Raw genomic sequence first — 55976 nt, 5'->3', positions numbered from 1 at the left:
GGCCCGCGAAACCCGGCTCAGAGAAGCCTCGGTTCGCTGAACAGCGCGTATGCACCCTTCATGTAGGAGCGAGCTTGCTCGCGAAGACCGTCAACGATAACGCGCGCATTCTGGATGCACGCGGCGGTCTCCGGCTTTTCGCGAGCAAGCTCGCTCCTACAGTTTCTTCTCTGTGTGGGGATTAACCATGTATCCACGTCTTTTCCTGGCCGCCACCCTGGCGGCCGGCACCCAGGCTTATGCGCAAGAAAACGCCCAGGCCAGCGCTCCAGGCTTTATCGAAGGCAGCAGCCTGGACCTGAACCTGCGTCACTACTATTCCAACCAGCACACCCAACGCAGCACCTACCTGAGCATCAAGAAACCCGGCGGCATCCAACCCACCCGCGTGCGCGAAACCTGGGTGCAGACCGCCATGCTCAAGTACAGCTCTGGCTACACCCAGGGTGTGATTGGCGTGGGGGTGGATGTAGGGGTGTTCAGTGCGGTCAACCTGCAACGCGGGCATGGCAAGGTGGCCAATGGCGGCGACCGCGTGCTGGTGGACAGCGACGGCGATGCAATCCCGACCTGGAGCCGGCTGGGGGTGGGTGATGTGCGGTTTCGCCTGTCCAACACCGAGCTCAAGGCCGGACGCCTGATGACCGAAAACCCGATCCTGCGCTACAAGGACAACCGCGCCCTGCCCTCCAGCTTCCAGGGCGTGGGCCTGTACAGCAACGAACTGGACTGGCTGTCGGTCCAGGGCGGCAGCTTCGATCGGGCCATCCCGCGCACCGGTACCGGCGCCGAGCGCCTGACCACCACCTTCGGCAACCGCGCCTACAGCGGCGCACGCATCAGTTACCTGGGGGCCACGCTCAAGCCGGGCTATGGCCTGGAAGCCAGCCTCTACGGCTCACGCTTCGAGGACATGTGGGACCAGTATTACCTGGGGTTGACCCATCTCGTCGGCGACAAAAATGCAGTCGCCCTCAAGACCGCCCTGCACTACTACCGCACCCAGGATTCCGGCCAGCAACGCCTGGGCTATATCGACAACGACGCCGCCAGCCTGGCCGTGACCGCCAACCACCAGGCCCACAGCCTGACCCTGGCCTGGCAACAGGTGTTCGGCAACGAGTACTTCGACTATGTGTGGGAGTCCACCGGCAACTACATGGCCAACTCGCTGTACTCGGACTACAACGGCCCCAACGAAAAATCCTGGCAACTGCGCTACGACCTCGACCTCGACCTCGCGGCCTACGGCGTGCCCGGCCTGACTGCGAGCCTGTGGCACGCCAAGGGCTGGGGCATCGACGGCACGCACTACGAGGGAGATCGCAACGGCCACAACACCGGCTACAACGTGCGCGGCCTGGACAACGCCAAGCACAATGAAAACGGCTTGATGCTGGCCTATGTGGTGCAATCCGGGAAGCTGAAAAACTCGGTCCTGCGCACCATCGTCTACAACCACCGCGCCAGCGGCGGGCAGATCGATGGCAGCTACGACGAATTCAGGATCGTCGGTAACTTCCCCATCAACCTGTTCTGATCCCGCCCGTCGGCACAAGGCAATGCCGACGGGCAATATTCAGAATTCTTACACCTTGTATGCGACTGCTCCGGCATTGGCTCGCCGCCGCCCTTGGTAAAAAGCCTGTCCCTACGGACGGTTACCCAGGAACGCGGATGAAACCTTTGAAAGCAGCAGCGCTTTGCGTCATCAGTGGATGGATGATGCTCTTGAGTTCACCCGGCCATGCAGCACCGCCGGGTATCGAATGGCTGGTCGATTGCCCACGCCTGCCCGGGCAGGCCCTTGATCATGAGGTGGTTGCCCGCACCCAATGCGGCATCGTCACCGTGCCACAGGACCATCAGGCAGCGGACGCACGTACATTGCGCCTGACCATCACCCGCGTCGGGGCGCTGCAGCCACTGGAGCGCCGGGGGGTGATCTTCGCCCGCCCGGCCGCTGCCCAGGCGAATTTGCGCGGGGTGTTCGCAGTGCATCTGGCGACAGTCTGGAAGTACGAAAACACCGAGGCATACCGCACGCTGACCCGGTTCTACGATGTCATCGAGTTGAGCCCGCGCAACAGCCGTAATGCGCTGGCCAGCGACCAAGCGGCCTGGGACATGGAGTTCGTGCGCCAGCAATTGGGTGAGCAACGCATCAACTTCGTGGGCATCGCCCAGGGCAACCTGCTCGGTGCGGGATACGCCCAATTGTTTGCCGATCGAGTCGAGCGCATGGTGCTGATCGAGCCCGCCGGGAGCGCCGCCCAGGCCTTCGCGACACAGCCCGCCACCCTGCGGCTCAAGGGGCCGTATCTACAGAGCCCAACCACCGATGCCAGCCAGTGCGTAAGCCGCTGGGTCGGCACCTACCTGGCCCACGGCAGGCAGCCACCCGCATCCAGCAGTTGCCTGGTCGACTGAAGCCTCAGTCCACCAGCGCGCAACGCTGCATCGCGCTGGCCAGCATCTCCTGGCACTTGAGCACCGCCACCGAGCGCGGTCGATTGCGGTACCCGCACAGGTCGATGCGAATCCGCCCCAGGTGTTCATCGGCAATCGGCACCGCTACCAGGCCATCGCCCAGGTCGCGGGCGTCGGCATCCACCTGGGGCAGGATCAACACCGCCGCCCGTTGTCGGGCCAGGCTTTTTTGTACCTCCAGAGAGCTGGTGGTGAACACCGGCTGGATCGTCACCCCTCGCTTTTTCGCCGCAGCTTCCAGGGCCTGGCGCACGCCGTAGGCCGAGTCGGGGATGGCCAGGGGCTGGCCTTCAAGCTCGCGCAGTTCAATGCTGTCGCGCTGGGCAAAGGGGTGTTCGGCACTGACCAGCACCCGGTGCCACAGCTCGCATTGCGCGGTGACTTCAACATCGGCCCGCTCCTGCAGATAGAACGCCAGGCCCAGGTCGGCCTCGCCGCTGCACAGTGCATCGAGGGTGGCCGAAGCGCTGGCGATCACAATATTGAACGTGACCTTGGGATGGGCGCGGTAGAACGCCGCGAGCACCGGCGCCAACACCGTGGAAACGATACTTTCTGACACATGGATACTGATGTTACCCGCCACCTGGCTTTGCCGGCTGGCGATCACATCGCGCACCTGATCGAGGCCGCGCAGGGTGCTGGTGACCTGCTGGGCCAGGCATTCGCCCTCTACCGTCAGGCGGATGCCACGCGGGCCGCGCTCAATCAGGGCGGCGCCAAAGAAGTGTTCCAGGTGCTCGATCTGCCGGCTGACGGCAGTGGGCGTGACGTACAAACGCTCGGCCGCCTTACGCAACGAGGCGCAACGCGCCACCTCGTGAAAATACCGCAAGGCTCGTAATTGCATGGTCGGTGGCTCCTGCACAAAGACTGGAGCGCTAAGGCACGCAATTACTGCGCCAGGCTCAAAATTTGTGAGCACGACACATCCCCTGTGGGAGCGGGCTTGCTCGCGAATGCGCTGGGTCAGTGATGGATATATCGGCTGATACACCGCATTCGCGAGCAAGCCCGCTTGTATGTTTAGACTTGAAGGGGTGGACGGCGACTAAAAGCCCGATTCCGACTCTAGCCAGTACGGACCGTGGGAGACTTCTCGTCCCGCCCTTTCTACCCTAAGCGCCGATAAGGAATTCATCGGGAAAACCGACAATAGAGGCAAGCCAGCGCTGGGATAGACCCCGACAAGCCCTTAAACCCTAGCTCCGAGGATTAGTTATGACAATCCTTACTTCACCAACGGTTGTGGGTATCGATGTGGCCAAGGCCGAAATCGTTGCCTACCGCGAAGACCTCAACGCCACTCAAGCCATTACCAACGACCGCGATGCTCTTGGCCGCTGGCTCAACACATTACCTGCCAACAGCTCAATTGCCCTGGAAGCCACCAGCACTTACCACTTGGACACAGCTGAACTCGCCCATGAAATAGGACATCGGGTTTACGTTGTAGACGCTTATCGGTTGAGCCATTACCGCGAAAGCATTGGTCAGCGGGCGAAAACCGACCCTTGTGATGCACGTTTATTAGCGCGCTACCTGAGCAGCGAGCAGAAACGGCTACGGCTCTGGAGTCCACCTCCGCAGGCTTACAAGTTATTGAAAAGCTTGCTACACCGACGTGCAGAACTTATCAACTTGCGTGTAAGCCTCACACTGAGCTGGTCAGGCGAACCGCTTTTGAAAGACGAGTTGGCCCAGCAGTTAAAGTCCTTCAAACAAGCTGAGCAGGTCATTCAGAAGTTGCTGCACAAGGTCAGCAAAGAGGCGGGCATCACCGAAAATATCAAGCGCTGCAAAGCCATTGAGGGAGTGGGTGATCTTACGGCTACTGGTCTAGCGACAGCCTTCATGCGCGGTCAGTTCGCCAATGGCGATGCATTCATCGCTTTCTTGGGGATGGATCTGAGACCAAAAGACTCCGGGAAAAAGGCCGGCCCTCGGCACTTGAGTAAAAAGGGCGATTCAGAGTTGCGGCGCCTTGCTCACAACGCAGCGATGGCTGCTAGCCGATCTGCGACCTGGAAACCGTACTACGAGTCTTACCTGGCCCGAGGACTGGCAAAGACCCAAGCCCTGGTAATCCTCGCCCGCAAGCTCTGCCGGGTGGCATTCGCGCTGATGAAAAACCAGAGCGAATACCAACCGAACTTAAGGTTGCAGGGTTTACCTGCAACATAGAATCTCCCACATACGCCCATGGCCATGGTTTACGACCTGTTTTACCTGAAAACGACCCCTGCCGTTGACGCCCCTGCTCAACCCCTATTAAGTGCTATTTATCCGCATTAATACGATAAATAGAAAACCATGCTCAGCCGACCCCTGCGACGCAAACGCCAGAAGCTTTCCGATGTGATTGTCGAGTCGGTCAAGCGCTCGATCGTCACCGATGCGCTGAAGCCCGGCGACCGCTTGCCCACCGAGCGCGAGCTGATGGAGAGCTTCCAGTGCTCCAAGGGCTCGGCCCGCGAAGCGCTCAAGGCCCTGGAAGTCGAAGGCCTGGTCAGCACCCGCACCGGCCCCACTGGCGGGGCCTACCTGAACCAGGCCGGCACCGAACCGGCCAGCCGCGCCTTGCGCAACTACCTGCACTTCCAGCACCTGGATGGCGAGCAGGTGTATCAACTGCGCAAGGTGATCGAGGTGGAATTGGCGGTGTCGGTGCTGGGGCGCTTGAGCGAAGACGACTATCGCGCCCTGCAAGACAACGTGGATTTTTGCAGCGCCCCGGAAGACAGCGAGGCCGGCCAGCGTGAGCAGCGCCTGGCGGAGCTGGAATTCCACAACCTGCTGGCCAGGGCTTGCCCCAACCCGCTGCTGAGTTTCATGGCGCAGTTCCTCAACGACCTGCTGCGCGACCTGGTGGTGCTGAAAAAAGCCTACAAGCCCAAGCGCAAGCAGTTCGACGCGGCCAACCTGGACTATCACAAGCAACTGCTGAGCGCCTTTCGCGCCGGCGACGAAGCGGCCGTGCGCAGCCTGATGCATGAGCACATGTGCGACGCCGAACACCACATGACCGCGCTGGAAGGCCAGGTCAGCCCACACTTTCTACTGGAGTTCGATCACTCTTAAATACACCACAGCTCCCACATTCGGACCGCGTTTCACTTCAATAAAAAAGGCCTGCCCACAGGCCGTGCTCCACCGTATCGCCATTGCCACTCCTGCCAATAACTAAACCAGGGAGTCACCCCATGCAGCGTCGTACGTTGTTGAAAGCCAGCCTCACCGCCGCCGCCGCGCTCAGCCTTCCGCTGGGCGTGCGCAGTGCATTCGCCGCCGAACCGTTTACCTTTTACGGCCTCAAGTCCATGTCTGGTGCGTTTGCCAGTTATGGCAAATTTGCCGACATGGGTTCACGCCTGGCCGTGGCGCAGTACCCAGACTTGTTGGGGCGCCCGTTGAACTACAAGGTGATCGACACCGAAGGCAACGCCGGCAAGGCGGTGCGCAAGGTCCAGGAGGCGATTGGCCAGGATGGCGCGCGGTTCTTCCAGGGCTGCACCCTGTCGTCCTCGGCGCTGGCGGTGGCCAAGGAAGTGTCCAAGGTCGGCGGTGTATTCATGACCCCGGTGGGCGCCGATGAAGTCACCGGCAAGGACTGCAACAGCGCGACTTTCCGCTGGTCGGTGCCCACTTATGGCGCGATCCGCGAAACCGTGGTGCCGCTGATCAAGCTGCTGCCGGACGCCAAGCGCTGGTACACCATCACCCCGCAATACGTGTTCGGTGAAGCCCTGCTTGAAGGCGCCAAGGCGGTGCTGGCCGAGAGCGGCCTGGAACATGTGGGCAACAGTTATCACTCGTTGCAGGAGCAAGAGTTCTCCGGCTACCTGACCAACGCCATCGCCGCCAAGCCTGACGTGCTGGTATTGCTCAACTTCGGCAGCCAGTCGTCCAACACCCTGCGCCAGGCGGTGAACTTCGGTATCAAGGAGCGCATGAAAGTGCTGCTGGTGTGGTCCGCCGGCCTCGATCAGTTCCAGGAACTGGGCAGCGATGTGCTCGAAGGTGTGTACCTCGGCGCGCAGTATTGGCACCAGGTCGACACCCCGCTCAACCGCGAGCTGGTCAAGCTGACCCAGGCCAAGTACGGGATCAACCCCACCTACCCGCTGGCCGCCGATTACATCAGCACCAAGGTCATGCTCGACACCATCAAGGCCACCGGCAGCTTCGACGGCCCCACGGTGGCCAAGGCCATGCAGGGCCTGAGCTACGACGGCCCGACCGGCAAGGAAACGATCCGCGCCGGCGACCACCAGGTGATCAAGGATTACTACCTGCTGGTGGGCAAGGCCGCAGGCGACATGGCCGACAAGGACGACCTGGCCAAGGTGCTCAGCGCCGGCCAGTCGTTCCCACCGGTAGAAGCCACGGGCTGCACGCTCGGCTGATCCGCCCACTTTCACCGGTAATACACGACAGGGCCGTTGACCACGGCCGCCTGTTGGAGGGTTCCTGCATGCTCAATCTTTATCTGTTCCAGATTCTCAACGGCCTGGGCCTGGGGATGATCTACTTCCTGATCGCGGTCGGGTTGACCATCATTTTCGGCCTGCTGAACTTCGTCAACTTCGCCCACGGCGCGTTTTTTTTGCTGGGGGCGTACATCTGCTACACCGCCGTCAGCCTCACCGGCAGCTTCTGGCTGGCCCTGCTGATCGCGCCCCTGGTGGTGGCCGCACTGGCGTGGCTGATCGAGCGATTATTGATCCAGCGGATCTACCACCTGCCGCATATGTTCCAGATCCTCGTGACCCTGGGTATCGCGCTGATCATCCAGGAAGCCAGCGTGATGATCTGGGGCCCGGTGGGCAAAAGCGTCGCCGTCCCGGAATTGCTGCGCGGGGTGTTGGTGGTCGGCGACTTTGTGTACCCCTACTACCGCCTGTTTTTGATTGTGTTCTCGGGGCTGGTGGGCCTGGGCCTGTGGCTGCTGCTGGAGCGCACACGCTTTGGCGCCCTGGTACGGGCCGGCAGTGAGAGCACCGAGACCGTATCGCTGCTGGGCACCAATATTTTCCGCCTGTTCTCCATGACCTTCGCCCTCGGCGTGGCCCTGGCCGGCATCGCCGGCGTGTTGTTTGCGCCCTTGCGCGGCGCCCAGCCTTTTGTCGGTCCGGAAATCCTCGGCATCGCCTTCGTCGTCGTGGTGATCGGCGGCATGGGCTCGTTCGGCGGCGCCCTGGTGGGCGGCCTGCTGGTGGGCGTGGTGCAGAGCCTGATGACCACACTCTGGCCCCAAGGCGCGAGCCTGATGATCTACGGCGCCATGGCCGTGGTGATTCTGGTGCGCCCTTACGGCCTGTTCGGGAGAGTCTGACATGAGCGAGAAAAATCCCCTGCCGTTTGCCAAGACCCAATCCAAGGCCATGTTGCTGTGGGTGTTGGCGGTGCTGATCGGCCTGCCATTGATATTGCCCTCGGCGACCCTGGCCACCGAGATCCTGATCTTTGCCCTCGCCGCTCTGGCCTGCAACCTGTTGCTGGGCTACACCGGGCTGCTGTCGTTCGGTCAGGGCATCTTCTTCGGCGCCGGTGCCTATTGCGCGGCGCTGTTGATGATCCACCTGCAACTGGGCCTGTTCAGCGCGCTGCTCGGCGCGGCGCTGGCCGGTGGGTTCCTGGCGTTCCTGGTGGGCGCCCTGGCGATCCGCCGCACCGGTATCTACTTCGTGATGCTGACCCTGGCCTTCAGCCAGATGGCCTACTTCCTCGCCTACACCCTGAGCGACTGGACCGGTGGCGACAACGGCCTGCTCAGCGTGCCGCGCCCGGAAATCCGTATCGGTGACACGGTACTGCTGTCCCTGGCCGACGCCCGGGTGTTCTACGGTTTTGTCGCGGTGCTGTTCCTGCTGATCTTTATCGGCGCACGCCGGGTGATCGCCTCGCCGTTCGGCAGCACGCTGATGGCGATCCGCGAAAACGAAACCCGCGCCTCGGCCATCGGCTACGACACACGCCACTTCAAGATCCTGGTGTTTGTGCTGTCGGGCGCGGTCACCGGGATTGCCGGGGCGCTGTACGCGATGCTCCTGCACTTTGTGCCGCTGTCCAATATCGACCTGGTGATGTCGGAGAACATCCTGATCATGACCATCGTCGGCGGTACCGGCTCGCTGTTCGGCTCGTTGCTGGGGGCCGGTTCCATCGTACTGCTGGGGGATTTCCTGTCCGACCTGTGGCCGCGCTGGCTGATGCTGCTGGGGGTGATCCTGATCCTGGTGGTGATCTTTATGCGCGGTGGTTTGTGGGGCGGCCTGTCGTCACTGTTCGACCGTGTGCGGGGTAGCCGCAAGGCCGCCGTCGTGACCAAGGAGGAGCTGCTATGAGCATCCTGTTGGAAACCAAAGACCTGGAACTGGCCTACGGCGCCTTCCATGCCGTCAACGGCGTCAACCTCAAGGTCGAAGCCGGCACCATCCACACCATTATCGGGCCCAACGGCGCCGGCAAGACCAGCCTGTTTCACTGCCTGACCGGCGAGCGCCAGGCTACGGCCGGCGCGATTCATTTCGACGGCCAGAACCTGATGCGCAAACCGGCCCACGGCCGCGTGGGCCTGGGCATGGCCCGTTCGTTCCAGCTCACCAGCCTGTTCCAGAACCTCAGCGTGCGCGAGAACCTGCGCCTGGCCGCCCAGGGCCGCGACGGCGTGCGCGCCCTGAACTTCTGGCGCCGCGTCGACAGCCAGCGCGAGCACCTGGAAATGGCCGACCAGGTCCTGGAACGCCTGCAACTGACCGCCCGCGCCGAGACCCTGGCCGGTGAGTTGTCCCACGGCCAGCAACGGGTGCTGGAAGTGGGAATGTCGATCTGCTCGCGACCCAAGCTGTTGATGCTCGACGAACCCACCTCGGGCATGGGCATCGACGATATTCCGATCATGACCCAACTGATCAGCGACCTGGGCCGCGACCACACCGTGCTGTTGATCGAGCACAACATGAGCATCGTCATGTCCATCAGCCAGCGCATCACCGTGATGAGCCACGGGCAGATCCTGGTGGAAGGCACGCCGCAATTCGTACGCGCCGACGAGCGCGTGCGCACTGCTTACCTGGGAGAGGCCGCCTGATGCTGACCGTCGACAATATTCATTCCTACTACGACAAGAGCCACGTCCTCGAGGGCGTGTCCCTGACCGTCAACCCCGGCGAACTGGTGACCCTGCTCGGCCGTAACGGTGCGGGCAAGACCACCACCCTGCGCAGCATCCTGGGGATTATCTGCCCGCGCCAGGGGCAGATTCATTTCAACGGCCAGCCGCTGGTGGGGCAGAAGATCTTTGAAATCGCCCGCCAGGGGTTGGCGCTGGTCCCCGAAAACCGCGGGATTTTCCGTTTGCTCACCGTCGAAGAAAACCTGCGCATCGCCGTGCGCAAAACCAGCCGCTGGCAGATGGAAGACGTGTACGCGATGTTCCCGCGCCTCAAGGAGCGGCGCAAAAACGCCGGCCATGCATTGTCCGGTGGTGAGCAGCAGATGCTCGCCATCGCCCGCGCCCTGCTCAACGACCCCAAGCTGCTGATCCTCGACGAACCCACCGAAGGCCTGGCCCCGGTGATCGTCGATGAACTGGTAAAAATCCTGCGCAAGATCAAGGACGACGGCCTGCCGGTGCTGCTGGTGGAGCAGAACCTGTTGGTCTGCGACAAGCTTGCCGACCGCCACTACGTGCTCGAACAGGGCCGCGTGGTCTACGAAGGCAGCGCCGAGGCCTTTCGCGCCGACCCGACGATCAAGAACCGCTACCTGGCCCTGAGTGCCTGACCGGAGACTGCTGATGAATAGTTTTGCGCAACCGCTCAAGAGCAACGCCCCGCTGATCAACCGCGACCGCCTGTGGCAATCCTTGATGGACCTGGCCCAGCTCGGCGCCACGGCCAAGGGCGGCGTGTGCCGCCTGGCCCTGACCGACCTGGATCGCCAGGCCCGCGACCTGTTTGTGCAGTGGTGCGAGGCCGCCGGCTGCAGTGTCAGCGTGGATGCCATCGGCAATATCTTTGCCCGTCGCGCCGGACGTAACCCTGACCTGCCACCCGTGATGACGGGCAGCCATATCGACACCCAGCCCACGGGCGGCAAGTTCGATGGCTGCTACGGGGTGATGGCCGGCCTGGAAGTGATCCGCACCTTGAATGACTTGGGCGTGCAAACCCAAGCGCCGATTGAAGTGGTGGTGTGGACCAACGAGGAAGGCTCGCGCTTCCCGCCGTGCATGATGGGTTCCGGGGTGTTTGCCGGCAAATTCGACTTGCAGGAGACCCTCGACAAACAGGACGAGCAAGGCCTGTCGGTGGGCGCCGAGTTGCAGCGCATTGGCTACGCCGGCCCGCGTGCGGTACTTGGGCACCCGGTGGGCGCCTATTTCGAGGCGCATATCGAACAGGGTCCGGTGCTTGAAGATCAGGCCATCACCCTTGGCGTGGTCATGGGCTGCCTGGGCCAGAAGTGGTTCGACCTGACGCTCACCGGCGTCGAGGCCCACGCCGGCCCGACGCCCATGCGCCTGCGCAAGGACGCCCTGGTGGGCGCCGCGCAGGTGGTCAGCGCGGTCAACCGGATTGCCCATGAACAACAACCCCACGCCTGCGGTACCGTCGGCTGCCTAAGCCTGCATCCGGGCTCGCGCAACGTGATTCCCGGCCAGGTGCAGATGACCATCGACCTGCGCCATCTGCATGCCGACAAGCTGCAAGCGATGGTGGATGAAGTGCGTGAGGTGATCGAGGCCACGGCCAAGCAACATGGCCTGAGCTATGAGCTGACGCCCACCGCGGACTTCCCGCCGCTGGACTTTCATCCCTCTTGCGTCAACGCCGTGCGCGATGCGGCCAGTGTGCTGGGCTTGAGCCATATGGATATCGTCAGCGGCGCCGGGCACGACGCGATTTTTGTCGCCGAACTGGGCCCGGCCGGGATGATTTTTGTACCGTGCGAAGGCGGCATCAGCCACAACGAAATCGAAAACGCCGCGCCGGATGACCTGGCCGCCGGCTGCGCGGTGTTGCTGCGGGCCATGGTCAACGCAGCCCAGGGAGGTGATGCGGCATGACTGATATCGCCAACCTGACTGCCGTGGAACTGCTGGCGCGCTACCGGGATAAAAGCCTGTCGCCGGTGGACGTGACCGAGGATACGTTGCTGCGCATCGAACGCTACAACCCGCTGGTCAACGCCTACTGCCATGTCGACCCCGAAGGCGCCTTGAACGCCGCGCGGGCCTCGGAACAACGCTGGTTCAAGGGCCAACCTTGCGGCGCATTGGACGGCGTGCCGGCGTCAATCAAGGACTTGACCCTGACGGCGGGCATGCCCACGCGCAAGGGCTCGCGCACCTCATCCGCCAGCGGGCCGTGGGACGTCGACGCACCGTTTTCAGCGTTTATGCGCAAGGCCGGCGCGGTGCTGCTGGGCAAGACCACCACCCCGGAATTCGGCTGGAAAGGCGTCACCGACAACCCGCTGTACGGCATCACCCGCAACCCCTGGGACACCCGCACCACAGCGGGCGGTTCATCCGGCGGCGCGGGCGCGGCGGCAGCACTGAACCTCGGCGTGCTGCACCAGGGCAGCGATGCCGGGGGCTCGATCCGCATTCCCTGTGCCTTTACCGGCACCTTCGGCATCAAGCCGACCTTTGGCTACGTGCCGCAATGGCCGGCCAGTTCGATGACGATCCTCTCGCACCTGGGGCCGATGACCCGCACCGTGGAAGATGCCGTGCTGATGCTACAAACCGTGGCGCAACCGGACGCCCGGGACGGCCTGATTGGCGCCCCGCGCAGCACGCCGTGGCTCACACCCGGCACGGACCTGAAGGGACTGCGCATCGCCTACAGCCCTGATTTTGGCTACGTGAACGTCGATCCGCAGGTGGCCAAGGTGGTCGCGCAGGCAGTCGCGGGCCTGGTGCAACTCGGGGCGCATGTGGAACAGATCGACCCGGGGTTCAGCGACCCGCTGGAGGTGTTCAACACCTTGTGGTTCGCCGGCGCGGCGCGCCTGACGGGGCAACTGACCGGCGCCCAGTGCGACCTGCTCGACCCCGGCCTGCTGCGCATTGCGCAACAGGGCGAACGCCTCAGCCTGGACGACTACACCGCCGCCCTGGAAGCACGGGCGGCATTGGTGGCGCGCATGGCGGCGTTCCATGAGCACTACGACATACTGGTCTCGCCGATGCTACCGATCACTGCCTTTGACGCGGGGCACAACGTACCACCGGGCTCGGGGCTGGGCGAATGGATGGAGTGGACACCGTTCAGCTACCCCTTCAACCTCACCCAGCAACCGGCGGCCTCGGTACCGTGCGGGTTGGCGGCCAATGGCTTGCCGGTGGGCTTGCATGTGGTGGGGGCGCGGTTTGCCGATGAGCAGGTGTTGCGGGTGTGCCAGGTATACGCTCGGGCATTTCCGACCCAGCATTTGCAGGTGCCGAAAGACTTGGGGTGAGACCCGGTCTGATGGGGGGCTGGATTGCCTGCGATGGGCATGGTGGTGTACATATCCGTTGCTGCGGTCACGGCGACTTAGGGTTCCGCCCTGACGGCGGGTCACTTTCGAAGAGCGCGAAAGTAACCAAAGCGCTCTTGCCCCACCACTCGGTGCCTCGCCTAGGCTCGGCATGCCCGCAGTCAGGCATTGCTCCGTGGGCCCGCCGCGATCGGCCATCCATGGCCGTGTCGCGGCTACCCCGGCATCCATGCCGGGGTGCCCACTGCGCAATACCTGCCTGCGGCCATCGTGGTTTAACGGGGCGCCCAAGATCAAAAGCCAGATCAAAAACAGAGCAACAGCAACAGCAACAGCAACACCAGAGCGCGAAGCTGCATTCCCCTGTGGGAGCTGGCTTGCCTGCGATGACGGCAGGTCTGCCAACAGATTCATCGACTGATACACCGCTATCGCAGGCAAGCCAGCTCCCACAGGTATACGCGTAAGCCTCACCGATCAGGTCGGCTGTCAGGCCGCCTCGCTCTGCTTGTGATTTTGATCTTAGGCGCCCCGTTAAACCACGCTGGCCGTAATCCGATATTGATTTGGGGGGTAAACCGGCAGGACGCCGGTTTAGCCGCGCTGGGCCATGGATGGCCCATCGCGGCGGCCCCCCAAATCAATGTCGGATTACGGGCACACCGAGCCTAGGCGAGGTGCCGAGTGGTGGGGCAAGAGCGCTTTGGTTACTTTCGCGCTCTTCGAAAGTGACCCGCCGTAAGGGCGGAACCTTAAGTGGCCGTGACCGCAGCAACGGATATGTACCCAACCCCAAGAACCATCGCAGGCAAGCCAGCTCCCACACTCATCGCATTTCACACACCGATTTTCGATTGTCACACTACAATGCCCCTCCCCCCTCTCCGGAGCCGACATGGACATCGAACTGGCACGCACTTTCCTGGAAATCACCCGCTGCGGCAGCCTGGCCGCAGCCGCCGAGAAGTTGCACGTCACCCAGACCGCCATTACCGCACGCGTGCAAAAGCTCGAAAGCCAGCTCGACAGTACGCTGTTTGTGCGCAACCGCGCCGGGGCGCGCTTGACTGCCGATGGCGAGGCGTTCGTGGTGTATGCCAATCAACTGGTGCAAACCTGGGAAGCCGCACGCCGTGACCTGCCGTTGCCCGAGGGCTATCGCAATGTGTTGCATATCGGCGGCGAAGTCAGCCTGTGCAATCCGTTGATGCTCGGCTGGGCCAAGGCCCTGCGCGAGCATATCCCCAGCCATGCACTGCGCACCGAAGTGCGTGACGGTGAATACCTGTTGCGCCAGCTGGAACTGGGCGTGCTGGATGCCGCGCTGGTGTTCCAGCCGCAGTACTGGCCGGGGTTGCAGGTGGAGCAGGTGCTGGAGGAAAAACTGATCCTGGTGCGCCTGGCCGCCCGTCCCGATCCCTATGTGTATATCGATTGGGGCCCGGGCTTTCGCCAGCAACACGACGCCGCCCTGCCCGACAAGGCCCGCGCCGCGGTGAGTTTCAACTTGGGGCCACTGGCCCTGCAATACATTCTGGAGAACGGCGGCAGCGGCTATTTCCGCACGCGGGTGGTGCAGAGTTACCTCGAAAGCGGAGTAATGGAGCGTGTACCCAAGGCTCCGGAGTTCAGTTTCCCGACTTACCTTGTGTACTCGCGCGAACGCGATTCGGCGATCCTGCAGCAAGCCCTGGTGCTACTGCGCGGGGTGGTGAAGGCCGAAAGCGATTGGTCGCAACGCTGGGATCCGGTGCTTTGAACCCCTGCCCATGTTAGCCTCCTGATGTTTTCTCCTGGTCTGCCCTGTCGATGAACAAGAAAAAATCCGTCACCATCAGCGACATCGCCAAGCGGGTCAATATGACCACCATCACGGTGTCGCGGGCGTTGAGTAAACCCGACCTGGTCAAGCCCGCCACCCTGGCACGCATCCTTGAGGTGGCACGCGAGCTGGACTACGTGCCCAACGCCTTCGCCCGTGGGCTCAAGCGCAGCGAAAGCCTGATCATCGGGGTGATCACCGCATCGGTCGACAACCCGTTCTACAGCGAGATGATCAAGGCGATTTCCCGCGAGGCGAAAAAGCACGGCTACACCATCATGCTGGTGGACACCGACGAGCTGGAAGAACTGGAAAGCAAGGCCGTGGACACCCTGCTGGGTTATCGCGTGGCGGGGATCATCCTGTCGCCGGTCTCCGACGAGCCCGACTACCAACCCGATTACCTGGAACGCCTGGGCAACGGCAAGACGCCGGTGGTGCTGCTCGACCGCACGATCCACGACAGCCCGTTCAGCCGCGTGGTGCTGGACAACTACCACAGCGGGATCGAAGCCGCGCAATACCTGTTGCGCCACAACCCGGCGCTCAAGCGCCTGCTGGTGCTGACCGGGCCTGAGCATTCGCGCATCACCGTAGAGCGCCTCAAGGGCCTGCGCGAAGTACTGGCCGAGCATCCCCAGGTGCAGGTCCAAGTGTGCGCCGGCGACTACACCTTGATGCCCTCCTACCTGCACACCCTCGACTACCTGGCCGCGCACGCTGCGCCGGACGCGATCATGGGGTTCAACCAGTTGATCACCCTCGGCGCCTTGCGCGCCCTGCGCATGCACAACATCCCCCACGACAGCCTGACCATCTGTGGCATCGACCGCTTGCCCTTTGCCGATATCTTCGGCGTACCGATTGCCTGCGTGGCCCACGATGCGTCACTGGCCGGCAGCAGTGCGGTGCGCCTGTTGCTCGACCGCCTGCAAGACCCCTACAAGCCGCGGGACAAGGTGGTGATTGCCGGCACCCTGGAAAACGGCTAGCGGCTGGTGTAGCCGCCATCGATCGGCAGGCTGACCCCGCTGATCATGCTCGCCGCCTCGCTCAACAGGAACAGCACCGGTAATGCCACTTCGTGCGGCTGGGCGAAGCGTCCCAAGGGTATCGCCGCCAACGCCGGGTCGCGCTTGGCCGGATCGGACCAGGCCTGTTGCGCCATCGGCGTCAGGGTTACGGTGGGGTTGACGCTGTTGACCCGGATCCCGAAACGCCCCCATTCAGCACATTGCACGCGGGTGATCGCATCCAGGGCGGCCTTGGACGCGCAATAGCCGAGGTGGTCGTCCAGTGCCACCAGTGAAGCCTGGCTGGAGACGTTGACGATGCTGCCAGCAATACCTGCGGCGATCATCGCCGCCGCCACTCGGCTGGCGACTTGCGCGGCGGCGCGGGCGTTGACGTTCATCACCAGGTCAAAGGCTGCGCTGCTGATCGCCGCTGCCGGCTCCAGGCGCGAGATACCGGCGCAATTGACCAGGCCATGCATCGGCGGCAAGTCCTTGAGGGCCGCGTCCAGGGAGGCGCTGTTGGCAATGTCCAGGCACAGGGTTTCGCAACCCAATTGCGCGAGCGCGTTGGCGTCACGGCCGATGGCAAAAACCTGGGCGCCGCTGGCGAGCAGTTGCAGGGCGATTTCCCGGCCGATGCCGCTGCTGGCGCCGGTGACGAGGATGCGTTGGTGGGTGAAGTCGAAGGTGGTGGTCATCAATGAATATCCCAAAGCAATAGAGAGCCCATGTGGGAGCTGGCTTGCCGGCGATGGCGGCAGGTCAGCCAGCAGATTTATCGACTGATACACCGCTATCGCAGGCAAGCCAGCTCCCACATTTTGGTCCGTGTTCACTTAACTCGTTTGCAGGCTGTGCATCACCGGCTTGAGTGCCGGATACAGCTTCAGGTAGTCGGCAAAAGCGCGGTCATATGCCTGCACATTCTCAGCCCCAGGCTCAGCCCGCAGCTCCAACTGCACCCAGCCTTTTTCCATCTGCGCGGTGTCCACCAGCCCCACCGTATGCGCCGCCAACAACGCCGTACCCAATGCCGCCTCCACTTCCTGGACGATGGTGTACACCGGGTAGCGGGTCACATCCGCAATGATCTGCATCCACAAATCCGAATGGCTCGCCCCGCCCACCACGATCAACCGTGGGTCCAGTGAATGGGCACCACGCATGCCTGCCTCGATGTTGTGCCGCAGGGCAAAACTCACGCCTTCGAGTACCGCGCGGTACAGGTGGATGCGGCTGTGATACAGGTTCAGGCCGACAAAACTGCCGCTGGCCTGGTCATCCCATACCGGGCTGCGCTCACCCATCAGGTACGGCAAAAACAACAGCCCCTCACTGCCCGCCGGGATCTTGCGCGCGCTCTGTTCCAGCAGCCACAGGCTGTCCTGGCCGGTGTCTTTGGCCTGTTGTTCCTCGGCCTGGCAGAACTGCTCGCGAAACCAGCTCACCGAGGCGCCGGCGGTAATCGCGCCGCCGAAGATGTACAGGTCCTGCTGACCGTTGTAGACATGGGGCATGCTCACCAGGCCATGCCGGGCATCCACCTGTTGGTTGAGGTAGCCCCAGCACATGCTGGTGCCGATCATCGCCACGTGGTTGCCCGGCCGGGTGACGCCGGCCGCCAGGGTCGCCATGGCCGCGTCGACGCCACCGGCCAGCACCGGCATGCCCGCCGCCAGGCCCAGGCGTTGCGCCCATTCCGGCAGTAGGCCGCCCACCGCTTCGCCCGAATACAGCAAGCGCTCGGGCATCATCGCCAACGGGATATCCAGCGCCGCCAGCATCTCGGCAGACCAGCCGCGCGCGGCCACATCGTAGATACCGCCGATATTGCCGGCGCTGCTGTGATCCACCGCCACCTCACCGGTCAGGCAGTAGTTGATATAGCTGTTGGGCGGCAGCAGGTAGCGGGTGTTGGCCCAGACCTGGGGTTGGTGCTGCTTGAGCCAGAGCATCTTGGTGAAACCGTAGTAGCTGTCCACCGAGTTGCCGGTAATCGCGAACAGGCGCTCCAGGTCGACATGTTCGCGCACCCAGGCCACCTGCTCGCCGGCGCGGCGGTCCATCCAGATCAGGCACGGATGCAGCGGCTTGATAGCGGCATCCACGGCAATTCCCGAGCCGCCGTAAAGGCTGCTGATACACAGCGCTTTGACCGCCTCCTTGTGTACACCGGACTTGGCCATGCAGTGGTTGACGCAACTTTCGACCGCATCCAGCCAGACCTGCGGCCACTGCTCGGCCCAGCGTACTTTCGGGGTATCCACGCGATAGCCCTGGCTGTGCTGGGCGATGATCCGACCCTCGCCATCCACCAACAGCGCCTTGGTGCTTTGGGTGCCTATGTCTACGCCAATCACATAATGCATAGTCATTGTCCTGGCTTGAGCAGCACCTTGATCGACTTCACCGAGTTGGCCAGGTCGAACGCTTCAGCCCAGTTATCCAGCGGGAAGTCATGGGTGACGATGCCCTTGGACGTCACCAGGCCACGTTCGAACAGGTCGATGGCCACCGGGTAGCAATACGGCCCCAGGTGCGCGCCGCGTACGTCCAGTTCCTTGCGGTCACCGATGATCGACCAGTCGGCGCTGGTCTCGGCACCGAATACGCTGAACTCGACAAAGCGCCCCAGCTTGCGGATCAGCTCCAGGCCCTGGGTCACGCCGGCCGGCACGCCGGTGGTCTCGATGTACACGTCGCAGCCGTAGTTGTCGGTCAGGCTATTGATGATCTCGCGGGCGTTGTCCCGGGCGGGGTTGATCACGACATCGGCGCCGTATTTTTTCGCCAGCGCCAGGCGCTCGTCGACCATGTCGATGACCACCAGTTTTTTCGGGGTTTTCAAGGCGGCCACCTGCACCATGCACAGGCCCAGGGTGCCCGCGCCGGCAATCACCACCACGTCGTCGAGCTGCAGGTCGCCACGGTTGACCGTATGGATCGCGCAGGCCATCGGCTCGATCAAGGCCGAATCTTCCAAGGACACCGACTCGGGAATCTTGTGCACGATGGCCGTCTTGGGGATACGCATGTACTGGGCCATGCCGCCTTCGGCCACTTCGCGCTGGAAGCCGAAGATGTTGTGCACCTCGCACATCCAGTACTTACCGGACTTGCAGAAACGGCACTTGCCACAAGGCACGATCTGCTCGGCGATCACCTTGTCGCCCACCTTGACCTCGAAGTGCTCCTCGGCGCCCTCGCCCACTTGCTCCACATAGCCAAAAAACTCATGCCCCGGCACCACCGGCGCCTTGACCCAGGGGTTGTCGCCGCCCCAGAACATCGCCGCGCCCGAGTGGCATTTGCAGTCACTGGCGCAGATGCCGCAGGCGGCAATGCGGATCACCAGTTCATTGGGCCGCGCCTGGGGTTTGCTGATGCGCTCCAGGCGGTAGTCTTTCGGGCCGTGGCAGACGACGGCTTGCATTTGGGTGTGCTTATCCATGGTGTACTGACCTTTATTGAAGATGAGAGAGCCCGTCGCGGCCACGGCGGCCGCGTTGCGGTGATGGTTTTTTTTACTTGTGGCGCTGACGGCTGATAAAGATCGCCAGCAAAATAATTGCGCCCTTGATCACGCTCTGCACATAGGGCGAGACCCCGAGCATGTTCAGGCCGTTGTTCAACACCCCGAGCAGCATGGCGCCAAGCAAGGTGCCGACAATCACCCCGCGCCCACCGGCAATCGAGGCGCCGCCCAGGACCACAGCAGCAATCGCATCCAGTTCAAAACCGATGCCCGCATTGGGCTGGCCACTCATCAGGCGCGAGGTCAGCACCAGCCCCGCAATCGCCGCGGTCAGACCACTGAGGCCGTATACCAGCAACTTGAAACGCGCCGCCCGCACCCCGGACAAGCGCACCGCTTCTTCATTGCCGCCAATGGCGTAGATATAGCGACCGATGCGCGTGTGTTGCAGCAGCACATAGGCCACCAGGTAGGTGACCAGCATGATCAGGATCGGTACCTGGATGCCCAGCAGGCTTTCACGGCCAAAGAACGCGAACCACTCCGGCAGCCCGGAAATCGGATAGCCGTCGGTGTACATCAGGCCAAAGCCACGGGCGATGCCCATGGTCGCCAGGGTGACGATGATCGGTGGCATATGCAGGTAGGCCACGAACAGACCGTTGCCGATACCAAACGCCACGCCGATCAACAACCCGGCGCCAATCGCCAGGCCCGGCGGCAGGCCCGCGACCATCAGGCCGGCGGTCAGGGTGCCGGACAAGGCCATCACCGGCCCCACTGACAAATCGATGCCACCGGTCAGGATCACGCAGGTCATGCCCACCGCAATGATCGCGTTGATCGACACTTGGCGGGCGATATTGGACAGGTTGCTGGCGGTGAGGAAAGTATCACTGGCGACGATCATCACGGCCGTGACCACCAATAGCCCGATAAACGGATAAAACGCCGGCGAGCGCACCAGCCGCGCCAGGTTCAGGCGCAGCCAGCCGGTCTCGGCGCGGTTAATGGACGTATTCACTTGAGCCCCCTGTTGCATGGCGCATAACCTCTTGTGGGTTGACGGCGGACGCTTCCAGTACCTTGACGATCGCGCCTTTGTGGAACACGGCGACGCGGTCGCACATGCCGATGATTTCCGGCAGCTCCGAAGAAATCATGATGATTGCGTAGCCTTGCTCGGTGAGCTTGCGCATCAGCGCGTAGATCTGTGCCTTGGCGCCGACGTCGATGCCACGGGTGGGTTCGTCGAACACCAGCACGTCGCAGTGATGGTTGATCCAGCGTGCAATCACCACTTTCTGCTGGTTGCCGCCACTGAGGTTGAACACCCGGCTTTCGCCACTCGGGGCCTTGATCGACAGCTGGCGCATCAGCTCATCGACACTGGCGCACTCCTTGGTCTTATCGATCAGGCCGCAGGCACCCTGGTATTTGCGCAGGTTGTTGATGGAGATGTTTTCGCGAATGCTGAAATCGGTGATCAGGCCTTCGCTCTTGCGGCTTTCCGGCAGCAGGCCGATGCCCTGGGCCAAGGCCTGGGCCGGGTCGTCGAGGCTGACTTTTACCCCGCGCAGCCACACATCCTTGGTCACCGACGCCAGCGCGCCCATCATGCCCAGGGCCAGTTCGGTGCGGCCCGAGCCGACCAGCCCGGCAAACCCGAGTATTTCGCCCTGGTGCAGCTGGAACTGGTTGTGCGGGCCGTTGCGCTTGAGCTGGATGTCCTTGACCTCCAGCAGCAACGGCCCGCGCGCGGCGGTGGGTTTGGGGGGGAAGCTGCATTCCAGTTTCCGGCCCACCATCATCTCGACCAGGCGGTCGATATCGCTGTCCGCCACATCCGTCACGCCGGCGTTGCCGCCGTCGCGCAATACGCTGATGCGGTCGCACACCTGGAAAATTTCTTCGAGGTGATGGGAGATAAAAATCACGGCCACTCCCTGACGCTTGAGCTCACGCATGATCTCGAACAGCAGCTCGGCCTCGCTTGGCGTAAGGGTCGCGGTGGGTTCGTCGAGCACCAACAGCCGCGCATCCAGGGCCAGAGCCTTGGCGATCTCGACAAACTGTTGCTCGGCCACACTCAGGTGCTTGACCGGGCATTGCAGGTCGATGCTCACGCCCAGGCGTTGGAACAACGCCTGGGACGCTTGATGCATATCGCGCTTGCGCAGCAGGCCAAAGCGGTTGTTCAGCTCGTGGCCGAGGAAAATGTTTTCCACTGCGGTGAGGTAGGGAATCAGGCTGAACTCCTGGAACACAATGCCGATACCGGCGGCAATCGCGTCACGATAGGTCGCGAACTGCTGCGCCTGGCCGTCGATCAGGATGCGCCCTTCATCCTGGTGCTCGACCCCGCCGAGGATTTTCATCAGGGTCGATTTACCCGCGCCATTTTCCCCGAGCAAGGCATGGATTTCGCCGCGCTCCACCTGCAGGTTGATGGACTTGAGGGCTTGCACCCCCGGGTAGCGTTTACAGATGTTTTCCAGTTGCAAAAGACTGCTCATGCCGCCGACCTCTCGTTCAGAAGGGTGCCCAGGGCCCCACGCTTGACGTGGGGCGCGGACGGTTTACCAGCTGAAGTCCTTGGCCTTGGCCTGATCGATCAGAGTGATATCCACCGGGAGGGTGGCGGGCACTTGCGAGCCCCACTTCTTGGCCAGGGCGATGCCCAGGGCCAGGCGGATCTGGTCGCGCGGGTATTGCGCCGAGGTGGCGATGAACTTGCTGCCAGGCTTGAGGATGGCCTTGATCGCTTCCGGCGCACCATCGACGCTGACCAGTTTGACGTCCATGCCGCTGGCCTCGATGGCCGACAGTGCGCCAAGGGAGCCGTTGTCATTGACGCTGAAAATGCCCTTGAGGGTGGGTTGGGCCTGGAGCATGTTTTCGGTCACGGTCAGTGCCTGGTCACGCTCTTGCTTGCCGTTCTGAATGCTGACGATCTTGATCTGCGGATGCTTGGCCACAGCCTCCTTGCAACCGCGCACGCGCTCGAGGATCGGCACCACGGCGATGCCGTCGAGGATTGCGATATTGCCGGCGTCACCGATGTTTTTCGCCAGGTATTCACAGGCCTGGAAGCCGGCGTCGAAGTTCTTTGAGCCGACGAAGGAGTCCAGCGGGCCATCGGCCTGGGCGTCTACCGCGACCACCACGACACCGGCGGCATGGGCCGATTTGACGGCGGACTGTACGCCCACCGAATCCGTGGGGTTGATCAGCAGGATATCGATGCCCTTTTGCAGCATGTCTTCGACATCACTGACCTGCTTGGACACGTCGTGGCGGGCATCGGTGATGATCAATTGCGCGCCGATGGTCGCCGCTGCGTCTTGCAGGGCATCTTTCATGGTGACGAAGTACGGGTTGTTGATTTCCTGGAAGGAAGCGCCAATGCGCAGAGGCGCAGGCCGGGTGTCGGCCAGGGCGACGGTGGAGATGCTTAGAGCCAACAAACACAGGGTTTTGCGAAGCATTTTCATGGCGTGGGTCTCTGTTTTGTTTTTATTTTTAGAGCAAATGTTATCGTTAACATTTTGGCAGAAGCTAGCAAGTAAATGAGGCAGGTGCAAGCCCCTTGCGCCTGTCGGGGCGAGCTCAGTTCGCAAAATTGGCAGGCCGGACTAAGCTTGGTCCCCAACAAAAAATATAACGAGCGCCGCCATGACCCATCCCACCGAGGCTTTTCGCGAACGCTACCGCGCCGCTGTCCACCCGCGCTATAACCCGTGGCTGCATGCCGGCTTTGTGCTCAGCTACGGTTTGCTCTGCATCATGCTGGCCTGGGGCAGCACCCAACAGATTCAAGCCTGGGAATGGCTGGCCGTGCCCCTGACACTGGTGTTCTTCAACCTGTGCATTTACCTCGTCCATCGCCACCTGGGCCATCACAAACACGGGCTTGCCAAGCTGTTTTATGCACGCCACACCGGTGATCACCACAGCTTCTTCACCCCCGGCCACATGACCTATGACAGCCCCAGGGACTGGCGGGTGATTCTGTTTCCGGCCTGGTTGATCGTGCTCCACAGCCTGGCCATCACCCTCCCCGCCTGGTGGCTGCTCAAGCAACTCAACCCGAACGTCGCCGGGCTGTTCGCCGGGTGCATGATCCTCGGTTACCTGCTCTACGAAACCTTCCATGCCTGCGAACACCTGCCTGCCGGGCACCCCTTGGCCCGCTTGCCATGGATCCGCCATATGCACCAACTCCATGCGTTGCACCACCGCCGCGAATTGATGCAAGGACGCAACTTCAACATCGTGCTGCCATTGATGGACTATCTGTTCGGCACGCTGCACTGGGAGCCCGTCTCAACCCCCTCCAAAGACTCTCGGGAAGCACCATGAGCCAAAAAATCCGTCATCTGCTGTTGCTGGTATTGATCGCCATCGTCGCCTTTTTGCTGCTGATGCCCACCGAGGTCCAGCCGGTCAACTGGGCCCCGCCCAAGGCTCCGTCCCTGCAAACGGGGCCCTATAGCGAGAACCAGCGCCTGAAGGATGTCCAGCGCATTGGCGCCCAGGACATCGCCGGGCCCGAGGCCTTGCTGGTGGATGCCCAGGGCTTGCTGGTCACTGGCCTGCATGACGGGCGGATCATCCGCACCGCGCCAGACAGCAAGACCCTGGAAGTGCTGGCCAACACCGGTGGCCGCCCACTGGGCCTGGCACTGCACCCCGACGGGCGCCTGATCATTGCCGATGGGATCAAGGGCTTGCTGGCCTTGGACGCCCAGCGCAGGTTGAGCACCCTGAGCACCAGCGCCAACGGCGTACCCTTCGGGTTTACCGATGATGTGACGGTGGACGCCGCCGGACGCTATGGCTATTTCAGCGATGCCTCCAGCCGCTGGGGCTATGGGCAGGATGGTGAGGCGGTGATCGAGCATGGTGGCGACGGTCGGTTGTTGCGTTATGACTTCAGCAACGGCCAGACCGACGTCTTGCTCGATCACCTGCAATTCGCCAACGGCGTGGCCCTGGGGCCAGATGAAAGCTATGTGTTGGTCAATGAAACCGGGGCCTATCGCATCAGTCGCTATTGGCTCAAGGGCGACAAGGCGGGTACCCATGACCTGTTTATCGACAACCTGCCGGGGCTGCCGGACAACCTCACCTTCAATGGCCGGGATCGGTTCTGGGTGGCGCTGTATTCGCCGCGTAACCCACTGCTCGATGGCTTGGCCGGCTACCCCGCGATACGCAAGATGATGGTGCGGGCGCTGATGGTGGTGCCCAAGCCCATCGAGCGCAAAGCCTTTGTGCTGGGGTTGGATGTGAATGGTCAGGTGGTGGCCAACCTGCAGGATGGCAGCGCGGGCAACTATTCACCCATCACCAGCGCCCGCGAAGAGGGTGAGTGGCTGTACCTGGGTTCGCTGAAGAACACCAGCATGGCGCGCTTGCCGCTGAAACTGGCATTGGCCTTGTAGGAAACGACGAAGCCCTCAAGGTCAATGCACGACTTGAGGGCTTCGTCGCCGGCAAGCCGGCGTCTACAGGATCAACGTACGATGGTCTGGCTGCAGATATGCCCCAGGCTGACGTACTGCGAAATATTGCCGCCTACGCCAACACCCGGGAACTCCTTGAGCTCAATGCGCCAGCCGCCCATGTTGAACCAGGTGCGCCAGTTGTAAGTCTGGCCGGACGAGCTGTCCGGGTAGACCACATTGAGATCGCCGGAGCAGGTGCCCAAGTCGACGTTGCCGGACGCCGCGCCGGTGACACCGGTCTTGGCCTCGTAGTCGACCCAGTGGTAGTTGATGGTGTTGTCGAAGCGTTTGTCGACCCGCAGCACCGGGGTCACGCCACGCAGCGGCTCACCGGTGCTGTCCGACCACTGGGTGCTCCAGCTCAGGCTGCGAGCAGCCTGGGTGGCCAGTTGCATGATCGAACTGGGGATACGCACCACGTTGTCGCCATTCACATTGCTCTGGTTCAGGCGCGGCGCCGAGCCAAAGGACAAGATGTATCGCGCCTGTGGGTTGAGCGCCACTGCCGGGTTGGCCCGCACCCGCACCTTGACGACGTAGCCCGGGGTAAGGCTTGGGTAGGTGGAGGTGTTGTTGGGCTGGATCACGACCCAGTTGTTGCCATCGAAGCGCTCGAAAATCCACTGCTCGCGTGTGCCCGCGCCGTCATCGCCGAGGAACATCCCCACGCCCTGGCCACGCAGCGAAGTGAAGTCGAAGTAATCGACATCGTTGACGCTGTCGAGGTTACCGGCCACCTGGTTCAGCGCATCCGGCAACGCGAACGCGGTTTGCGCGGTGTCATTGGGCTCGAAGGCGTCGATATTGCTGTCCACCGCCACGCCAAAACTGAACTGCGAGTTGCTCGCGGTGTTGGCCACCATGTACCAGTAATAATCGCCGGCGGGCATTACGCCGTTGAGGTATTCGTCGGCGCTGCCTGCGTTATCAGAGGTGCCCAGCAGCGTCAGGTTGCCTTGGCCGTCGTCATGGAACAGGCTCAACGACATATCGGTGCCGGCGCTCTGGTTCAGCAACTGGACCTGGATGCGCGCGCTTTGCGCCAGGTTGAAGTGATAGGCCACCTCCGCCCCGGTCTCCACGCCGGTCACGTTGTACAGGGTGTTGATATCCAGAGTCGGGAACAGGGGGGCAAAGGCTGCAATCGCTGCGCCTTGCAGTTGTTTCTCGCTCGGTTTTTGCAGCGCATCAACCACCGTATCCACCGGCGCGCTGCTGGCTGCGGCCTTGCTTGCCACCGCCTTGGCCTTGCCGGCCTTGGCCGCCTGGAGTTTTTGCTTGAGTTCGCCCGCAAGCTTGGACGACTCAACCTTGCCCCCCACTTTCAGCGCCTGGTCGACCGCATGCTTGACCGCCTGGGCGGACAGCTTGGCCGGGGCTTGCGAAGGGTACTGCTCGGCCAGGGCAAAGGCCGAAACGAAGCAGGAGGCCGCCATGGCCGCGCCCAGCATAAAGGCTTTTTTCGATTTCATTTTTTATCCATCCATAGTTAAAAAATTTGTGGCTTAGGTGCGCGGTGAAATCCGTTCACCTGGGATGGACTGTAGGATATGACTGTATGGATGTACAGTATTTTTTCAGATAAATGCGGGAAGGATCCGATCGCGCTGTGGGAAGAAACGACAAAGCCCAGGCGCTGCTGGGCTTTGGTTTGCTCGGCTACCACTTGCGCCAAACGACCCAGGTCGTCAACGCCATGAAATAGATGACCGAGAAGTAAAACGGCCACGTTGCCCAGCGCTTGAGTGCCAAGGGGACTGAGTCCAGCTCTTCCCTGGTCACCTCATTGCTCTTGATATGGGTTTTGGGCTGCATGAAAAAACCGATGAATATGCTCATACGCATGGTTCTATCGATACGTTTATTCCTCCCCCAAAAACGCTTGTTGCGTTGGACCGCCTTGTTCTCGCTGAAATAGCTTTCTATCTCTTCGAGCTTCTTATATTCGGCGTATAGGAGTAGCCCCACCGAAACAAACATTCCAACTGCCAGCGCTATAAGGATCAATGTGTACAACGACATGTTCAGATTCCTGCTGGCTTGTACAAAAGATCACCCACCTCTTCTCCAAAAATCCCTCCCGCAGTCCCCCCGCCGAACCCGCCAGCAGCACCACCGACAACCCCACACGCCAACCTCCCTTGCCCCTTCGTAACTACACCCAACACAATGTTGCAGGTGGACCGCGCGAGGCTAGCCCCTATTGACCCACCTGCTGCGGCCCCCAGAACCCCGCCAACCAACCTCCCCCCTTCCACATACCTCGCCCTGCTACACAACTCCCCCCGATCCTTCGTACACGCCTCCTTGATCTCCAACCCCGCCACCCCCACATCCAGCGCCAGCCCCACATACGTGCCATTGCCCAAAAACTTCGACGTCTGGGCAATGCTCTTGATGCGCTGGGCGTAACCCACAATTTCACTTTTATGCAGATAGCTCTTGGTCGAAATCCCCAGCACCTTTTTCAACGATTGATGGCTCTGCAAACTGGTACCAAACCGCGCCGCGCCTTGCAGTTGCACCTCCAGCTTGTTGAACAACACCTGGCGGTGGCGCACGAAGTTGTTACGGTCCAGCACGCCGTCCTTAAGCTGGCGATGCAACCGCTCGACCTCCTCCAGCGTGTGCCTGACCTCAGCCAGGTGCCGGCCCCATGCCGAGGTGGCGCTGCCTACGCCCAATGAGCTGTAGCCAAGCAGGCTTTGCAGCAAATCATATTGGCCGACCACTGCTGTCCCGAGCGCCGCGTCCTGTTCCAGGCCGCGGCGGATTTGCTCGGCGTGGCGCATCAACCAGGCATCGTTGAAGGTGCAGGCCATGCCGTAGTCGTCGGGAATAATCACCATCTGCCCTGGCGTGACCAGGCCGTGGCGCAAGTGCAGGTTCAACGCATCGAACTGCGCCGACAACGGGTGGTGGGAGCCCTTGAGCAAACTGGATTTCAAGCTGTGAAAATCTATGGTCCGGTCATTGATATACGCCTGCGCCATCGCCCGCATCCCTGATGCAATGAATAGGGCGTAGGAATATATGTAAGCAGAACGGGCCTGGCACAAGCCCGGGGATGAAAAACGGCTAGGGGATGAAGTTTGGGAAGTTGCCTACTTCTCAAGCACCGCAGACCTACAGAAACGACCGCGAACATCGCCCTGCGACAACCGCGTTTTTTTCACATTGGAAACGACAAAGCCCAGGCAGTGCTGGGCTTTGGAAAACTAGGCTACCACTGGCGCCAAACGTACCAAGACAGCACAGCCGCGACATAGATCACCGAGAAGTAAAACGGCCAGGTGACCCAGCACTTGAGTGCCAACGGGACTGAGTCCAATTCCTCTCTCGTCACTTCGCCACTTTTCACATAGCTGGCAGGCCATACAAAAAACTGCACAAACACGCCCATGCGCATGCTTTTATCAATCGATTTGTTTCGTCCCCAAAAACGCTTGTAGTGCTGCACCGTTTCGTTTTCGCTGAACTAGCTTTCCAACTTATCTAGTTTTTTGTATTCGACGTACAAGGTCAGGCCCAAACAAACATTCCAAATGCCAGCGCTATCAGAGTTGATTCATTTAATGACATGTTCATATTCTTGCGGGCTCGCCCTTTCAACGCCACACCTAAAACTATCTTGCAGGGTGGTCCCTGGTCTTTGATTACCACTTGCACCAAACGAGCCAGGCAGTCACAGCCAAGCCATATATCAATGACAAGTAAAACGGCCACAATACCCAGCGTTTAAGTGTCAAAGGAACCGAGTTCAATTCTTCCCACGTCACATCATTGCTCTTTACGTGAGTTTTTGGCTGCATGAAAAAGCCAACAAGTATGCTCACCCGCATGGTTCTATCGATGGCTTGGCCCCTACTCCAAAAACGCTTGTTTCGTTGTACCACTTCGTTTTCTGTGAAATAGCTTTCCAATTCATCTAGTTTTCTGTAATCCACGAACAGCTTTAACCCTAGGCAAATAAAAGGCATCACAAATAACAGGATAAGAATAAAGGTGCTTGCAGTCATCATTGCAGCCCTCCAAATTCATATACCAAATCGCCTACTTTTGCACCGACAATGCCACTACCTGCTCCCAAGGACGAGCCTCCGACTGCGCCCCCGACAATCCCACAAAAAAGCTCACCTTTACCTTTAGTTGCTAATCCAAGCACTATCCTGCACCCACGACGCCCTATTTCTGCACCTAGGACTCCACCTACCGCTGCCCCAGGCACCCCACTCGCCAGCCTCCCACCTTCTACATATTTGACCCTGCTGCACTTTTCGCCCCGATCCTTCGTACACGCCTCCTTGATCTCCAACCCCGCCACCCCCACATCCAGCGCCAGCCCCACATACGTGCCATTGCCCAAAAACTTCGACGTCTGGGCAATGCTCTTGATGCGCTGGGTGTAACCCACAATTTCACTTTTATGCAGATAGCTCTTGGTCGAAATCCCCAGCACCTTTTTCAACGATTGATGGCTCTGCAAACTGGTACCAAACCGCGCCGCGCCTTGCAGTTGCACCTCCAGCTTGTTGAACAACACCTGGCGGTGGCGCACGAAGTTGTTACGGTCCAGCACCCCGTCCTTAAGCTGGCGATGCAACCGTTCGACCTCCTCCAGCGTGTGCCTGACCTCATCCAGGTGCCGGCCCCATGCCGAGGTGGCGCTGCCTACGCCCAATGAGCTGTAGCCAAGCAGGCTTTGCAGCAAATCATATTGGCCGACCACTGCTGTCCCGAGCGCCGCGTCCTGTTCCAGGCCGCGGCGGATTTGCTCGGCGTGGCGCATCAACCAGGCATCGTTGGCGGTGCAGGCCACGCCGTAGTCGTCGGGAATAATCACCATCTGCCCTGGCGTGACCAGGCCGTGGCGCAAGTGCAGGTTCAACGCATCGAACTGCGCCGACAACGGGTGGTGGGAGCCCTTGAGCAAACTGGATTTCAAGCTGTGAAAATCTATGGTCCGGTCATTGATATACGCCTGCGCCATCGCCCGCATCCCTGATGCAATGAATAGGGCGTAGGAATATATGTAAGCAGAACGGGCCTGGCACAAGCCCGGGGATGAAAAACGGCTAGGCGATGAAGTTTGGGAAGTTGCCTACTTTTCAAGCACCGCAGACCTACAGAAACGACCGCGAACATCGCCCTGCGACAACCGCGTTTTTTTCACATTGATTTCACTGGCCGGCCACGCGCCGAACGCTAGATTGCCTGCCGACGTATCAGCAATGTAAGAACTCCCCAGGGTGAACAGTGTGGTTGACATGATCCAGGCCAAACTCCTCGCCGATCGGCGCCTGGCAAAACCCCTCAAACAACTGTGGCTGCGTTTTATCGCACTCATCGCCCTGTGCCTGGCGGTGATGGGCGCGATGCTCTGGCCTGCGTCACCGCAGAACCTTGGCATCGACAATCGCCTGGTCACTTCGGGGGCCCTGGAAGCTTGGCGCAATGGCAACCTGATCGTGCTGGTGCGTCATGCAGAACGCTGCGATCGCTCCAGCAATCCCTGCCTGGGCCCTCCAGATGGCTTGACCCGATCCGGGGGTATGGCGGCGACCGCAGTGGGTGCCGCATTCCAGACCCTGGGCATGTCCCACAGTGATGTGTTGAGCAGCCCTGCCACGCGCACCCTGCAAACGTCGCAGTTCATGTTTGACCACGCCCGCGTGTTACCTGACCGTTTGACCTTATGTGGCCCCGCCCTCGCCCATGATCTGCCGGCGCGCAAGGCCGCCGGGCGTAACCTGCTGCTGGTCACCCACAGCGAATGCATCGCCGACCTGGAGCGGGTGCTGGGTTATCCCCACGCCGATGGCGCCGAATACGGCAGTTCGCTGTTTGTCCAAGTCGGCAGCCACGGCAAGCTCAAGGTGCTCGGGGTACTCAACAGCCAGGACTGGGCATCAGCCTTTGGGCATCTTTAGGGGTAGCGCGCTCACCCCGGCAGTGGGATCACCCGCAACGGCCTGACGGACTTGTAGGAAAAGCTCGAATAGATTTCCTTCACGCATGGCAACGTCTGCAACACCTCGCGGGCAAATTCGCCAAACGACTCCAGGTCCTTGGCCACCACTTCCAGCAAAAAGTCATAGCGCCCCGACACGTTATGGCAGGCGACGATTTCCGGGATGTCCAGCAGTCGCTGTTCAAACGCCCGGGCGATTTCCTTGGAGTGGGTGTCCATCATGATGCTGACAAACGCCGTGACCCCGTAGCCCAGGGCCTTGGGCGAGAGGATCGCCTGGTAGCCGCTGATCACGCCGCTGTCTTCCAGATTCTTGACCCGACGCCAGCACGGCGAGGTGGTCAGGGAGACACGGTCGGCCAGTTCGGCAACGGTCAGGCGGGCGTTGCCTTGCAGGGCGTTGAGCAGGGCTTTGTCGGTACGGTCGAGTCCTACAGGCATGTCTTGCCTCGAATAGTTATTTTTATGGGTTTTCATCCTTTGCCGCCGGTTTTTCCCAGCAAAGTAGGCAACGTTCAGCCTCGGTTATGAGCATAGCATTGTAGGAAATAAGGAGAGTCCTACATGAACAACAAACACAGCGGATTCGGCTTTTCTACCCGTGCGATCCACTACGGCTACGATGCGCAAGACCATCATGGTGCCCTGGTGCCGCCGATTTATCTGTCGGCAACGTTTGCCTTTCCTACGGCCGAATACGGCGCGGGCTGTTTTGCCGGCGAAGAAAGCGGGCACTTTTACACGCGTATCTCCAACCCGACCCTGGCCTTGCTCGAATCACGCATGGCCACCCTGGAAGGCGGCGAAGCGGCGGTGGCGTTCAGTTCCGGGATGGGCGCAATTGCAGCAACGTTCTGGACCCTGTTGCGGCCCGGCGATGAGGTGATCGTCAGCCAGACGTTATACGGCTGCACCTTCGCCCTGCTGCACCACGGTATCGGCGAGTTCGGCATCAAGGTGCGTCATGTCGACCTGTCGGACCTCGACGCCCTGCGCGCCGCCCTCTCCCCCGCGACCCGCATGATCTACTGCGAAACCCCGGCCAACCCCAACCTACAATTGATCGACATTGGCGCGGTGGCCAAGATCGCCCATCAGCAGCCCAACATTACCGTGGTCATTGATAACACCTACTGCACCCCCTACCTGCAACGCCCGCTGGAACTGGGCGCCGATGTGGTGGTGCACTCGGCCACCAAATACCTCAGCGGCCACGGCGATATCACCGCCGGCATCGCCGTCAGTCGCCAGGACCTGGCGCAGCGCATTCGCCTGCAAGGCTTGAAGGACCTGACCGGGGCCGTGCTGTCGCCCCAGGACGCCTTTTTATTGATGCGTGGCCTCAAGACCCTGGCCCTGCGCATGGATCGCCATTGCAGCAATGCCCAGGCCGTGGCCGAGGCGTTGCAAGCTCATCCGGCGGTAGAGTCGGTGACCTACCCCGGCCTGCGCTCCTTCCCACAATACGAGTTGGCGGCACGTCAGATGAAGCTGTCAGGGGGCATGATTGCCTTTGAACTCAAGGGCGGCATCGCCACGGGCAGGCGCTTCATGAACGCGCTCAAACTGTTCAGCCGCGCGGTCAGCCTGGGCGACGCGGAGTCCCTGGCCCAGCATCCGGCGAGCATGACCCACTCCACCTACACCCCAGAGGAACGGGCCCAGCACGGGATTGCCGAAGGGCTGGTGCGCTTGTCGGTGGGGCTGGAGGACATCGCGGACCTGCTGGCCGATATCGAGCAGGCACTGGCGCATTGCGTCAAGCGCGCGCCGGCAAGAAAAACGGCGACGCACGCTGTGTAGCAGCGCGCTATTTGACCAGCCGGGTTTCCTTCGACGGGCGGTAGCCGAAATAGGCGCTGTAGCATTTGCTGAAGTGGCTGGGGGACACAAACCCGCAGGCCACCAGCACATCGACCTGGGACAGCTCGGTGTGCTGCAGCAGGCGCCGGGCCTCGGTGATACGCAGCTCCATGTAATAACGCTGCGGCGTGGTCCCCAATTGCTCGCGGAACAGGCGCTCCAACTGGCGCCGCGAGCGCCCGGCATACACCGCCAGTTGTTCCAGGGCCAGGGGCTCTTCGAGGTTGGCATCCATCAGGCGCACCACTTCGCGTAGCGGCGCACTCACGCAGATGTTTTCTGCGGGCTTGATCCGCCGGTAACGCGACTCCTCAAAGGCCAGGATATCTTCGATCCCTTCCACCAACGCCTTGTCGTGCAGGCTCTTGATCCAGTCCAGGGCCATATGGAACGCACCTGATGGGCTCGATGCACTGAGGCGGTCACGATCGATCACGTACGGCTCGCTACTGACTTGGGTGGCCTTGGCGATTTCCGTCAGGGCCGGGCGGTGTTCCGGGTGGATGGCACAGCGATAGCCATCGAGCACCCCGGCCTTGCCCAGGAACCACGCCCCGTTCCATAAGCCGGCAAGGATCACGCCCTGTTGCGCCGCGGCCTTGAGCAGGTCGATAAAGCTTTCGCTGGCTTTGAGCTGGGTGCGGTAGCCGCCGCAAATCACCAGCAGGTCGAGGTCGGCCAGCGCGCTGTGGTCCAGGCGTGCGTCCGGGCGAATCACCAAGCCCAGATCGCTGATCACCTCCTGCTCGTCCAGGCCGAAAGTGCGCGAGGTGAACAACCCCGGGCGCAGCAGGTTGGCGGTGATGAGGGTGTCCAGCGCCTGAGTGAATGCGGGCAGGGAAAAATGCTCCAACAACACAAACCCTGCGAGGACCAGGCGCGGTGCCTGGCCCGGGGTTTCATTCAGGTAGCGCAGGTTCTTGCCTTTCATGCCGCCGCTGAATTGCCGTCTTTCCATTATTGTTCGACCTGTCTGCGGGCGCCGGCAAGCCGGCTGCTACAAGGGCTTAGGGCTTGATGTTTTTCAGCTGGTTGAGCAGCTCGAGCAGTTGCTGCAATTGCTCTTCGCCGAACTGCTCCTGGATCTTCTGGTAGTTGCTTTCCATCCCCGCGCTCATCTCGACGAAGCACTGTTGCCCCTGCTCGGTGAGGTTCACGAACACGCGGCGCTGGTCTTCGCTGGACTTGCGCCGGCGCACGATGCCATCGCGCTCCAGGCGCGCCAACACCCCGGTCATGCTCGGCTTGAGGATGCAGGCCAGGTGCGCCAGTTGATGGCTTTCCAGTTCACCTTGCTGGCGCAGGATACGAATCACCCGCCACTGCTGTTCGGTCAGTTGGTGTTCGTTGAGCAACGGGCGGAAAAACGCCATGGCGGCTTCGCGGGCCTGCAGCAGCGTCAGCGTCAGGGAAGGTCTGGGAGTGGACATGGTTCACGCGCAAAAGAGATCGAAGCGTCGAAGCTTAGGGTCGCCTCCCCGGGCATGCAAGCCGGCCGCCACACAAACTCGTTAACCTCGACACGAATTATTTTTCAGACGCATAAATTACCTACCCATAATAAATATAACATGTTAACAATATGCCACTCCCTTGAGTGATCCGAAGGGCGATACCTACAAAAACAACAAAAGGAATCTGTCATGCATTTGCGCCTCCTTCCCCTGGCGGCCAGCGCCGGCCTGTGCGCTACGTTCAGCCCCTTGAGCGCCTACGCCGAGTTTATCCAGGACAGCAAGGCCAGCCTCGACCTGCGCAACTTCTATATGAACCGCGACTTTCGCCAGACCAACGCCCCACAGAACAAGGCCGATGAATGGGCCCAGGGCTTTGTGCTGCGCCTGGAGTCGGGCTACACCGAAGGCTTGGTGGGCTTTGGCGTGGATGCCTTGGGCGAATTGGGCGTCAAGCTCGACTCCAGCCGCGACCGGCGTGGCACCGGCCTGCTGGCGTATGGCGCCAGCCAGCAGCCTGTCGACAACTACAGCGAACTGGGCCTGACGGCCAAGGTGCGGGTAGCGAAAACCGTGCTCAAGGCCGGCACCCTGCAGCCGCAGTTGCCCGTGGCCGCCTACAACGACACGCGGCTCCTGCCCTCGACCTACACCGGTGAACTGGTCACGTCCCAGGACATTGCCGGCCTGACCCTGAACCTCGGCCGCCTGGAAAAACAGAACCTGCGCGACTCCTCCAGCAACGACCAAATGAGCTACGCCGGCGTCGACAGCAGCCACCTGGACCTGGCCGGTGGCACCTACGCCATCACCCCACAGTTGGCGACCACCTACTACTACGCGCAGATGCAGGATATCTACCGCCAGCACTTTATCGGCCTGGTGCACGACCTGCCGCTGGCCAACGGCATGAGCCTGCGCAGCGACCTGCGTTACTTCGACACCCGCGAGCAAGGCAGCCAAGCACTGCGTAGCGCCTCACGGGTGGACGGTGGGCGGATCGACAACCGTTTCTTCAACGGCATGCTGAGCCTGTCGACGGGGGCCCATAAATTCGGCCTGGGCTACCAGAACCTCTCGGGCGACGGCGATTTTGCCTACCCGGGCCTGGACCCCTACTCCGTCAACCTGGTGACCATCAACGTGTTCACCAAGGCCCAGACCGATGCCTGGCAGGCGCGCTACGACTACAACTTCGCCGCCCTCGGCCTGCCGGGCCTGACCTTCATGACCCGCTATGTGGATGGCAGCCATGTGCGGACCGCCAGCGTGCGCAATGGCCGCGAATGGGAGCGCGATACCGACCTGACCTACACCGTGCAGAGCGGGCCGTTGAAAAACGTCAATGTCAGGCTGCGTAACGCGACCCTGCGTTCGAGCAACGGCCTGACCAGCGATATCGACGAAAGCCGCATCATCATCGGCTACAGCCTGGCGTTGTGGTGATCAGCGCAGGCCCGCTTGGCGCAGGCGGTACTCTCCCGGCGTCATCTGTGCATAGCGCTGGAAAAACCGGCTGAAATAGGCCGGGTCCTTGAAGCCCAGTTGGTAGCAGATTTCATTCGCGGAACTGCCGGTAAACAGCAGCAGGCGCTTGGCTTCCTGCATCAGCCGTTCAAGCACCAGCCGCTTGGACGGCAGGTCGGCTATGCGCCGGCACACGTCGTTGAGCCGCGCTTCGGTGACGCCGATGGCTTCGGCATAGGCCGACAGCGGCCAGTGCAGCAGATAGTGGTCTTCGATCAGCTCATTGAAGCGATGGAAGATGCGCAGGTCTTCATGGCGCGCCGGGCGTGCTTCCAGGGAATTGGCGCTGAGCCTGAGCAAGCTGATCATGATCAACCGGGTCAGGCTTTCCAGGGCCACTGCGCGACCGGCGCCGGCGCTGTTGATTTCGTTGCACAGCTCGTCAAACAGCCACTCCAGCCGCTTGATTTCGGGCTGGAACTGCGGCGCCAGGCGGGCCAGCGCGACGCAGGCCGGTGGCACGTGCGGGCCGGGGGCAAGGCTTGGGTCGGCATCGATCAGCGCCCGCACCAGTTGCTGGCGTACGGTCAATACGTGGCCGTCGGCATCGGCTTCGGTGACAAACGCATGGGCCACCGTCGGTGGCGTAAGGAAGAACATCGGCCCGGATTCCAGGTACTGCTGGTCGTCGAGGTAGACCCGCACCGCGCCGCTCTTGACGTAATGCACCTGGAAAAACCGGTCATGGCGATGCACGGGCATATTGCGCCCGAAAAAACCCGCCAGGTTGCCGAGCCGGTCGTAATGCACGTCGGCATCGCTGTAGCGCTGGTCGTAGACCTGGCCGATGTTGATGTTGGGGATCGGTTTCACAGGCATCTCTTTATTGTTTTTTGCACCCGATGATTTTGCCATGCTTGACGGTAGTTAACATATTAATTATAACGTTAACACATTAACGAACTGCCTCCAGAGCAGTCGCCATCGCCAGGAGAAATCCATGAGCCGTACCCTGCATGATGTTGCCAGCGGCACCCTGTTCGGCGTCGCGCTGAACTACCAGGGCTTGCTGAACCAGCGTCTCGCTGAATTCGAACAGCCGCCGTACCAGAAGCCGCCGGTCAAGCCGGTGCTGTTTATCAAGACGCCCAATACGCGCAACGGTCATGACGGCGTAGTGCTTCATCCGGCTGGCCAGCGCCTGCAACCTGGCCCGGCGCTGGGCGTGGTGATCGGCAAAAATGCCAGCCGCGTCAGCGTGGAAAACGCCCTGGATTATGTGGCGGGCTACACCATCGTCAATGAATTCAGCCTGCCGGAAGACAGCTACTACCGCCCCGCCGTCAAAGCCAAGTGCCGCGACGGGTTCTGCGCCCTTGGCCCGGAACTGGTAGCCCGCGAGCAGATCGCCAACCCCCATCAGTTGAGCCTCAAGCTGTTCGTCAACGGCGAGCTGCGCCAGCAGAACACCACCGCCAACTTTGTGCGTGATATTCCCCGTTTGATCGCCGAGATCAGCGAATTCATGACCCTGCATGCAGGCGATGTGCTGATCACCGGTACGCCTGAAGGTCGGGTGGATGTGCAACCCGGCGACACCGTCGAAGTCGAGATCAGTGGCCTGGGCCGCCTGGTCAACCACATCCAGGCCGAGGAACAGCCATGAAACACGCGCGCATCCGTTTTGAAGGCCAGGTCCATCAGGCCCACGTCGAAGATTTCAATGCTGTGCGCCTGGCTGACGGCCGGTTGCTGGCCGAAGACCAGATCGAGTGGCTGCCACCGGCCACCGGCAATATGTTCGCCCTGGGCCTGAACTACGCCGACCATGCCGCCGAACTGGCCTTCGCCCCACCGACCGAGCCGCTGGCGTTCGTCAAGTCGCCGGGCACCTACACCGGGCATAACCAGGTCACCTGGCGCCCCGACAACATCGTCTACATGCACTACGAGTGCGAGTTGGTGGCGGTGATCGGCAAGCCGGCGCGCAACGTCAAGCGCGAAGACGCCCTGGAGTACCTGGCCGGCTACACCGTGTGCAACGACTACGCGATCCGCGACTACCTAGAAAACTACTACCGCCCCAACCTGCGGGTGAAAAACCGCGACGCCACCACCCCGGTCGGCCCGTGGATCGTCGATGTGGCCGATGTGCCAGATCCGAGCAACCTGACCCTGCGCACCTGGATCAACGGTGAACTGCGCCAGGAAGGCAGCACCCGCGACATGATTTTCGATATCCCCTACCTGATCGAATACCTGTCCAGCTTCATGACCCTGCAACCCGGCGACATGATCGCCACCGGCACCCCAGAAGGCCTGGCTGATGTGGTGCCCGGCGATGAAGTGGTGGTGGAAGTCGAAGGCGTCGGCCGCCTGGTCAACCGAATTGTCAGCGAGGCGGACTTTTTTGCCGCCGCCAAAGAGGCTTGAGCACCATGATCAAACATTGGATCAACGGCCGTGAGGTCGAAAGCAAAGACACCTTCATCAACTACAACCCGGCCACCGGCGAGGCGATTGGTGAAGTGGCCAGCGGCGGCGCCGAAGAAGTCGCCCAGGCCGTGGCCGCCGCCAAGGAAGCCTTCCCCAAGTGGGCCAATACCCCCGCCAAGGAGCGTGCGCGCCTGATGCGCAAGCTTGGTGAATTGATCGAACAGAACGTGCCCCACCTGGCCGAACTGGAAACCCTGGACACCGGCCTGCCGATCCACCAGACCAAGAACGTGCTGATCCCACGGGCTTCGCACAACTTTGATTTCTTCGCCGAAGTCTGCACGCGCATGGACGGCCACAGCTACCCGGTGGACGACCAGATGCTCAACTACACCCTCTACCAACCGGTGGGTGTGTGCGCGCTGGTGTCGCCGTGGAACGTGCCGTTCATGACCGCCACCTGGAAGACCGCTCCGTGCCTGGCCCTGGGCAACACCGCGGTCCTGAAGATGTCCGAACTGTCGCCGCTGACGGCCAACGAACTGGGACGCCTGGCCCTCGAAGCGGGAATCCCCAAGGGCGTGCTCAACGTGATCCAGGGCTACGGCGCCACCGCTGGCGATGCCTTGGTGCGTCACCCGGATGTGCGGGCGATTTCCTTTACCGGCGGCACCGCCACCGGCAAGAAAATCATGCAGACCGCCGGCCTGAAAAAATACTCCATGGAGTTGGGCGGTAAATCGCCGGTGCTGATTTTTGAAGACGCCGACCTCGAACGCGCCCTGGATGCGGCGCTGTTCACCATCTTCTCGCTCAATGGCGAGCGTTGCACCGCCGGCAGCCGGGTGTTTATCCAGGAAAGCGTGTACCCGCAGTTCGTCGCCGAGTTCGCCGCCCGCGCCAAGCGCCTGATTGTCGGTGACCCGCAAGACCCGAACACCCAGGTGGGCTCGATGATCACGCAAGCCCACTATGACAAAGTCACCGGCTACATCAAGATTGGCATCGAAGAAGGCGCAAACCTGGTGGCAGGCGGCCTGGAACGGCCGGCCAACCTGCCGGCACACCTGGCACGCGGGCAGTTTATCCAGCCCACCGTATTCGCCGATGTAAGCAACAACATGCGCATCGCCCAGGAAGAAATCTTCGGCCCGGTGGTGTGCCTGATTCCCTTCAAGGACGAAGCCCAGGCCCTGCAACTGGCCAACGACACCGAATATGGCCTGGCGTCGTATATCTGGACCCAGGACATCGGCAAGGCCCATCGCCTGGCCCGTGGCATCGAGGCCGGCATGGTGTTTATCAACAGCCAGAACGTGCGCGACCTGCGTCAGCCGTTCGGCGGGGTCAAGGGTTCGGGTACCGGCCGTGAAGGCGGCCAGTACAGCTTCGAAGTTTTCGCAGAGATCAAGAACGTGTGCATCTCCATGGGCAGCCATCACATCCCGCGCTGGGGCGTGTAACTGCATGAACGCTGTCTGTAGGAGCCAGCTTGCCGGCGATGCAAGCGACGCGTGCATTCGGATCGCCGGCAAGCCGGCTCCTACAACCCAACAAGAATAATGAAATCAGGAGAACGATCATGGGTGAAGTAGTCCTGGCGGCGAAAATCTGCCACGTGCCTTCCATGTACCTGTCGGAACTGCCGGGCAAGCATCACGGCTGCCGCGCCGCGGCGATTGCCGGGCACAAGGAAATCGGGCGCCGCGCCCGTGAACTGGGGGCCGATACCGCCGTGGTTTTCGATGTGCACTGGCTGGTCAACAGCGGCTATCACATCAACGGTGGCGAGCGTTTCCAGGGCACTTACACCAGCAATGAGCTGCCGCACTTCATCAAGAACATGGAGTACGCCTACCCCGGCTGCCCGGAGTTGGGCGAGCTGATCGCCGCCGAGGCCAACCTGGCCGGGGTGCGCAGCATGAACCACAACATCCCGAGCCTGGAGCTGGAATACGGCACCCTGGTGCCCATGCGCTACATGCACATGGATGTGCCCGAAGAACAGAAATTCAACGTGGTCTCCATCGCCGCCTGGTGCGCCTGGCATCGCCTGGAAGACAGCTTTGCCTTTGGTGCCGCCGTGCGCCGGGCCATCGAGAAGAGTGATCGCAAGGTACTGGTGCTGGCGTCCGGCTCTCTGTCGCACCGTTTCTCCGACGACCGCGAGGCCGAAGCCAACATCCACAACTGGACTCGCGAGTTCGACAAGCAAGTGGACATGCACGTGGTGCAGATGTGGCGCGAAGGCCGCTTCAAGGAGTTCTGCGCGATGCTCCCGGACTACGCCGAACACTGCTTTGGCGAAGGCAAGATGCACGACACCGCGATGCTCCTGGGTTTGCTTGGCGGGCCTGAGTACAACCGCCCTGCAGAGATCATCACCGAGCCGTTCGGCAGCTCCGGCACCGGCCAGATCAACGCCATTTTCCCGCTCTGAATACATGTGGGAGCTGTCTCGCCCGGCGAGACCGCTCCCACATTGAATCGCGCACAGAAGGAGGCTTTGCATGCCGCATTTCATCGCCGAATACACCGACAACCTCGAATCCCAGGCCGACCTGCCGGGGCTGTTTGCAAAGGTCCACCAGGTGCTGGGAGACAGTGGCGTGTTCCCCCTGGGCGGCATCCGTAGCCGCGCCGTACGCCTGGACACCTGGCGCATGGCCGACGGCAAGCACGACTACGCCTTCGTCCACATGACCCTCAAGGTCGGCCACGGACGTGACCTGGCCACCCGCCAGACCGTGGCCGAGGCGCTGTTCGCGGTGATCACCGAACACTTCGCCGCCCTGCAGGCTCAGCGGCTGCTGGCCCTGTCGTTCGAGATGATCGAGCTGCACCCGCAATTGAACTTCAAACAGAACAACGTCCACGCGTTTTTAAGCAACCAGGCGGGCTGACATCCATCGACTGAACGAGATCACCTGTAGGAGCGAGCTTGCTCGCGAAGATCGTCAACGATAACGCGTGCCTGCTGGATACCCGCGATGGCCTTGAGGCCTTGGCAAGCAAGCTCGCGCCTACAGTGGGTTCCATTCGCTTGACGGGGCAGTCTCGCCTCCACAACGGCCTCTCAGACAAAAAGTACAACATCATGAGCACAGCCAATACCGCCCACAGCGTCACCCTTGCCGAGCATGATCGCACCCACAGCACCGTCACCTGGCGACTGATGCCGTTGTTGCTGATCTGTTACCTGTTTGCCCACCTGGACCGGATCAACATCGGGTTCGCCAAGATGCAGATGAGCAGCGACCTGCACTTCAGCGACACGGTGTATGGCTTCGGTGCCGGCTTGTTCTTTATCGCCTACGCCCTGTTCGGCGTGCCCAGCAACATCGCCCTGGACCGCGTCGGGCCACGGCGCTGGATCGCCTGCCTGATGGTGGTGTGGGGCATCCTGTCCACCAGCATGCTGTGGATCGAAAGCTCCACCGGCTTCTACGTCCTGCGTTTTTTGCTGGGGGTGGCCGAAGCGGGTTTCTTCCCGGGGATCCTGGTGTTTCTCAACCGCTGGTACCCGGCGCGCCGCCGGGCGCAGATCACCGCCCTGTTCGCCATCGCCGTGCCCATGGCCGGGGTGATTGGCGGACCGCTCTCGGGGGCGATCCTGGAAAACTTCCACGACTTTGGCGGGATGCGCGGCTGGCAGTGGATGTTCCTGATCGAAGGCGCGCCCGTGGTGCTGCTGGGCCTGGTGGTGCTCAAGTACCTGCCGGACAGCTTTGAAACGGTGAAATGGCTGGAGCCCGCGCAAAAGCAACAATTGCGCGAACAGCTGAGCACCGAAGAAAAGCGCAAGTCCATCACCTCCTTCGGCGGCATCCTGCGCGACCCGCAAGTGTGGTTGCTGGTGGCGATCTATTTTGCGGTGATGCTGGCGGTCAACACCCTGGCGTTCTGGATGCCCACCCTGATCCACGGCGCCGGCATCGGCCGCGACAGCCAGGTCGGCCTGCTGAGCGCCGTGCCGTACCTGGCCGGCTGCTTTTTCATGATCGGCTGCGGACGCTCCTCGGACCGCAACCGCGAACGCCGCTGGCACTTGTGTGTGCCGCTGCTGATGGCCGCCGTCGGGATTGCCGTGGCCGGCCTGGCACCGGGCAATTCGCTGGTGGTGATGGGTGGCCTGATCGTCGCCGGTATGGGCGCCAGCGCCGCGCTGCCGATGTTCTGGCAACTGCCACCGGCCTTCCTGTCCAACTGCACCCAGGCCGCCGGCATCGCCATGATCAGCTCGTTTGGCAGCATCGCCTCGTTCCTCGCGCCGTACCTGATCGGCTGGATGCGCGACACCACCCAAAGCGCCAGCCTCGCCCTGTACGTGCTGGCACTGTTTATCGCCCTTGGCGGCCTGCTGGTGTTGCGCACCAACGCCGCCATCGTCAACCCTCAGTAAGAGACCCTCGTCATGCTCGATCCACAGCTCATCCTGCAAGCCGCCGCCCAGCTGGACCATGCCGAACGCAGCCGCGAACAGGTACGCCAGTTTTCCCTCGATCATCCGGACATCACGATCGAGGACGCCTACGCCATCCAGCGCGCCTGGGTCGCCCAGAAGATCAAGGGCGGGCGCAAGCTGGTCGGGCACAAGATCGGCCTGACCTCGCGGGCCATGCAGGTGTCGTCCAACATCACCGAACCGGACTACGGTGCGCTGCTCGACGACATGCTGTTTGAGGAAGGTACCGACATTCCGTTCGAGCGCTTTATCGTGCCGCGGGTCGAAGTGGAGCTGGCCTTCATCCTCGGCAAGCCGCTCAAGGGCCCCAACTGCACGATTTTCGATGTGCTCGACGCCACCGAGTGGGTGATCCCGGCCCTGGAGATCATCGACGCGCGCATCCAGCAGATCGACCCGCACACCAAGGCCACACGCAAGGTATTCGACACCATCTCCGACAACGCCGCCAATGCCGGCGTGGTCATGGGTGGCCGTGCGGTGCGCCCGACCGAGATCGACCTGCGCAAAGTTCCGGCGGTGCTGTACCGCAACGGCGTGATCGAAGAGTCCGGGGTCTCGGCCGCCGTGCTCAACCATCCGGCCAAGGGCGTGGCCTGGCTGGCCAACAAACTGGCGCCCTACGACGTCACGTTGCTGCCGGGGCAGATCATCCTCGGCGGCTCGTTTACCCGGCCGGTGGCGGCCAGCCCAGGCGATACCTTCCATGTCGACTACGACATGCTCGGCTCGATTTCCTGCCGTTTCGTCTGACCCCACGAGGACTGTTTCATGGACATGCCTATCAACCGCTTCAAGCAGCGGCTCAATAGCGGTGAAGCGCAAATCGGCCTGTGGCTCGGGCTGGCTGACGCGTACTGCGCGGAATTGGCGGCCAATGCCGGTTTCGATTGGCTGTTGATCGACGGCGAGCACGCCCCCAATGACCTGCGCGGCATGCTCGGCCAATTGCAGGCGGTGGCGCCCTACGCCAGCGAGGCGGTGATTCGCCCGGTGATCGGCGACACCGCGCTGATCAAGCAGGTGCTGGATATCGGCGCACAGACCTTATTGGTGCCGATGGTCGAAAGCGCCGCCCAGGCCCGGGAGCTGGTGCGCGCCATGCGCTATCCGCCCCAGGGCATACGCGGGGTGGGCAGCGCCCTGGCGCGGGCTTCGCGCTGGAACAGCATCGACGGCTACCTGGACCAGGCCGACGCGCAGATGTGCCTGCTGGTGCAGATCGAAAGCCTGCAAGGCCTGGCCAACCTCGATGCGATTGCCGCCGTCGAGGGCGTCGATGGAGTGTTTATCGGCCCGGCGGACTTGAGTGCGTCCATGGGGCACCGGGGCAATCCGGGGCACCCTGACGTGCAAGCGGCCATCGAGGACGCCATTGCGCGGATTCGCCAGGCGGGCAAGGCGGCGGGCATTCTCAGTGCCGATGAAAAACTGGCCCGGTGTTATATCGAGCTGGGCGCAGGGTTTGTCGCGGTGGGAGTGGATACCACGGTGCTGATGCGCGGGTTGCAGGGGTTGGTGGGGAAATTCAAAGGTACTGCGTCACCAGTCGGTACTGGTGGCGTGTACTGATCCCTTCCAAACACCCCAGGTGCAAAATGTGGGAGCGGGCTTGCCCGCGAAAGCGGTGGTTCAGCCGGCGAATATATCGACTGACATTACGCATTCGCGAGCAAGCCCGCTCCCACCTTTTGGATGTGTGGTGTTTCAGCGCTTGATGTTTTTCAGCTCATCGAGCAGCCCCAGCAAGGTCTGCAATTTCTGCGCCCCCAACTGCTCCTGCAAGCGCTGGTAGTTGGCCTCCATGCACTGGCTCATGGACGCAAAACTCGCCCGGCCCTTGTCCGCCAGGGTCACCAGTACCCGCCGCTGATCCTGCTCGGCCTTGCGCCGGTGGATCATCCCCGCCGCTTCCATGCGCACCAGCACGCCCGTCATGCTCGGCTTGAGGATGCAGGCCAGTTCCGCCAGTTGGTAAATCTCCAGTTCGTCGTGTTGATTGAGGATGCGGATCACCCGCCATTGCTGCTCGGTCAGGCCATGTTCGTTCAGCGAGGGGCGGAAAAAACTCATGGCCGCTTCGCGGGCCTGCAACAGGGTGAGGGTCAGGGACTGCCGGGGTTTGAGCATAGAGTCAGGGTCACGTGATATTTAGTTAATGTTTTAACGAAACTCTAACATCCCCGCCCCGCGCTCGCGCTATAACTTAGTGGTCGCGCACGTCCATGGCGCGCTGAATCAAAAGCCTCGGCACGCAGGATCAAGACATTGATCCCGCCAAGGCCCCTAATGAAGACATCTGCTTTAGAGCCTTCCTTCACTTTTCAGGCTGCGCCATGATCAATATTGAAACCCCCACGTATTACACCGCTACCAAGAAGTACAACCTGAGCTTTCCCACCCTGGAACAAGACATCGAGGCCGACGTCGTGGTGATTGGCGGCGGGTTTTCCGGGATCAATACCGCCCTGGAGCTGGCGGAAAAGGGCATCACCAATATCGTCGTGCTGGAAGCGCGCTACCTGGGCTTTGGCGGCACCGGGCGCAATGGCGGGCAGATCATGGCCGGCATTGGCCACGACCTGGAGAAGATCAAGAACGACGTCGGCGAGGACGGCCTGCGCCAGGTCTTCGAGATCAGCGACCTGGGCGCCGATATCATCAAGGACCGTATCGCCAAGTACAACATCGACGCCGACTTCTGCCACGGCTACGGCTATATGGGCTTCAACGCCCGCCAGGAAAAGACCCTGCGGGCCTGGGAAAAAGACTTCAAGTCGATCAACAGCAAGCATGAGATCCGCTTCCTCGGCGGCTCCGACGTCCAGCAGATCATCGGCTCCAACGCCTACAGCAGCGCCCTGCTGCACATGGGCGGCGGGCATGTGCATTCGTTGAACCTGCTGCTGGGCGAGGCCACTGCCCTGGCCGGGCATGGCGTGCGGATCTTCGAGAACAGCCCGGCGCTGGAAGTCAGCTACGGCGAGCGCATCACCGTGCGTACCGGGCGCGGCTCGGTCAAGGCCAGCAAACTGCTATGGGCGTGTGACAGCTTCCTCAACAAACTGGAGCCGGAACTGCATCGCTCGACCATCAATACCTACGCGTTCCAGATGATGACCGAGCCGTTGAGCGAAGAGCTGATCCAGCGCATAAGCCCGATTCGCGGGGCCTACAGCGATATCCGCCCGGTGATCGACTACTACCGGGTGACCAATGAAAACCGCCTGTTGTTCGGCGCCGCCACGCCGTTGGTGGAGCACATTCCCGGCGACTTGAAGGCCTGGAACCGCAAGCTGATGCTGAAGATTTTCCCCTACCTCAAGGACGTGAAAATCGACCTGGCCTGGGGCGGCCCGATGGCCTGCAGCCCCAATCTGTTCCCGCAGATCGGCACCCTGCCGGGGCGCAGCAATGCGTTCTTCGTCCAGGGTTATTCCGGTTTCGGCGTCACCCCCAGCCACATCATCTGCAAGGTCCTGGCCGAAGGCATGAGCGAAGGCTCGGCGCGCTACGACCTGGTCAGCTCGATCCACCGCCCGACGATTATCGGCAAGGACGCAATCCGCCCGCTGCTGCTGACGGCGGGCAAATCCTGGCACCAACTGTCCGGTTACTGGAATGGTCGCCGCTAACCCCTTTTTTATCCCTCTGGAGCAACTGCCATGACCCTCGTTACCCTCAAGAAAGATATCCAGCTGTCTGAACTCGACGCCTGGGGCACCGTTGCCGACCTCGGCTCCGAAATCCTCGCCGGCGAACTCAAGGCCTTCGGCAAAATGACCTTCGGTGCGCCGACCGACCCGGTCAGCAGCGCCTACTTCGGCACCACCCAAGGCAAGTTCCGCATGGTCTACCCGTTCAACGAACAGGCCACGGTAGTCACCGGCGAAGTGCGCCTGACCGACGAGGCCAGCGGCCAAACCACCACCTACAAAGCGGGCGACAGCTGGTTCGTGACCCAGGGCACGCCCGTGCTGTGGGAAGTGCTGAGCGAGAGTTTCGTCAAACACTACTTCGCGGTCGTATAACCCCCAGAGCAATCGCTTTGCTTTATGTAGGAGCGGGCTTGCCCGCGATAGCAGTGGCTCAGTCAGAACATACATTGACTGATCCACCGCCATCGCGGGCAAGTCGAATCGTCGCACCGCCGCTCCCACATTCGGTGTGTGGTGGTTGATGAATGGGGTTCAGGCCATCCGGCTGGAACGGAACGCCTTGGGCGACAGGTCAAACTGCTTCTTGAACGAACGGCTGAAATGCGCCGAATCGGTAAAGCCCCACTTGTAGGCAATCGAAGTGATCGATTCGCTACGCAGGAACGGGTTGGTCAAGTCATCAGCGCTGCGCTTGAGCCGCGCACGTTGGATGTAGCGGCAGACGCTGTCGTCCTGCTCCTCGAACAGCCGGTATAAATGACGCACCGAGATGTTCAGCCGGCTGGCCAGGCCCACGGGGCTCAAGCCGGGTTGGCTCAGGGACTCATCAATGATTTTCTGCACGTAGCTGCGCAGGTTGTTGCCTTGCAACGCGCTGGTATCGTCGCGCGCGTCATCGTCCTGCTCCAGGGCTGAGCCCAGCAGCGACACAAACGCACACTGCAACGCCTCGACCTCATCCTCGGCGCCTTCGCTGCCCTTGCACAGTTGGTCCATCAATACATGCAACATGCGCCCACAGGCTTTGCTGGAGGAAATCTTGCCAAAGGTCTTCGATTGGCTGCCCATCTGCTTGCACACCTGAGCGCGCGGCAACGACAGCGAGGTATGTTCGATCAAGCCGAACGGGGTGATTTCAATGGAGCCCACCGAGTCCATCAGCAGCAGTTCGCCAGGGGCCAGTTGCACCCGCTGGCCGTTCTGCACGATCTGCGAATAGCCGCTGCGCTGGCTGACCAAAAAACAATCCTGGTCGTTATCATGGTCGGGATTGGAAACCTGGCGCTTGATCAGGCCGGCATTGGTACGCAGGCTGGCCAAGGGCAACCCGCCGTTTGAAAGCATGGAAAACTCGCCGATAAACAGCGAACGGTTGAAAGCCAGTTCGGTGTCGAAGTGGCCGCACATCGCACGCAAGTCGCGGTTCCAGGTGTCGAGCCCCTGTTGTGCACTCTGTTGGATACCCATGGGTGTCTCCACAATGGCTTATTGTTTTTGTCGGGCAATAGTTAACATGTTATCTATATGCGCGCAACAAGTACCTGTCCGCCATTGTGTTTGCACTAATGATGCCAATCAGAGCGTGCGCAATACGCGCTGCAAGCCCACCAGCGCAGCCAGCAAGGCATCGCGCTGCACGCGGCTCAAGGCGATGTAGCGCCGAAAGGCCGGCATGCGGTTGACCACCTCGCTGCCGCCCATATGCTCCAGGCGCACATGCCATTGATGGTCGCGCAGCTCGATGTGCAAGCGTTTGAAATCCAGGGGCATCAATGCCTGGTGCAAGGCGCTGTCGTGTTGCAGACGCGCCTGCAGTTGCCCCAACAAAGCACGTTCGCCCATGCGTTGCCGACAGTGGATCCCGGTCCGTCGAACAGCCCCGCCATGGTGCAAGGCAAAACTCGCCGCGCCCTCTGTCGAGGCAGGCAGGCGCACGCTGAACTCCGTCATGACCAGGTGCATCAACAACTGCGATTCGGTGCGCTCGCGGATTTCCAGGTGCAGGCTGTCGTCGTCCAGGGCAACCCGCGCCAAGGTCGGCGAGACTTGCTCGAAACGCGCCAGCCCAAGGTTGCGCCGCAGTTGCCCAAGGGTGCGCCCCGGCTGATAGCCCGCTGGCGCCCGTTGTGCGCTGAACAGTTCAGACAGCTTTTGCCGCAGCACTGACATAGCCGCTGTGAGCGTGACCCGGTTCATTGGCAAACTCCTTGGCCAGCACGTCTTCCACCGACGCCGGCTTGAATGGATTGACCTTCTGCACCACCAGGGTCCAGAACAGCGCATACACCGCCGTACCGCCCAGCATCACGCCGAACGGGACGTAGATATCCGCCGGGTTCATCCCCGGTGGCGTGATAAACCACATGCCCAAAAGAATGCCGGCGCTGGACAGCAACTGCGGCAGTGGGAACCACGGCGAGCGATAGGCCCGTGGCAAGTCTGGACGACGAATGCGCAGGATCACCACCGACACCGTCACCAGCAGGTAGGCAAAACTCCACGCACACACCGCCGCCAGCACCAGGTGCATGATGTTGTCGGTGTTGCCGCCCAGGTACAGCGCGTGCAGGCAGGGAATCAGCATCGCCACCAGGATGCACAGCACCGGGGTCTTGAAGCGTGGGTGCAGGTAGGTGAACACCTTCGGCAGCGCGCCATCCACCGCCATGCCGTAGAGAATCCGTGGCACACCGGCCATCAAGGTATTGATGGTGGCGGCGCCGGCAAACAGAAAACCGACGCCCAGCCACAGCGGCCCGATCTGCCCCATGACCTGTTCGGCAAAGCGTGGGATCGCCATGGGCGTGTCCAGCAGATGCACGCCGCTGGCCGCGTCCAGCACCACGTTTTCGACCTGGCGCTTCATGGCCGCGCCATAGATGAACATGCACGTCGCCACGCCCATCAGGCCGAGCATCATCGCCCGTGGCATGACCTTGGCCGACTGGCGCAAGTCCGGCGCCAGCGGGGTGACGAATTCGCAGCCGACAAACATGAACATCGCCATGCCCACCAGGGATAACACCGTCACCAGGTCGCTGCCCACCAGAGACTCGCCAAACCAGCCGTCCAGTTGCACTGCCGGCGCGGCGATCAAGCCCAGCACGCCAAACACCATCAAGGTGGTCCACATACCGAAGGTCAGGATGATTTCGGCGCGGCCAAAGGCGCTGACGCCAAACACATTGAGCACGCCGAACACCAGCACAAAACCGACGCCAAGCAGCCAGGAACCCCCGGCGGATTCGGCCAGGGTATTGAGGTGTTCGAAGTTCACCAGGGCCATGACCCCGGCGAGGATGGTCTCGGCGGTGCCGGCAAACACATGCACGATCAAATAGGCCGACAAGGTGCCGGTGATCGCAAAAAAACGGCCCATGCCGCAGTTGATGTAGTCGTACACCGAGCCGGTAGTGGGCAGGATCGAGGCGGCCTCGGCGAAGGTTGTCGCCTGGGCCAGCATCATCACCACGGCGATCAGCATGGCCAACGCAAACGCGCTGCCGCCGATGCCAAAACCCATGGTCGCGGTGAGAATCACCGGGCTGGCCATGATCAGGCCAATGGTGCTGGCCAACGCGGTGGGAAAGCCCACCGTGCCCCGGTTCAGGTGCGCGGTAAGTCTGTCATTGATCGACATGGTGCAGATCCTCGAAAGGGATTTTTTAGAAGTGTTTGCACTGTGCGCCCCGCCCAACCTGATCGTCTTGCCCCTGGCTGCCGCCGGTTTTGTTGCTCCCTGCCAGGGCTTGCGGCGTGGCGGCCAGGATCAATTGCCTGGCACGCAGGTGAAAGACTTGTGCCGCCGACGCTCGTCCTAATGCGCCCTCAACTTCATCTTGCTGGGGACTATAACAATGGAGCACACACTCAAAACCCGCCACCTGCACCCGGCCGTCGGCCTGGGGCTGGCGCTGTTGATCGGCCAACCCGCGGCCCAGGCAATCGAACTGTATGCCGACGACGACACCACCGTCACCGGCAACTTCCTGGCCGTGTACGGCATGTTCAACAGCCGCAAGAACTACGAGGGCAGCCCGGGTGGCTCGACGTGGCGGGAAGGCTTTATCAAGTATGGCTTGAGCGTCGACCAGACCCTGGGCGGCCTGGGCAGTGTGTATGGCACCGCCAACCTGGTGAGTTCTGGCACCTGGGGCGATGGCGATGCCTCCCGTGTGACCGACGGCAGCGAGCGCACCACCAAGTTCGACGAAGCCTTTGCTGGCTGGCGCTCGGGGGACCTGTTGCCGGCGTTGGGCAAGGATGGCCTGGACCTGTCGTACGGGCGCCAGATCATCACCGTGGGCGATGGTTTTATCATCAATGACGACGGCCCGAACCTGGGCAATGGCGTGGCCGATGGCGAGTTCGACCGTGGCGGCGCCTATTACATCGCGGCCCGGCATGCTTTCGACAAGGCTGCGGTGGTGCGCCTGGGCGGCAAGGACGGCTTGCACGGCAGCCTGATGTGGATCGAGTCCGACAACCGCGCCCAGGCCCTGACCGAGATGGCCATCGGCACCCTGGAATACAGCGCCGCACCGGGCACCCTGGGCCTGACGTACCTGCATGGCATTGATGTGGACGAACGCTATGCCAGTGATGTGCAAAAGCAGCGCAAGGGCATGAACCTCTACAGCCTGCGCGGCAGCGGGAATGCCGGGATCGACAACGCGCACTTCTCGTTTGAATACGCCTGGCAGGACAAGGACCCCGGCCCGGAAAAAGCCTGGTACGCCGAAGCCGGCTATACCTTTGCCGACCTGCCCTGGTCGCCGGACCTGACCTACCGTTATGCGCGCTATTCGAAGAATTGGGATGCACTGTTCGCCGGTTTCAACCGCGGTTATGGCACCTGGGTCCAGGGCGAAGTGGCGGGCAACTACTCCGGGCCCTACAACACCAACACTGCGGTGCAGCATGTAGCACTCAAGGTCAAGCCGCTGGACAACCTGACCCTCGGCGCGCTGTTCTTCGACTACCAGACCGTGAGCAAACGCAACATGCTCGACCTCGATGGCCGCGAGCTGGACCTGTATGCCGAATGGGCGGTGAATGACCACCTGATCATCACGCCGTTGATTGGCCTGTACCAACCGGACAAGGACCAGGACAACGGCGGCAACCAGGTCGGCGGTAACGGCACCAACGTGTACAGCCAGTTGGTGGTGGCTGTGCCGTTCTGAGGTTTGGTTGTGGTGTGACTGGCCTGTGATGGCGCTTCCTGTGGCGAGCGGGCTTGTCGGAACGCCGCATCGCCCGCGCTGGGCTGCCAAGCAGCCCCAAAACCTGCCGCCGCAGTTTGTCTGAAGAACCGCAGCGGGTTTATGGGGGGCTGCTGCGCAGCCCAGCGCGGGGCAAGCCCTAATGCCGTTCAGTTAAGCGGATTCTGCTTTCTGTAGGAGCGAGCTTGCTCGCGAAGGACGTCAACGATAACGCGTGTTTGCTAGGTAAACGCGGCGCTCTCAAGTTCTTCGCGAGCAAGAACTAGGCGTCCCCCTCGCTCCTACAAAAAGGCTTAACTGAACGGCATTAGGGCAAGCCCGCTCGCCACAAGGAAATCTGCTCCCCTAAAAAAGCCTGCGCCCCTACAAGAAAGCCTGCTCAATACAACAACCCTCCCCCCGGCAGATGGCAGCCACAGGCATGCGCCCCGGCAGGCATAGTCAAGCTGTAGCCGCCGGCGTTGGTTAGCCTCGGGTTTTCCTTTTTGATCAGGAACACCCCCCATGAGCGATATCGCGCTGCTGCCCCAGGTCGAAGCCTTCTTGCGTCGAGACCACGGCCTGTTTATCGACGGTGGCTACGTCCCCAGCCAATCCAGCCAGACCCTGGAGGTGATCAACCCCGCCACCGGCCAGGTCATTGCCACGGTCGCCGATGCGCAAGCCAGTGATATTGAACGGGCGGTGACGTCTGCCCGGCACGGTTTCAAACAATGGTCCCAGGCCGCGCCCGCGGTCCGTGGCAACGTCCTGCTCAAACTCGCCGACCTGCTGGAACGCAACCGCGAGGAACTGGCGCAGATCGAGACCTGCCAGTCGGGCAAGATCATCCAGATTTCCCGCGCCTTTGAAGTGGACCAGGCCGCGCATTTCCTGCGTTATTACGCGGGTTGGGCAACCAAGATCAGCGGCCAGACCCTCACCCCATCGCTGCCCTCGTTTGCCGGCGAGCGCTACACCGCCTTCACCCTGCGCGAACCGGTGGGTGTGGTGGTCGGCATCGTGCCGTGGAACTTCTCCACCATGATCGCCATCTGGAAACTCGCCTCGGCCCTGGTGACCGGTTGCAGCATCATCATCAAGCCCAGCGAGTTCACCCCGCTGACTCTGCTGCGCATTGCCGAACTGGCCGTGGAAGCCGGCCTGCCCGCGGGCGTGCTGAACGTGCTGACTGGCGGTGGCCAGGTGGGCAAGGGGCTAATCGAACACCCAGGCACTGACAAGGTGTCGTTCACCGGCTCGGTGCCCACCGGCATTGCGGTCGGCCGCGCGGCCATGGGCGCCGGCCTGACGCGGGCGACCCTGGAGTTGGGTGGCAAAAACGCGGCGGCGTTCCTGCGCGATGTGCCGCTGGAAACCGCCGTCAACGGCATTATCGAGGCCGGGTTCCTGCACTCGGGGCAGATCTGCGCGGCGGCCGAGCGCTTCTTCGTCCATCGTTCACAGGTCAACCCCGTCATGGAGGCCCTGGCCCAGCGTTTGAGCGCATTGAACATCGGCTCGCCGCTGGATGAGCGCACCGAATTCGGCCCGGTCACCCATCGCCAACACCAAGCGAAGCTGGAAGGTTTTTTTGCCACCGCCCGCGCCGAAAACAACACGATTATCTACGGCGGCCAACCGATGGATCGCCCCGGTTGCTACGTCGAGCCCACGGTGATCCTCGCCAACAGCATCAACGACACGCTACTCACCGAAGAAACCTTCGGCCCCATCGCCACCTTCCTGCCCTACGACGACGAGGAGGAGTTGCTGGCACTGATGAACCACACTGCCGGCGGCCTCAGCGCCAGCCTGTGGACCAACGATCTGGGCAAGGCCCTGCGTATGGTCCCGGCCATCAACGCCGGCACGGTGTGGGTCAACATGCACACCCTGCTCGACCCGGCCGTGCCATTCGGTGGCAACAAATCCTCGGGGATTGGCCGGGAGTTTGGCAGTGCGTTTATCGAGGACTACACCGAACTCAAGTCGGTGATGATGCGTTATTGATCAACCTGGGATCAGCGCCTCCGCCTCGATCTCGATCAACCATTCGGGCAGCGACAGGCCGCTGACGATGATCCACGACGACGGCGGTGGGTTGTTCGGGAAACGCTCGCGCAAGGCGGCGGCGATAGGCTCCTGCTGATCGCGGGCGGACTCGACGATGTACAGGCGCAGCATGATCACATGGGTCAGATCCCCCCCGGCCGCGGCCAGGACCTTTTCGATATTGTCCAGAGCGGTGGCGGTCTGCTCGGCGATGCCCGGGCCGACGGTGCGTTCGTCAGCGTCCACGCCTACCTGGCCGGACAGTAGAATGCGTCGGCCATCGCGCACTTCCATGGCCTGGCTGAAACCGTATTGCAGGGAGTTGAAGACTGTCGGGGGATTGATGGTTCTTCGTTGCATGACGACTCCTTGTTGTCTGTAGGAAACAAGGCTACCTCAACGGTTTTTCTGGCTCTTGGAGAAGTTGCATATTTCAACATCTGGAAACAGAACGCCTTGCAAACAACCTCTCCCCTGCCTATATTCGCGCCAGGCGCCATCTACGCCACCCTCCGCGGAAAGGGCTGCGCCCAGGACATGACTGCCTATCCCATCACTACGACTCCCAACCTTAAAGCGGACAAGGTTTGTGCAAGGAGATCGTATGTCGCAACGCCCCGTCTCACCGTCCACTGACGGCCGTATCAACCTTGAGCAGCAGCGCAAGCGCGCCAAGGAGCTTTTACAGCGTATGAAACAAGGCACGGCGCCCGATGAACTGGCGCAGGTTGCCCACCCGCCGCCGACCCTGTCCGATGCTCAATGGCTGATTGCCCGACAGTTGGGTTTCAGCAGTTGGCCAAAACTCAAGGCCCATGTGGATGCGGTGGACTTCGCCGCCAGCCACCCGGGCTTCGAGGCCAGTGATGAAGCGCGCACCACCCATTGGCGTTGCGGCAATGATATTGCCCACAGCCTTGGCGTGGCCGGGTTCAAGGGGCGCTTTCGGATGCTCAGTGATCCGCTGTGCATGGGCCCGGTCCAAGCCTTGCCCGCCGAGGCCTACCGAGCGACGCGGGCGCGTTTCATCAGCCAGGCGTTTACCCTGGACGTGGCAGATGCCGCGCGCCGCCTGGACGATGAATACACCCATCTCAAGGAACTGGGCAGCGCCGATCACTGCGTGTTGTGGTGCGAAGCCGATGGCTATGACCAGTTGTTTTTGATCCGTGCCCTGGCAGGTCTTGACCATACGCCCGCCAGGCTGGAGCTGATCGAAGTCGACCACATACCCGGCGTACAACGCTTTATCGGTATCGGCCAATTGGCGCCGCAGGTATTGGCGTGGCTGTGGCCTCAACGTCGGCCGGTCGACGAGCCGATGCGCCAGTTGGCGCGGCAGGCGTGGGCGGCCTATTGCGACAACTCGCCCGTGGCCCTCGCGCAACTGGCCCGCGCGCCCCACCCCGCCTTGCCCTTGCTGGCCCCGGCACTGCGTCGGCAGTTGCAGGAGCTGCCCGGCGCGCGTGACGGTTTGTCGCTGACCGAGCGCCTGGCCCTGGAGTATCTGGCCGAAGTCGGCCCCACGGCGTTTGCCCGGGTGTTCGCCGAGCTGATGGCCAAGCGAGACCCCCTGCCCTTTCTTGGCGACATGATGTTCCACGCCCTGATGCGGCCGCTGATCGACGGCGCCGCTCCTTTGCTGACGGAGTCCGACGCCGACCGGCCATGGCCTGAACGTACATTGGCGCTGACACCGCTGGGCGTCAGCGTCTTGAATGGCCGCGCGTACTGGCCCGATCACGCAAGCCACCCGCGTTGGGTCGGTGGCGTGCAGATCGTACCCGGCCAGCCACACTGGACGATTGACGCCGAGGGCGTGCCAGCCTGGCGGGCTAACGCCCCTGGCTGAGCATCTGCAGGGTATAGCGCAAGGATGCCGGCAACATCGGGCCATGCCCCAGCCCGGTAAAGGTCAGGTGACGCACGTGTAGCCCATCCACCCGATGGAGTGTGCCCAGCAACGCCTTGAACGCCGTGTTACTGGCCTCTTTGGCCGGCGACACGGCTCCGGGGCTGGCCGGTTCCTGGTCGCCACGCATCAGCAGCAAGCGGGGCTGGCTGCCCCGCAGGCGTTGTGCCAGGCCGTTGGCCTCTGCCGTCATCAGCCCCTGGTTCCACCATAACGAAGGACTCGCTGCCGCGTAGTCATCGAAGGCTTGTGGGCGTGTCAGCAAGGCATGCAGCACCAGCAGACCACCGTAGGAGTGCCCCCACAGCAATTGCCGCTGTGGGGTGATGCCCAGACGCTGATTGATCAGCGGGCGAACGGTCCCGGTCAGCAGGTCAAGAAACACATCCGCACCGCCACTGGGCACGGCAGTCAAAGGGTCCCGCTGTTGCATGGCGCTGCCGACTTTCGGCGTGTAGTCAAAAGTACGTGCAGTACGCTCGATACGCAGCGGCGTGGCATAGCCCACGGCGACCAGCACCGGAGGCGCCACACTGTGTGCCAGTCGGTCCAGGCTCTGGCTATCCAGCGCAGCCATCGCGGCGTTGCCATCGAGCAAGTACGCCACTGGGGTGGCGTCACTCACCGTCGACGGCTGCCCCAGCCAGATCCGGTAATGACGGGCGCCATCGGCCGAATCCAGC

Annotated in this window: 55 protein-coding genes (2 of these 55 running past the window's edge); 33 read left to right on the top strand and 22 right to left on the bottom strand. The window is 61.8% G+C overall.

What is annotated here, in order from left to right; all coding sequences use genetic code 11:
- The 3 genes from HKK57_RS19590 to HKK57_RS19580 all read left to right on the top strand — a co-directional run.
- Positions 1-40, top strand: the end of a protein-coding gene (locus tag HKK57_RS19590; RefSeq protein WP_029293300.1) for a citrate-proton symporter. 1313 nt of this gene lie to the left of the window's left edge; the window shows 40 of its 1353 coding nt (coding positions 1314-1353); its start codon lies off the left edge, out of view; it ends in the stop codon at positions 38-40.
- Positions 41-187: 147 nt separating this feature from the next.
- Positions 188-1540, top strand: coding sequence for an OprD family outer membrane porin (locus tag HKK57_RS19585; RefSeq protein ID WP_169390593.1), 1353 nt, complete (start codon positions 188-190; stop codon positions 1538-1540).
- 137 nt (positions 1541-1677) lie between these two features.
- Positions 1678-2430 (top strand): alpha/beta fold hydrolase, encoded by a 753-nt coding sequence (locus tag HKK57_RS19580; RefSeq protein ID WP_029293297.1) that lies wholly within the window; start codon positions 1678-1680, stop codon positions 2428-2430.
- Positions 2431-2434: 4 nt separating this feature from the next.
- Here the strand turns inward: HKK57_RS19580 and HKK57_RS19575 are convergent, their stop codons facing one another.
- Positions 2435-3340: a LysR family transcriptional regulator gene (locus HKK57_RS19575; protein WP_169390592.1), complete on the bottom strand. Its 906-nt coding sequence runs from the start codon at positions 3338-3340 to the stop codon at positions 2435-2437.
- Between the two features lie 371 nt (positions 3341-3711).
- Between HKK57_RS19575 and HKK57_RS19570 the strand changes: the two genes are divergently transcribed.
- From HKK57_RS19570 to HKK57_RS19520, 11 genes are all read left to right on the top strand, one after another.
- Positions 3712-4674, top strand: a complete 963-nt coding sequence (locus HKK57_RS19570) for an IS110 family transposase (RefSeq protein WP_029299564.1) — start codon at positions 3712-3714, stop codon at positions 4672-4674.
- A gap of 129 nt (positions 4675-4803) precedes the next feature.
- Complete coding sequence (locus HKK57_RS19565) at positions 4804-5571, top strand: FadR/GntR family transcriptional regulator (protein WP_029293293.1); 768 nt, start codon at positions 4804-4806, stop codon at positions 5569-5571.
- Between the two features lie 122 nt (positions 5572-5693).
- Entirely contained in the window at positions 5694-6896 is a 1203-nt protein-coding gene (locus HKK57_RS19560) for an ABC transporter substrate-binding protein (RefSeq protein ID WP_029293291.1), read from the top strand.
- 68 nt (positions 6897-6964) lie between these two features.
- Positions 6965-7825, top strand: coding sequence for a branched-chain amino acid ABC transporter permease (locus HKK57_RS19555; protein WP_029293289.1), 861 nt, complete (start codon positions 6965-6967; stop codon positions 7823-7825).
- 1 nt (position 7826) lies between these two features.
- Complete coding sequence (locus HKK57_RS19550) at positions 7827-8837, top strand: branched-chain amino acid ABC transporter permease (RefSeq protein WP_070996181.1); 1011 nt, start codon at positions 7827-7829, stop codon at positions 8835-8837.
- Positions 8834-9583: an ABC transporter ATP-binding protein gene (locus tag HKK57_RS19545; protein WP_029293285.1), complete on the top strand. Its 750-nt coding sequence runs from the start codon at positions 8834-8836 to the stop codon at positions 9581-9583. The genes HKK57_RS19550 and HKK57_RS19545 overlap by 4 nt, the downstream gene beginning before the upstream one ends.
- Entirely contained in the window at positions 9583-10278 is a 696-nt protein-coding gene (locus tag HKK57_RS19540) for an ABC transporter ATP-binding protein (RefSeq protein WP_032863689.1), read from the top strand. Before HKK57_RS19545 ends, HKK57_RS19540 begins: the two co-directional genes overlap by 1 nt.
- Before the next feature lie 13 nt (positions 10279-10291).
- Positions 10292-11563: a Zn-dependent hydrolase gene (locus HKK57_RS19535; protein WP_029293281.1), complete on the top strand. Its 1272-nt coding sequence runs from the start codon at positions 10292-10294 to the stop codon at positions 11561-11563.
- On the top strand, positions 11560-12963 hold the full coding sequence (locus HKK57_RS19530) for an amidase (RefSeq protein ID WP_169390591.1): 1404 nt from the start codon (positions 11560-11562) through the stop codon (positions 12961-12963). The genes HKK57_RS19535 and HKK57_RS19530 overlap by 4 nt, the downstream gene beginning before the upstream one ends.
- Positions 12964-13879: 916 nt before the next feature.
- Entirely contained in the window at positions 13880-14743 is an 864-nt protein-coding gene (locus HKK57_RS19525; RefSeq protein WP_029293277.1) for a LysR family transcriptional regulator, read from the top strand.
- 50 nt (positions 14744-14793) lie between these two features.
- On the top strand, positions 14794-15798 hold the full coding sequence (locus tag HKK57_RS19520) for a LacI family DNA-binding transcriptional regulator (RefSeq protein WP_029293275.1): 1005 nt from the start codon (positions 14794-14796) through the stop codon (positions 15796-15798).
- Here the strand turns inward: HKK57_RS19520 and HKK57_RS19515 are convergent.
- The 6 genes from HKK57_RS19515 to HKK57_RS19490 all read right to left on the bottom strand — a co-directional run bounded on the left by HKK57_RS19515 (position 15795) and on the right by HKK57_RS19490 (position 22791).
- On the bottom strand, positions 15795-16520 hold the full coding sequence (locus HKK57_RS19515; protein WP_070996391.1) for an SDR family oxidoreductase: 726 nt from the start codon (positions 16518-16520) through the stop codon (positions 15795-15797). The genes HKK57_RS19520 and HKK57_RS19515 overlap by 4 nt on opposite strands.
- A 138-nt stretch (positions 16521-16658) precedes the next feature.
- A complete protein-coding gene (locus HKK57_RS19510; RefSeq protein ID WP_169390590.1) occupies positions 16659-18191 on the bottom strand; it encodes an FGGY-family carbohydrate kinase in 1533 nt (510 codons plus the stop codon).
- 2 nt (positions 18192-18193) lie between these two features.
- On the bottom strand, positions 18194-19273 hold the full coding sequence (locus tag HKK57_RS19505; RefSeq protein ID WP_070996393.1) for an alcohol dehydrogenase catalytic domain-containing protein: 1080 nt from the start codon (positions 19271-19273) through the stop codon (positions 18194-18196).
- Between the two features lie 73 nt (positions 19274-19346).
- A complete protein-coding gene (locus HKK57_RS19500) occupies positions 19347-20339 on the bottom strand; it encodes an ABC transporter permease (protein WP_029293819.1) in 993 nt (330 codons plus the stop codon).
- On the bottom strand, positions 20305-21813 hold the full coding sequence (locus HKK57_RS19495; protein ID WP_070996394.1) for a sugar ABC transporter ATP-binding protein: 1509 nt from the start codon (positions 21811-21813) through the stop codon (positions 20305-20307). Before HKK57_RS19495 ends, HKK57_RS19500 begins: the two co-directional genes overlap by 35 nt.
- A gap of 63 nt (positions 21814-21876) precedes the next feature.
- Entirely contained in the window at positions 21877-22791 is a 915-nt protein-coding gene (locus tag HKK57_RS19490; protein ID WP_029293268.1) for a substrate-binding domain-containing protein, read from the bottom strand.
- Between the two features lie 181 nt (positions 22792-22972).
- Here HKK57_RS19490 and HKK57_RS19485 point away from each other — a divergent pair, with 181 nt between their 5' ends.
- Positions 22973-23659, top strand: coding sequence for a sterol desaturase family protein (locus tag HKK57_RS19485; protein ID WP_169390589.1), 687 nt, complete (start codon positions 22973-22975; stop codon positions 23657-23659).
- Positions 23656-24744, top strand: coding sequence for an SMP-30/gluconolactonase/LRE family protein (locus HKK57_RS19480; RefSeq protein WP_070996396.1), 1089 nt, complete (start codon positions 23656-23658; stop codon positions 24742-24744). The genes HKK57_RS19485 and HKK57_RS19480 overlap by 4 nt, the downstream gene beginning before the upstream one ends.
- Before the next feature lie 71 nt (positions 24745-24815).
- Here HKK57_RS19480 and HKK57_RS19475 read toward each other — a convergent pair whose 3' ends face one another.
- The 5 genes from HKK57_RS19475 to HKK57_RS19455 form a co-directional block, all read right to left on the bottom strand.
- Positions 24816-26279, bottom strand: coding sequence for a hypothetical protein (locus HKK57_RS19475; protein ID WP_169390588.1), 1464 nt, complete (start codon positions 26277-26279; stop codon positions 24816-24818).
- A gap of 187 nt (positions 26280-26466) precedes the next feature.
- Positions 26467-26829: a hypothetical protein gene (locus tag HKK57_RS19470; protein ID WP_029293260.1), complete on the bottom strand. Its 363-nt coding sequence runs from the start codon at positions 26827-26829 to the stop codon at positions 26467-26469.
- A gap of 2 nt (positions 26830-26831) precedes the next feature.
- Entirely contained in the window at positions 26832-27800 is a 969-nt protein-coding gene (locus HKK57_RS19465; protein ID WP_169391215.1) for a hypothetical protein, read from the bottom strand.
- A gap of 663 nt (positions 27801-28463) precedes the next feature.
- Positions 28464-28829: a hypothetical protein gene (locus tag HKK57_RS19460; RefSeq protein WP_336604591.1), complete on the bottom strand. Its 366-nt coding sequence runs from the start codon at positions 28827-28829 to the stop codon at positions 28464-28466.
- Positions 28826-29797, bottom strand: a complete 972-nt coding sequence (locus HKK57_RS19455) for a hypothetical protein (protein WP_169390587.1) — start codon at positions 29795-29797, stop codon at positions 28826-28828. The genes HKK57_RS19460 and HKK57_RS19455 overlap by 4 nt, the downstream gene beginning before the upstream one ends.
- Before the next feature lie 259 nt (positions 29798-30056).
- Here HKK57_RS19455 and HKK57_RS19450 point away from each other — a divergent pair, with 259 nt between their 5' ends.
- Complete coding sequence (locus HKK57_RS19450) at positions 30057-30737, top strand: histidine phosphatase family protein (RefSeq protein WP_237150373.1); 681 nt, start codon at positions 30057-30059, stop codon at positions 30735-30737.
- Positions 30738-30748: 11 nt separating this feature from the next.
- Here HKK57_RS19450 and HKK57_RS19445 read toward each other — a convergent pair whose 3' ends face one another.
- On the bottom strand, positions 30749-31219 hold the full coding sequence (locus tag HKK57_RS19445) for an Lrp/AsnC family transcriptional regulator (protein ID WP_029294365.1): 471 nt from the start codon (positions 31217-31219) through the stop codon (positions 30749-30751).
- Positions 31220-31342: 123 nt separating this feature from the next.
- Between HKK57_RS19445 and HKK57_RS19440 the strand changes: the two genes are divergently transcribed.
- Positions 31343-32581, top strand: a complete 1239-nt coding sequence (locus HKK57_RS19440; protein WP_169390586.1) for a methionine gamma-lyase — start codon at positions 31343-31345, stop codon at positions 32579-32581.
- 7 nt (positions 32582-32588) lie between these two features.
- On the opposite strand, the gene HKK57_RS19435 is transcribed toward HKK57_RS19440, so the two are convergent.
- Both HKK57_RS19435 and hpaR (HKK57_RS19430) read right to left on the bottom strand, forming a co-directional pair.
- Positions 32589-33599, bottom strand: coding sequence for a GlxA family transcriptional regulator (locus tag HKK57_RS19435; protein ID WP_169390585.1), 1011 nt, complete (start codon positions 33597-33599; stop codon positions 32589-32591).
- Positions 33600-33648: 49 nt separating this feature from the next.
- Entirely contained in the window at positions 33649-34071 is a 423-nt protein-coding gene (hpaR, locus tag HKK57_RS19430) for a homoprotocatechuate degradation operon regulator HpaR (RefSeq protein WP_029294359.1), read from the bottom strand.
- Between the two features lie 213 nt (positions 34072-34284).
- Here hpaR (HKK57_RS19430) and HKK57_RS19425 point away from each other — a divergent pair, with 213 nt between their 5' ends.
- Entirely contained in the window at positions 34285-35541 is a 1257-nt protein-coding gene (locus HKK57_RS19425; protein ID WP_070995051.1) for an OprD family porin, read from the top strand.
- On the opposite strand, the gene hpaA is transcribed toward HKK57_RS19425, so the two are convergent.
- Positions 35542-36441 (bottom strand): 4-hydroxyphenylacetate catabolism regulatory protein HpaA, encoded by a 900-nt coding sequence (gene hpaA / locus HKK57_RS19420; RefSeq protein ID WP_029294355.1) that lies wholly within the window; start codon positions 36439-36441, stop codon positions 35542-35544.
- 121 nt (positions 36442-36562) lie between these two features.
- Between hpaA and HKK57_RS19415 the strand changes: the two genes are divergently transcribed.
- From HKK57_RS19415 to hpaI, 8 genes are all read left to right on the top strand, one after another.
- Positions 36563-37228 (top strand): fumarylacetoacetate hydrolase family protein, encoded by a 666-nt coding sequence (locus HKK57_RS19415; RefSeq protein WP_029294354.1) that lies wholly within the window; start codon positions 36563-36565, stop codon positions 37226-37228.
- Complete coding sequence (locus HKK57_RS19410) at positions 37225-37995, top strand: fumarylacetoacetate hydrolase family protein (RefSeq protein WP_169390584.1); 771 nt, start codon at positions 37225-37227, stop codon at positions 37993-37995. Before HKK57_RS19415 ends, HKK57_RS19410 begins: the two co-directional genes overlap by 4 nt.
- 5 nt (positions 37996-38000) lie before the next feature.
- Positions 38001-39461 (top strand): 5-carboxymethyl-2-hydroxymuconate semialdehyde dehydrogenase, encoded by a 1461-nt coding sequence (gene hpaE, locus HKK57_RS19405; RefSeq protein WP_029294350.1) that lies wholly within the window; start codon positions 38001-38003, stop codon positions 39459-39461.
- Positions 39462-39580: 119 nt separating this feature from the next.
- Complete coding sequence (gene hpaD, locus HKK57_RS19400) at positions 39581-40438, top strand: 3,4-dihydroxyphenylacetate 2,3-dioxygenase (protein ID WP_029294348.1); 858 nt, start codon at positions 39581-39583, stop codon at positions 40436-40438.
- Between the two features lie 70 nt (positions 40439-40508).
- Positions 40509-40901 carry a 5-carboxymethyl-2-hydroxymuconate isomerase gene (locus HKK57_RS19395; RefSeq protein ID WP_029294346.1) on the top strand — a complete coding sequence of 131 codons (393 nt, stop codon included), beginning with the start codon at positions 40509-40511 and terminating at the stop codon, positions 40899-40901.
- Positions 40902-41095: 194 nt separating this feature from the next.
- Positions 41096-42400: an MFS transporter gene (locus HKK57_RS19390; protein WP_029294344.1), complete on the top strand. Its 1305-nt coding sequence runs from the start codon at positions 41096-41098 to the stop codon at positions 42398-42400.
- A gap of 12 nt (positions 42401-42412) precedes the next feature.
- The gene (gene hpaH, locus HKK57_RS19385; protein ID WP_029294342.1) at positions 42413-43216 is read left to right on the top strand and encodes a 2-oxo-hept-4-ene-1,7-dioate hydratase; all 804 of its coding nucleotides are present in this window, start codon (positions 42413-42415) and stop codon (positions 43214-43216) included.
- 18 nt (positions 43217-43234) lie between these two features.
- Positions 43235-44035 carry a 4-hydroxy-2-oxoheptanedioate aldolase gene (gene hpaI, locus HKK57_RS19380; protein ID WP_169390583.1) on the top strand — a complete coding sequence of 267 codons (801 nt, stop codon included), beginning with the start codon at positions 43235-43237 and terminating at the stop codon, positions 44033-44035.
- Between the two features lie 135 nt (positions 44036-44170).
- On the opposite strand, the gene hpaR (HKK57_RS19375) is transcribed toward hpaI, so the two are convergent.
- Positions 44171-44593: a homoprotocatechuate degradation operon regulator HpaR gene (gene hpaR / locus HKK57_RS19375; RefSeq protein ID WP_029294338.1), complete on the bottom strand. Its 423-nt coding sequence runs from the start codon at positions 44591-44593 to the stop codon at positions 44171-44173.
- Between the two features lie 206 nt (positions 44594-44799).
- Between hpaR (HKK57_RS19375) and HKK57_RS19370 the strand changes: the two genes are divergently transcribed.
- Positions 44800-46098, top strand: a complete 1299-nt coding sequence (locus tag HKK57_RS19370) for an NAD(P)/FAD-dependent oxidoreductase (RefSeq protein WP_070995055.1) — start codon at positions 44800-44802, stop codon at positions 46096-46098.
- A 30-nt stretch (positions 46099-46128) separates the two neighbouring features.
- Positions 46129-46494: a cupin domain-containing protein gene (locus HKK57_RS19365; RefSeq protein ID WP_029294333.1), complete on the top strand. Its 366-nt coding sequence runs from the start codon at positions 46129-46131 to the stop codon at positions 46492-46494.
- A 159-nt stretch (positions 46495-46653) separates the two neighbouring features.
- Here the strand turns inward: HKK57_RS19365 and feaR are convergent, their stop codons facing one another.
- From feaR to HKK57_RS19350, 3 genes are all read right to left on the bottom strand, one after another.
- Positions 46654-47589 carry a transcriptional regulator FeaR gene (gene feaR, locus HKK57_RS19360; protein WP_070995056.1) on the bottom strand — a complete coding sequence of 312 codons (936 nt, stop codon included), beginning with the start codon at positions 47587-47589 and terminating at the stop codon, positions 46654-46656.
- 108 nt (positions 47590-47697) lie between these two features.
- On the bottom strand, positions 47698-48318 hold the full coding sequence (locus tag HKK57_RS19355; RefSeq protein ID WP_169889037.1) for a DUF3156 family protein: 621 nt from the start codon (positions 48316-48318) through the stop codon (positions 47698-47700).
- Positions 48263-49762, bottom strand: a complete 1500-nt coding sequence (locus tag HKK57_RS19350; protein WP_159908305.1) for an APC family permease — start codon at positions 49760-49762, stop codon at positions 48263-48265. Before HKK57_RS19350 ends, HKK57_RS19355 begins: the two co-directional genes overlap by 56 nt.
- Before the next feature lie 31 nt (positions 49763-49793).
- On the opposite strand from HKK57_RS19350, the gene HKK57_RS19345 reads away from it, so the two are divergent.
- The 3 genes from HKK57_RS19345 to HKK57_RS19335 all read left to right on the top strand — a co-directional run bounded on the left by HKK57_RS19345 (position 49794) and on the right by HKK57_RS19335 (position 53339).
- Positions 49794-49943, top strand: coding sequence for a hypothetical protein (locus tag HKK57_RS19345; protein ID WP_235861125.1), 150 nt, complete (start codon positions 49794-49796; stop codon positions 49941-49943).
- Positions 49944-49979: 36 nt separating this feature from the next.
- Positions 49980-51308 carry a hypothetical protein gene (locus HKK57_RS19340; RefSeq protein WP_070995059.1) on the top strand — a complete coding sequence of 443 codons (1329 nt, stop codon included), beginning with the start codon at positions 49980-49982 and terminating at the stop codon, positions 51306-51308.
- Between the two features lie 543 nt (positions 51309-51851).
- Positions 51852-53339, top strand: a complete 1488-nt coding sequence (locus HKK57_RS19335) for an aldehyde dehydrogenase family protein (RefSeq protein ID WP_070995060.1) — start codon at positions 51852-51854, stop codon at positions 53337-53339.
- On the opposite strand, the gene HKK57_RS19330 is transcribed toward HKK57_RS19335, so the two are convergent.
- Positions 53340-53741, bottom strand: coding sequence for a RidA family protein (locus tag HKK57_RS19330; protein WP_169390582.1), 402 nt, complete (start codon positions 53739-53741; stop codon positions 53340-53342).
- A gap of 244 nt (positions 53742-53985) precedes the next feature.
- Between HKK57_RS19330 and HKK57_RS19325 the strand changes: the two genes are divergently transcribed.
- Positions 53986-55233: a DUF1835 domain-containing protein gene (locus HKK57_RS19325; RefSeq protein ID WP_169390581.1), complete on the top strand. Its 1248-nt coding sequence runs from the start codon at positions 53986-53988 to the stop codon at positions 55231-55233.
- Here HKK57_RS19325 and HKK57_RS19320 read toward each other — a convergent pair.
- Positions 55217-55976 carry the 3' portion of an alpha/beta hydrolase gene (locus tag HKK57_RS19320; RefSeq protein WP_169390580.1) on the bottom strand. 128 nt of this gene lie beyond the right edge of the window, so 760 of the gene's 888 nt are visible here — the last part of the coding sequence; its start codon lies off the right edge, out of view; it ends in the stop codon at positions 55217-55219. The two genes, HKK57_RS19325 and HKK57_RS19320, sit on opposite strands and share 17 nt — an antisense overlap.

This window comes from Pseudomonas sp. ADAK21 (genome assembly GCF_012935735.1).
Taxonomy (GTDB): Bacteria; Pseudomonadota; Gammaproteobacteria; order Pseudomonadales; family Pseudomonadaceae; genus Aquipseudomonas; species Aquipseudomonas proteolytica.
This window is presented reverse-complemented; position numbering and strand designations above follow the sequence as displayed.

What these genes read in the sequence shown, in the direction of transcription:
- HKK57_RS19585 (WP_169390593.1), top strand. Translation starts at nt 188, where the DNA reads ATGTATCCACGTCTTTTCCTGGCCGCCACCCTGGCGGCCGGCACCCAG.
- HKK57_RS19580 (WP_029293297.1), top strand. Translation starts at nt 1,678, where the DNA reads ATGAAACCTTTGAAAGCAGCAGCGCTTTGCGTCATCAGTGGATGGATG.
- HKK57_RS19575 (WP_169390592.1), bottom strand. Translation starts at nt 3,340, where the DNA reads ATGCAATTACGAGCCTTGCGGTATTTTCACGAGGTGGCGCGTTGCGCC.
- HKK57_RS19570 (WP_029299564.1), top strand. Translation starts at nt 3,712, where the DNA reads ATGACAATCCTTACTTCACCAACGGTTGTGGGTATCGATGTGGCCAAG.
- HKK57_RS19565 (WP_029293293.1), top strand. Translation starts at nt 4,804, where the DNA reads ATGCTCAGCCGACCCCTGCGACGCAAACGCCAGAAGCTTTCCGATGTG.
- HKK57_RS19560 (WP_029293291.1), top strand. Translation starts at nt 5,694, where the DNA reads ATGCAGCGTCGTACGTTGTTGAAAGCCAGCCTCACCGCCGCCGCCGCG.
- HKK57_RS19555 (WP_029293289.1), top strand. Translation starts at nt 6,965, where the DNA reads ATGCTCAATCTTTATCTGTTCCAGATTCTCAACGGCCTGGGCCTGGGG.
- HKK57_RS19550 (WP_070996181.1), top strand. Translation starts at nt 7,827, where the DNA reads ATGAGCGAGAAAAATCCCCTGCCGTTTGCCAAGACCCAATCCAAGGCC.
- HKK57_RS19545 (WP_029293285.1), top strand. Translation starts at nt 8,834, where the DNA reads ATGAGCATCCTGTTGGAAACCAAAGACCTGGAACTGGCCTACGGCGCC.
- HKK57_RS19540 (WP_032863689.1), top strand. Translation starts at nt 9,583, where the DNA reads ATGCTGACCGTCGACAATATTCATTCCTACTACGACAAGAGCCACGTC.
- HKK57_RS19535 (WP_029293281.1), top strand. Translation starts at nt 10,292, where the DNA reads ATGAATAGTTTTGCGCAACCGCTCAAGAGCAACGCCCCGCTGATCAAC.
- HKK57_RS19530 (WP_169390591.1), top strand. Translation starts at nt 11,560, where the DNA reads ATGACTGATATCGCCAACCTGACTGCCGTGGAACTGCTGGCGCGCTAC.
- HKK57_RS19525 (WP_029293277.1), top strand. Translation starts at nt 13,880, where the DNA reads ATGGACATCGAACTGGCACGCACTTTCCTGGAAATCACCCGCTGCGGC.
- HKK57_RS19520 (WP_029293275.1), top strand. Translation starts at nt 14,794, where the DNA reads ATGAACAAGAAAAAATCCGTCACCATCAGCGACATCGCCAAGCGGGTC.
- HKK57_RS19515 (WP_070996391.1), bottom strand. Translation starts at nt 16,520, where the DNA reads ATGACCACCACCTTCGACTTCACCCACCAACGCATCCTCGTCACCGGC.
- HKK57_RS19510 (WP_169390590.1), bottom strand. Translation starts at nt 18,191, where the DNA reads ATGCATTATGTGATTGGCGTAGACATAGGCACCCAAAGCACCAAGGCG.
- HKK57_RS19505 (WP_070996393.1), bottom strand. Translation starts at nt 19,273, where the DNA reads ATGGATAAGCACACCCAAATGCAAGCCGTCGTCTGCCACGGCCCGAAA.
- HKK57_RS19500 (WP_029293819.1), bottom strand. Translation starts at nt 20,339, where the DNA reads ATGCAACAGGGGGCTCAAGTGAATACGTCCATTAACCGCGCCGAGACC.
- HKK57_RS19495 (WP_070996394.1), bottom strand. Translation starts at nt 21,813, where the DNA reads ATGAGCAGTCTTTTGCAACTGGAAAACATCTGTAAACGCTACCCGGGG.
- HKK57_RS19490 (WP_029293268.1), bottom strand. Translation starts at nt 22,791, where the DNA reads ATGAAAATGCTTCGCAAAACCCTGTGTTTGTTGGCTCTAAGCATCTCC.
- HKK57_RS19485 (WP_169390589.1), top strand. Translation starts at nt 22,973, where the DNA reads ATGACCCATCCCACCGAGGCTTTTCGCGAACGCTACCGCGCCGCTGTC.
- HKK57_RS19480 (WP_070996396.1), top strand. Translation starts at nt 23,656, where the DNA reads ATGAGCCAAAAAATCCGTCATCTGCTGTTGCTGGTATTGATCGCCATC.
- HKK57_RS19475 (WP_169390588.1), bottom strand. Translation starts at nt 26,279, where the DNA reads ATGAAATCGAAAAAAGCCTTTATGCTGGGCGCGGCCATGGCGGCCTCC.
- HKK57_RS19470 (WP_029293260.1), bottom strand. Translation starts at nt 26,829, where the DNA reads ATGTCGTTGTACACATTGATCCTTATAGCGCTGGCAGTTGGAATGTTT.
- HKK57_RS19465 (WP_169391215.1), bottom strand. Translation starts at nt 27,800, where the DNA reads ATGGCGCAGGCGTATATCAATGACCGGACCATAGATTTTCACAGCTTG.
- HKK57_RS19460 (WP_336604591.1), bottom strand. Translation starts at nt 28,829, where the DNA reads ATGATGACTGCAAGCACCTTTATTCTTATCCTGTTATTTGTGATGCCT.
- HKK57_RS19455 (WP_169390587.1), bottom strand. Translation starts at nt 29,797, where the DNA reads ATGGCGCAGGCGTATATCAATGACCGGACCATAGATTTTCACAGCTTG.
- HKK57_RS19445 (WP_029294365.1), bottom strand. Translation starts at nt 31,219, where the DNA reads ATGCCTGTAGGACTCGACCGTACCGACAAAGCCCTGCTCAACGCCCTG.
- HKK57_RS19440 (WP_169390586.1), top strand. Translation starts at nt 31,343, where the DNA reads ATGAACAACAAACACAGCGGATTCGGCTTTTCTACCCGTGCGATCCAC.
- HKK57_RS19435 (WP_169390585.1), bottom strand. Translation starts at nt 33,599, where the DNA reads ATGGAAAGACGGCAATTCAGCGGCGGCATGAAAGGCAAGAACCTGCGC.
- hpaR (WP_029294359.1), bottom strand. Translation starts at nt 34,071, where the DNA reads ATGTCCACTCCCAGACCTTCCCTGACGCTGACGCTGCTGCAGGCCCGC.
- HKK57_RS19425 (WP_070995051.1), top strand. Translation starts at nt 34,285, where the DNA reads ATGCATTTGCGCCTCCTTCCCCTGGCGGCCAGCGCCGGCCTGTGCGCT.
- hpaA (WP_029294355.1), bottom strand. Translation starts at nt 36,441, where the DNA reads ATGCCTGTGAAACCGATCCCCAACATCAACATCGGCCAGGTCTACGAC.
- HKK57_RS19415 (WP_029294354.1), top strand. Translation starts at nt 36,563, where the DNA reads ATGAGCCGTACCCTGCATGATGTTGCCAGCGGCACCCTGTTCGGCGTC.
- HKK57_RS19410 (WP_169390584.1), top strand. Translation starts at nt 37,225, where the DNA reads ATGAAACACGCGCGCATCCGTTTTGAAGGCCAGGTCCATCAGGCCCAC.
- hpaE (WP_029294350.1), top strand. Translation starts at nt 38,001, where the DNA reads ATGATCAAACATTGGATCAACGGCCGTGAGGTCGAAAGCAAAGACACC.
- hpaD (WP_029294348.1), top strand. Translation starts at nt 39,581, where the DNA reads ATGGGTGAAGTAGTCCTGGCGGCGAAAATCTGCCACGTGCCTTCCATG.
- HKK57_RS19395 (WP_029294346.1), top strand. Translation starts at nt 40,509, where the DNA reads ATGCCGCATTTCATCGCCGAATACACCGACAACCTCGAATCCCAGGCC.
- HKK57_RS19390 (WP_029294344.1), top strand. Translation starts at nt 41,096, where the DNA reads ATGAGCACAGCCAATACCGCCCACAGCGTCACCCTTGCCGAGCATGAT.
- hpaH (WP_029294342.1), top strand. Translation starts at nt 42,413, where the DNA reads ATGCTCGATCCACAGCTCATCCTGCAAGCCGCCGCCCAGCTGGACCAT.
- hpaI (WP_169390583.1), top strand. Translation starts at nt 43,235, where the DNA reads ATGGACATGCCTATCAACCGCTTCAAGCAGCGGCTCAATAGCGGTGAA.
- hpaR (WP_029294338.1), bottom strand. Translation starts at nt 44,593, where the DNA reads ATGCTCAAACCCCGGCAGTCCCTGACCCTCACCCTGTTGCAGGCCCGC.
- HKK57_RS19370 (WP_070995055.1), top strand. Translation starts at nt 44,800, where the DNA reads ATGATCAATATTGAAACCCCCACGTATTACACCGCTACCAAGAAGTAC.
- HKK57_RS19365 (WP_029294333.1), top strand. Translation starts at nt 46,129, where the DNA reads ATGACCCTCGTTACCCTCAAGAAAGATATCCAGCTGTCTGAACTCGAC.
- feaR (WP_070995056.1), bottom strand. Translation starts at nt 47,589, where the DNA reads ATGGGTATCCAACAGAGTGCACAACAGGGGCTCGACACCTGGAACCGC.
- HKK57_RS19355 (WP_169889037.1), bottom strand. Translation starts at nt 48,318, where the DNA reads ATGAACCGGGTCACGCTCACAGCGGCTATGTCAGTGCTGCGGCAAAAG.
- HKK57_RS19350 (WP_159908305.1), bottom strand. Translation starts at nt 49,762, where the DNA reads ATGTCGATCAATGACAGACTTACCGCGCACCTGAACCGGGGCACGGTG.
- HKK57_RS19340 (WP_070995059.1), top strand. Translation starts at nt 49,980, where the DNA reads ATGGAGCACACACTCAAAACCCGCCACCTGCACCCGGCCGTCGGCCTG.
- HKK57_RS19335 (WP_070995060.1), top strand. Translation starts at nt 51,852, where the DNA reads ATGAGCGATATCGCGCTGCTGCCCCAGGTCGAAGCCTTCTTGCGTCGA.
- HKK57_RS19330 (WP_169390582.1), bottom strand. Translation starts at nt 53,741, where the DNA reads ATGCAACGAAGAACCATCAATCCCCCGACAGTCTTCAACTCCCTGCAA.
- HKK57_RS19325 (WP_169390581.1), top strand. Translation starts at nt 53,986, where the DNA reads ATGTCGCAACGCCCCGTCTCACCGTCCACTGACGGCCGTATCAACCTT.